This is a genomic window from Flavobacterium petrolei, from assembly GCF_003314435.2.
Lineage (GTDB): Bacteria > Bacteroidota > Bacteroidia > Flavobacteriales > Flavobacteriaceae > Flavobacterium > Flavobacterium petrolei.
In genome coordinates this window covers 1-57,671 of record NZ_QNVY02000002.1, presented here as the reverse complement: position 1 = coordinate 57,671, position 57,671 = coordinate 1, and the positions used below count along the sequence as shown (strand labels likewise).

49 protein-coding genes, 1 rRNA gene and 1 pseudogene (1 of these 51 running past the window's edge) are annotated in these 57,671 nt (G+C 33.8%); 34 read left to right on the top strand and 17 right to left on the bottom strand.

Going from position 1 to position 57,671, the window contains the following annotated elements; genetic code table 11:
- Positions 1 to 536: the final stretch of an O-acetylhomoserine aminocarboxypropyltransferase/cysteine synthase family protein gene (locus DR871_RS06700; RefSeq protein ID WP_113665989.1), read on the top strand. 757 nt of this gene lie to the left of the window's left edge; only the last 536 of its 1,293 coding nucleotides appear in the window; its start codon lies beyond the left edge, outside the window; its stop codon occupies positions 534 to 536.
- A 233-nt stretch (positions 537 to 769) separates the two neighbouring features.
- Here DR871_RS06700 and DR871_RS06695 read toward each other — a convergent pair whose 3' ends face one another.
- Both DR871_RS06695 and DR871_RS06690 read right to left on the bottom strand, forming a co-directional pair.
- The gene (locus DR871_RS06695) at positions 770 to 1,813 is read right to left on the bottom strand and encodes an NAD(P)-dependent alcohol dehydrogenase (protein ID WP_113665990.1); all 1,044 of its coding nucleotides are present in this window, start codon (positions 1,811 to 1,813) and stop codon (positions 770 to 772) included.
- Positions 1,814 to 1,955: 142 nt separating this feature from the next.
- Positions 1,956 to 2,837, bottom strand: coding sequence for a YitT family protein (locus DR871_RS06690; RefSeq protein ID WP_113665991.1), 882 nt, complete (start codon positions 2,835 to 2,837; stop codon positions 1,956 to 1,958).
- 376 nt (positions 2,838 to 3,213) lie between these two features.
- On the opposite strand from DR871_RS06690, the gene DR871_RS06685 reads away from it, so the two are divergent.
- From DR871_RS06685 to DR871_RS06670, 4 genes and pseudogenes are all read left to right on the top strand, one after another.
- Complete coding sequence (locus tag DR871_RS06685; protein ID WP_113665992.1) at positions 3,214 to 3,657, top strand: hypothetical protein; 444 nt, start codon at positions 3,214 to 3,216, stop codon at positions 3,655 to 3,657.
- A 95-nt stretch (positions 3,658 to 3,752) separates the two neighbouring features.
- Entirely contained in the window at positions 3,753 to 5,510 is a 1,758-nt protein-coding gene (locus DR871_RS06680; protein ID WP_242497082.1) for an adenylate/guanylate cyclase domain-containing protein, read from the top strand.
- A 107-nt stretch (positions 5,511 to 5,617) separates the two neighbouring features.
- A pseudogene (locus DR871_RS06675) lies at positions 5,618 to 6,055 on the top strand (DUF6526 family protein).
- A gap of 97 nt (positions 6,056 to 6,152) precedes the next feature.
- On the top strand, positions 6,153 to 6,722 hold the full coding sequence (locus DR871_RS06670) for a pentapeptide repeat-containing protein (protein WP_113665994.1): 570 nt from the start codon (positions 6,153 to 6,155) through the stop codon (positions 6,720 to 6,722).
- Between the two features lie 4 nt (positions 6,723 to 6,726).
- On the opposite strand, the gene DR871_RS06665 is transcribed toward DR871_RS06670, so the two are convergent.
- The 5 genes from DR871_RS06665 to glyA form a co-directional block, all read right to left on the bottom strand.
- The gene (locus DR871_RS06665) at positions 6,727 to 7,407 is read right to left on the bottom strand and encodes an ABC transporter ATP-binding protein (protein ID WP_113665995.1); all 681 of its coding nucleotides are present in this window, start codon (positions 7,405 to 7,407) and stop codon (positions 6,727 to 6,729) included.
- 2 nt (positions 7,408 to 7,409) lie between these two features.
- On the bottom strand, positions 7,410 to 8,666 hold the full coding sequence (locus tag DR871_RS06660) for an ABC transporter permease (RefSeq protein ID WP_113665996.1): 1,257 nt from the start codon (positions 8,664 to 8,666) through the stop codon (positions 7,410 to 7,412).
- A complete protein-coding gene (locus tag DR871_RS06655) occupies positions 8,666 to 9,760 on the bottom strand; it encodes an efflux RND transporter periplasmic adaptor subunit (protein WP_113665997.1) in 1,095 nt (364 codons plus the stop codon). The genes DR871_RS06660 and DR871_RS06655 overlap by 1 nt, the downstream gene beginning before the upstream one ends.
- 248 nt (positions 9,761 to 10,008) lie before the next feature.
- A complete protein-coding gene (gene miaE / locus DR871_RS06650; protein ID WP_113665998.1) occupies positions 10,009 to 10,602 on the bottom strand; it encodes a tRNA-(ms[2]io[6]A)-hydroxylase in 594 nt (197 codons plus the stop codon).
- Between the two features lie 159 nt (positions 10,603 to 10,761).
- Positions 10,762 to 12,036 carry a serine hydroxymethyltransferase gene (glyA, locus tag DR871_RS06645; RefSeq protein WP_113665999.1) on the bottom strand — a complete coding sequence of 425 codons (1,275 nt, stop codon included), beginning with the start codon at positions 12,034 to 12,036 and terminating at the stop codon, positions 10,762 to 10,764.
- Positions 12,037 to 12,144: 108 nt separating this feature from the next.
- On the opposite strand from glyA, the gene fahA reads away from it, so the two are divergent.
- The 12 genes from fahA (at position 12,145) to argH (ending at position 26,092) form a co-directional block, all read left to right on the top strand.
- Positions 12,145 to 13,428: a fumarylacetoacetase gene (fahA, locus tag DR871_RS06640; RefSeq protein ID WP_113666000.1), complete on the top strand. Its 1,284-nt coding sequence runs from the start codon at positions 12,145 to 12,147 to the stop codon at positions 13,426 to 13,428.
- 156 nt (positions 13,429 to 13,584) lie between these two features.
- Complete coding sequence (locus DR871_RS06635; RefSeq protein WP_113666072.1) at positions 13,585 to 14,769, top strand: hypothetical protein; 1,185 nt, start codon at positions 13,585 to 13,587, stop codon at positions 14,767 to 14,769.
- Positions 14,770 to 15,243: 474 nt separating this feature from the next.
- Positions 15,244 to 15,861 carry a GNAT family N-acetyltransferase gene (locus DR871_RS06630; protein ID WP_113666002.1) on the top strand — a complete coding sequence of 206 codons (618 nt, stop codon included), beginning with the start codon at positions 15,244 to 15,246 and terminating at the stop codon, positions 15,859 to 15,861.
- A 135-nt stretch (positions 15,862 to 15,996) separates the two neighbouring features.
- A complete protein-coding gene (locus tag DR871_RS06625; protein WP_113666003.1) occupies positions 15,997 to 17,190 on the top strand; it encodes an argininosuccinate synthase in 1,194 nt (397 codons plus the stop codon).
- Between the two features lie 190 nt (positions 17,191 to 17,380).
- Positions 17,381 to 18,358 (top strand): N-acetyl-gamma-glutamyl-phosphate reductase, encoded by a 978-nt coding sequence (gene argC, locus DR871_RS06620; protein ID WP_113666004.1) that lies wholly within the window; start codon positions 17,381 to 17,383, stop codon positions 18,356 to 18,358.
- Positions 18,359 to 18,483: 125 nt separating this feature from the next.
- A complete protein-coding gene (locus DR871_RS06615; RefSeq protein ID WP_113666005.1) occupies positions 18,484 to 19,620 on the top strand; it encodes an aspartate aminotransferase family protein in 1,137 nt (378 codons plus the stop codon).
- 161 nt (positions 19,621 to 19,781) lie between these two features.
- Positions 19,782 to 20,978 carry a glutamate-5-semialdehyde dehydrogenase gene (locus DR871_RS06610; RefSeq protein ID WP_113666006.1) on the top strand — a complete coding sequence of 399 codons (1,197 nt, stop codon included), beginning with the start codon at positions 19,782 to 19,784 and terminating at the stop codon, positions 20,976 to 20,978.
- Positions 20,979 to 21,121: 143 nt separating this feature from the next.
- On the top strand, positions 21,122 to 21,883 hold the full coding sequence (proB, locus tag DR871_RS06605; protein ID WP_113666007.1) for a glutamate 5-kinase: 762 nt from the start codon (positions 21,122 to 21,124) through the stop codon (positions 21,881 to 21,883).
- 73 nt (positions 21,884 to 21,956) lie between these two features.
- A complete protein-coding gene (locus DR871_RS06600) occupies positions 21,957 to 22,904 on the top strand; it encodes an N-acetylornithine carbamoyltransferase (protein ID WP_113666008.1) in 948 nt (315 codons plus the stop codon).
- Positions 22,894 to 23,679, top strand: a complete 786-nt coding sequence (gene argB / locus DR871_RS06595) for an acetylglutamate kinase (RefSeq protein ID WP_113666009.1) — start codon at positions 22,894 to 22,896, stop codon at positions 23,677 to 23,679. The genes DR871_RS06600 and argB overlap by 11 nt, the downstream gene beginning before the upstream one ends.
- Positions 23,676 to 24,752, top strand: a complete 1,077-nt coding sequence (locus DR871_RS06590) for a M20 family metallo-hydrolase (RefSeq protein WP_113666010.1) — start codon at positions 23,676 to 23,678, stop codon at positions 24,750 to 24,752. Before argB ends, DR871_RS06590 begins: the two co-directional genes overlap by 4 nt.
- A 59-nt stretch (positions 24,753 to 24,811) precedes the next feature.
- Complete coding sequence (argH, locus tag DR871_RS06585; protein WP_113666011.1) at positions 24,812 to 26,092, top strand: argininosuccinate lyase; 1,281 nt, start codon at positions 24,812 to 24,814, stop codon at positions 26,090 to 26,092.
- Positions 26,093 to 26,193: 101 nt separating this feature from the next.
- Here the strand turns inward: argH and ytxJ are convergent, their stop codons facing one another.
- A complete protein-coding gene (ytxJ, locus tag DR871_RS06580) occupies positions 26,194 to 26,586 on the bottom strand; it encodes a bacillithiol system redox-active protein YtxJ (RefSeq protein ID WP_113666012.1) in 393 nt (130 codons plus the stop codon).
- Positions 26,587 to 26,731: 145 nt separating this feature from the next.
- Between ytxJ and clpB the strand changes: the two genes are divergently transcribed.
- Positions 26,732 to 29,335, top strand: coding sequence for an ATP-dependent chaperone ClpB (clpB, locus tag DR871_RS06575; protein WP_113666073.1), 2,604 nt, complete (start codon positions 26,732 to 26,734; stop codon positions 29,333 to 29,335).
- A gap of 132 nt (positions 29,336 to 29,467) precedes the next feature.
- Here the strand turns inward: clpB and DR871_RS06570 are convergent, their stop codons facing one another.
- The gene (locus tag DR871_RS06570) at positions 29,468 to 29,929 is read right to left on the bottom strand and encodes an OsmC family protein (RefSeq protein ID WP_113666013.1); all 462 of its coding nucleotides are present in this window, start codon (positions 29,927 to 29,929) and stop codon (positions 29,468 to 29,470) included.
- 199 nt (positions 29,930 to 30,128) lie between these two features.
- Here DR871_RS06570 and DR871_RS06565 point away from each other — a divergent pair, with 199 nt between their 5' ends.
- From DR871_RS06565 to DR871_RS06555, 3 genes are all read left to right on the top strand, one after another.
- Entirely contained in the window at positions 30,129 to 30,998 is an 870-nt protein-coding gene (locus tag DR871_RS06565) for a DUF808 domain-containing protein (RefSeq protein ID WP_113666014.1), read from the top strand.
- A 454-nt stretch (positions 30,999 to 31,452) separates the two neighbouring features.
- Entirely contained in the window at positions 31,453 to 32,364 is a 912-nt protein-coding gene (locus DR871_RS06560; protein WP_113666015.1) for an Abi-alpha family protein, read from the top strand.
- Positions 32,365 to 32,941: 577 nt separating this feature from the next.
- On the top strand, positions 32,942 to 34,015 hold the full coding sequence (locus DR871_RS06555) for a serine hydrolase domain-containing protein (RefSeq protein WP_113666016.1): 1,074 nt from the start codon (positions 32,942 to 32,944) through the stop codon (positions 34,013 to 34,015).
- Between the two features lie 41 nt (positions 34,016 to 34,056).
- Here the strand turns inward: DR871_RS06555 and DR871_RS06550 are convergent, their stop codons facing one another.
- The 5 genes from DR871_RS06550 to rpsF form a co-directional block, all read right to left on the bottom strand.
- Entirely contained in the window at positions 34,057 to 34,338 is a 282-nt protein-coding gene (locus DR871_RS06550; RefSeq protein ID WP_113666017.1) for a hypothetical protein, read from the bottom strand.
- A 518-nt stretch (positions 34,339 to 34,856) separates the two neighbouring features.
- On the bottom strand, positions 34,857 to 38,009 hold the full coding sequence (locus tag DR871_RS06545) for a TonB-dependent receptor (RefSeq protein ID WP_113666018.1): 3,153 nt from the start codon (positions 38,007 to 38,009) through the stop codon (positions 34,857 to 34,859).
- 99 nt (positions 38,010 to 38,108) lie between these two features.
- Positions 38,109 to 38,549 carry a 50S ribosomal protein L9 gene (rplI, locus tag DR871_RS06540; RefSeq protein ID WP_113666019.1) on the bottom strand — a complete coding sequence of 147 codons (441 nt, stop codon included), beginning with the start codon at positions 38,547 to 38,549 and terminating at the stop codon, positions 38,109 to 38,111.
- Positions 38,550 to 38,614: 65 nt separating this feature from the next.
- The gene (gene rpsR / locus DR871_RS06535; RefSeq protein ID WP_007138295.1) at positions 38,615 to 38,911 is read right to left on the bottom strand and encodes a 30S ribosomal protein S18; all 297 of its coding nucleotides are present in this window, start codon (positions 38,909 to 38,911) and stop codon (positions 38,615 to 38,617) included.
- Positions 38,912 to 38,916: 5 nt separating this feature from the next.
- Positions 38,917 to 39,258: a 30S ribosomal protein S6 gene (rpsF, locus tag DR871_RS06530; RefSeq protein ID WP_113666020.1), complete on the bottom strand. Its 342-nt coding sequence runs from the start codon at positions 39,256 to 39,258 to the stop codon at positions 38,917 to 38,919.
- A gap of 166 nt (positions 39,259 to 39,424) precedes the next feature.
- Between rpsF and DR871_RS06525 the strand changes: the two genes are divergently transcribed.
- The 5 genes from DR871_RS06525 to DR871_RS06505 all read left to right on the top strand — a co-directional run bounded on the left by DR871_RS06525 (position 39,425) and on the right by DR871_RS06505 (position 45,506).
- Complete coding sequence (locus tag DR871_RS06525; protein WP_113666021.1) at positions 39,425 to 40,120, top strand: LytR/AlgR family response regulator transcription factor; 696 nt, start codon at positions 39,425 to 39,427, stop codon at positions 40,118 to 40,120.
- Positions 40,121 to 40,551: 431 nt separating this feature from the next.
- On the top strand, positions 40,552 to 41,634 hold the full coding sequence (gene gcvT, locus DR871_RS06520) for a glycine cleavage system aminomethyltransferase GcvT (protein WP_113666022.1): 1,083 nt from the start codon (positions 40,552 to 40,554) through the stop codon (positions 41,632 to 41,634).
- A 6-nt stretch (positions 41,635 to 41,640) separates the two neighbouring features.
- Positions 41,641 to 43,683, top strand: coding sequence for a carboxy terminal-processing peptidase (locus DR871_RS06515; RefSeq protein WP_113666023.1), 2,043 nt, complete (start codon positions 41,641 to 41,643; stop codon positions 43,681 to 43,683).
- Between the two features lie 14 nt (positions 43,684 to 43,697).
- Entirely contained in the window at positions 43,698 to 44,732 is a 1,035-nt protein-coding gene (locus DR871_RS06510; protein WP_129752533.1) for an LIC11966 family surface protein, read from the top strand.
- Positions 44,733 to 44,792: 60 nt separating this feature from the next.
- A complete protein-coding gene (locus DR871_RS06505; RefSeq protein WP_113666025.1) occupies positions 44,793 to 45,506 on the top strand; it encodes a YebC/PmpR family DNA-binding transcriptional regulator in 714 nt (237 codons plus the stop codon).
- A gap of 855 nt (positions 45,507 to 46,361) precedes the next feature.
- On the opposite strand, the gene DR871_RS06500 is transcribed toward DR871_RS06505, so the two are convergent.
- Together DR871_RS06500 and DR871_RS06495 are read right to left on the bottom strand one after the other, a co-directional pair.
- A complete protein-coding gene (locus DR871_RS06500; protein WP_113666026.1) occupies positions 46,362 to 47,411 on the bottom strand; it encodes a response regulator in 1,050 nt (349 codons plus the stop codon).
- Entirely contained in the window at positions 47,408 to 48,610 is a 1,203-nt protein-coding gene (locus DR871_RS06495; protein WP_242497081.1) for a PAS domain-containing sensor histidine kinase, read from the bottom strand. Before DR871_RS06495 ends, DR871_RS06500 begins: the two co-directional genes overlap by 4 nt.
- 474 nt (positions 48,611 to 49,084) lie before the next feature.
- Between DR871_RS06495 and DR871_RS16650 the strand changes: the two genes are divergently transcribed.
- From DR871_RS16650 to DR871_RS16605, 8 genes are all read left to right on the top strand, one after another.
- Entirely contained in the window at positions 49,085 to 49,342 is a 258-nt protein-coding gene (locus DR871_RS16650; RefSeq protein WP_113666028.1) for a BON domain-containing protein, read from the top strand.
- Positions 49,343 to 49,521: 179 nt separating this feature from the next.
- On the top strand, positions 49,522 to 49,704 hold the full coding sequence (locus DR871_RS06480; protein WP_113666029.1) for a hypothetical protein: 183 nt from the start codon (positions 49,522 to 49,524) through the stop codon (positions 49,702 to 49,704).
- Between the two features lie 486 nt (positions 49,705 to 50,190).
- Positions 50,191 to 50,877 carry a type 1 glutamine amidotransferase domain-containing protein gene (locus tag DR871_RS06475; protein ID WP_113666030.1) on the top strand — a complete coding sequence of 229 codons (687 nt, stop codon included), beginning with the start codon at positions 50,191 to 50,193 and terminating at the stop codon, positions 50,875 to 50,877.
- A 72-nt stretch (positions 50,878 to 50,949) separates the two neighbouring features.
- Complete coding sequence (locus DR871_RS06470; protein WP_113666031.1) at positions 50,950 to 51,996, top strand: glycoside hydrolase family 130 protein; 1,047 nt, start codon at positions 50,950 to 50,952, stop codon at positions 51,994 to 51,996.
- Positions 51,986 to 54,364, top strand: coding sequence for a glycosyltransferase (locus DR871_RS06465; RefSeq protein ID WP_113666032.1), 2,379 nt, complete (start codon positions 51,986 to 51,988; stop codon positions 54,362 to 54,364). The genes DR871_RS06470 and DR871_RS06465 overlap by 11 nt, the downstream gene beginning before the upstream one ends.
- A 303-nt stretch (positions 54,365 to 54,667) precedes the next feature.
- Positions 54,668 to 55,003 carry a hypothetical protein gene (locus DR871_RS06460; RefSeq protein WP_207209797.1) on the top strand — a complete coding sequence of 112 codons (336 nt, stop codon included), beginning with the start codon at positions 54,668 to 54,670 and terminating at the stop codon, positions 55,001 to 55,003.
- Between the two features lie 1,278 nt (positions 55,004 to 56,281).
- Positions 56,282 to 56,452, top strand: a complete 171-nt coding sequence (locus DR871_RS16405; RefSeq protein WP_165355313.1) for a BON domain-containing protein — start codon at positions 56,282 to 56,284, stop codon at positions 56,450 to 56,452.
- Positions 56,453 to 57,236: 784 nt separating this feature from the next.
- On the top strand, positions 57,237 to 57,443 hold the full coding sequence (locus DR871_RS16605) for a transposase (protein ID WP_113666034.1): 207 nt from the start codon (positions 57,237 to 57,239) through the stop codon (positions 57,441 to 57,443).
- 107 nt (positions 57,444 to 57,550) lie between these two features.
- On the opposite strand, the gene rrf is transcribed toward DR871_RS16605, so the two are convergent.
- Positions 57,551 to 57,660 (bottom strand): 5S ribosomal RNA (gene rrf / locus DR871_RS06445).
- Positions 57,661 to 57,671: the final 11 nt, after the last annotated feature.

Here is a 57,671-nt window from a genome sequence, read left to right as displayed (position 1 = left end):
GCAACGCAGCTTTTATTGCAAAAGTCCGAATAGAAGGTTTGCGAGATTATGGTGCGGCTCTAAGTCCATTCAATGCATTTCAGATTATTCAGGGATTAGAAACTTTACCGCTCCGAATTATTAAACACAGTCAAAACGCATTGGCATTAGCACAATGGTTAGAACTTCAAGAAGAAGTAGCATGGGTTAATTATCCGGGGCTCAAAACAAGTAAATATTATGCATTAGCACAACAGTATTTACCAAAAGGACAAAGTGGAGTAGTGACTTTTGGATTAAAAGGAGGTTTTGAAGCGGCTAAAAAAGTAGCAGATGAAACCAAATTATTTTCATTATTGGCCAATATTGGAGACACTAAATCACTCATTATTCATCCCGCAAGTACTACGCATCAGCAATTATCTGATGAAGAACAAATAGCAACAGGTGTATCTAAAGACTTAATTAGATTATCTGTAGGTTTAGAGGATATTGAAGATTTAAAGACAGATTTGAAAATTGCTTTTAGTAGTATCAAAGAACAACAAGTAATATAAAAATACATACTCGTTTTGGTTGAAAAGTGAGCCTTTGGTTTGGACATGCTTATTTTAGGTGCATATGGGCCTAAGAATAAATTTAATGTCTTCAATCGCTTTAGTAAACAAATTATAACCTACTCAAAAGCTTCAGATCTTATATAAAAATGATTCGAAAATTGGTTGCTAGTAGGTCACAAAAAACCCTAAACATTATTAAAATGTTTAGGGTTTTTACTTTTATAATCTCTTTACAATGTCGCCATATCGATAACAAAACGGTAACGGACGTCGCCTTTTGTCATTCGGTCATACGCTTCATGCACATTTTTGATATCAATCATTTCAATTTCAGAAACAATTCCGTGTTCCGCACAGAAATCCAACATTTCCTGGGTTTCAGGTAAACCTCCTATTAATGAACCTGCAAGACTTCTTCGTCCTCCAATAAGACTAAAAGCGTGGATTTCATAAGGCGTTGGTGGTACTCCAACACAAATATGCACTCCGTTTACTCTTAATAAAGATAAATACAAATTCAAATCATGTGGTGCAGAAACCGTATCCAAAATAAAGTCAAAAGAACCCGCAACACTTGCCAATTGCTTTTCATCTTTAGTAACTATAAAATTATGAGCCCCTAATTTTTTGGCATCTGCTTCTTTGCTTGCGGATGTACTCAAGACGGTAACCTCAGCACCAAAAGCAACACCAAATTTTACTGCCATGTGACCTAAACCGCCAAGTCCTAAAACAGCTAATTTGTGTCCTTTTCCAACTTTCCAATGTCTCAATGGAGAATATGTTGTGATTCCGGCACACAATAAAGGTGCTACAGCAGCTAATGATAATTTGTCTGAAATATGTAGAACAAAATCTTCATGAACAACAATCGTATCCGAATACCCGCCGTAAGTAGGTGTTTTTCCATCTTGTCCCAAAGCATTATAGGTTCCTGTACTACCGTTTAGACAAAACTGTTCTAATCCTTCCTGACAGTTTTCACAAGTCCTGCAGGAATCGACTAAACAACCTGTTCCCGCTAAATCACCTACCTTAAATTTCTTTACGTGACTTCCTACTTTGACCACCTTCCCTACAATTTCATGTCCGGGAACCATCGGGTATATTGCTCCTCCCCAATCATCCTTTATTTGATGAAGATCACTGTGGCAAACACCGCAAAACTGAATATCAAATTGCACATCATGCGGTCCTAATTCTCTTCTTTCGAAATTCCATGGAGCTAAATCCGTTTTAGCATCCTGTACTGCATATCCCTTCGTTGGTATCATAATTTATAATTTTTTATAAAATTATGAAATTTATTCAAGCTTACATTTTAAACCTATTGCATAATTCCCACTTCTTATTATTTTTCTATTAGTTGGAATAGTAAGCGCTGGTACCATTAATTATAAGTGCATTAGATCAATGTTAATTCATACTTCGCAGAATACCGCCACTGGCCTCTTTGATATACTGAATAAACATAAATGCTTTAGGATCTAGTTTTCTTATTTCTTCTTTAATTCGGAGTAGTTCGAGTCGGGTTACCACGGTGACAATAATATCACAATCTAATTTGACATCAAATTTGTCTGGTAAATAGCCTCTTTCTCCTTTGATAACGGTAATTCCTTTTCCAAATTTTTGGACAATCAATGATTTAATCAAGTCGCTTTTGGAAGAAATAATATGCAATGAAGTATATTGTTCTAAACCATGGGATATATAATCCAGAGATTTTACGGCTGAAAAATAAGTGACAATAGAATACAAAGCCGTAGAAATTCCAAAAGACCATGCAGCTGTAAGAAACAATAATGTATTCAATGCAAAAATAACTTCTGATACATTAAGCCCAATTTTTTTTGTAGTCAATAGCGCCAGGATTTCTACTCCATCAGCTGTAGAACCACTTCGGATGCACAAACCCATACCTAAACCAATAAGACAACCACCAAACAAAGCAATCAAAAGCGGATCTGAAGTCACGGGATCCACATCTAAAAAAGTCATACTGACAGCAATTAACAAGAAGGTCAAAAAACTCTGTAACGCAAATGTTTTACCTAACATTCGGTTTCCAATGACTAAAAAAGGAATATTAAACATTAATACCAAGACTCCAAAAGGCCATTTTGTAATTTCATGAACCAATATTGAAATCCCGATAATTCCACCATCCAAAAATTTATTTGGAATCATAAAACCTTTTAAAGCAAGGGTTATCAAGGCTACTCCTACTAAATTTAAACTAATATTTTTAAAACAAAATATTTTTTTCCAATTGATTGAATTTTGATCAGTAATCATAACGATCTATTTTAATTACTATTCTTTGGTTCTACTAAAGTAACAAATAAACTTCAATTTACTGACTAGTAACAACTTAGATATTTATTTGATTTATTTTTTTGTACATGTATTCTTAATTTTCTATTTTGGTATTCATAAAATAGTCTCATGCACAATTTTATTCCTGTCGGATTTCCATTTCATAATTATATAAAAATGGATAATTACATTAGTGATGCATGCATAGTAAACTGATGTTGATCTTGAAAAAAATATTAAATTTGATATTAGAATCAGACCCTTAACCACTAAATATCAATATATTAATTACCGCTACCTCATTCTATAATGGTCTATTTAAGTTACTATTTTATAAATTTTAAATATAACAATCATGGGCAAAAAAGTAGTAATCGCATTGACTGTTCAAGCCAGCAGTCTTTACGCAATGAGTAATCCATCACAGGAGGATATTGATAACGCTTGTTCTTTATCTGATGATAATTCAGGAAGATCTCCAAACGGAACTTTGAAAGACTTTTTATCTAACGTATACCTCAACCAAGATGTCAGATGGATTGGTCTGACAAATGACAAAGGCTATTCCGTTGCCATTGACAGTATTTTTAACGAACCGGAATCCCGAGATTTGAACTTTTTTGATGTTACTACCATTTACGGCTCTGGAGGAAGATCCGGAAACGCCGTTGCTAAGGTTAAAAATGATTCCAATTTGGTTCATAAACTCGACAAATACACTATCAATTTTAGTGTTTATGCTGATGGAAATTCTTCTAAATCATTTCACATCGATCCAAAATTAGCTGCAAACCCATGATATTTTTAAGAGATTTTAAATATTTTGTCAAAATCTTATTTTCTGTATTTTTTATATTTTTCCAGTTCCTAAGTTCTTTTGCACAAAATCAAAAAGTGGCTGATAGTCTTGTGAAGATCTATCATAAAAATAGCCTGGCCAATTCTGAGAAATTAGAATTACTGAGAAATTTATCTTTTAATGAAGTTAATAATCTCGAATTGTCACTAAAATATGCCGATGAACTTATTGCGCTCTCTCAGTTAGAAAAAAACTATTTGTATCTACATCGCGGATATTACCAAAAAGGGAATAAAAATAGGCTCAGAGGCGATTTAGACAAAGCCTTAAACGCATTTTTCAAAAGTGTTGAAGCAGCAATCAAAGCTAAATTTATTATTGGCGAAGGCGTGGCTTACATGTCTATTGCTGATGTATATTCTATTATGGGGAATGCTGATAATGCCGAAATTTACTACAAAAAATCAATCCATTTATTAAGGAAGACAGATGATTCTATATCGTTAGCCAGTGCATTATTAAATGCTGGAGACGAATATTCCAAAAACAAAAGATACAATTTAGCTTTGAAATATTTCAAAGAATCAAGTATCATTTTTGATAAGGCTAATTATTTAATTGGCACTGCGTATAGTTTGGGTAATATTGGAATGGTTCATGCAAAACTGGGCAACAATAATCTTGCAAAGGCCTATATTAGTAAAGCTATAAAAATTCTGGAAAAATTAAAAGATTACTATGCCATTTCAGAATACCTATCCTACATGTCTGACATTTATTTAGCATTAAATGATTGGGAAACTTCTCTCAGCTATGCTAAACGAAGTCTGAACTTGGCTCAAAAATATGGACTTAAAGAACAAATCAGCAATGCTAACCTGAAACTGTCACAACTGTATCAGAAAACTGGAAACATGGCGGCATCATTCTCATATTACAAGAATCATATTGCATACAGGGACAGCTTAACCAACCTAAAATCAATGCAACAAATGGCGGATATACGAACGAATTATGAAGTTTCACAAAAGCAAACTGAAGTCGATTTACTCGAAAAAGATTCGGAAATCCAGAAATTGAAAGATAAAAGACAACAAAACATCATATACATAACAGCAATTTCTTTATTCTTAGTTCTGGTAATCACAATCGGATTTTACCGACGCTATAAATTTGTAAAAAAAACGAACAGCATTATTGAAGAAGAAAAAAATCGTTCTAATAATCTATTGCTGAATATTTTGCCGGAAGAAACGGCTCTTGAATTAAAGAAAAACGGAAAAGTACAAGCTAAAAAATTCGAATCGGTGACGGTTTTATTTACTGATTTTGAAGGATTTACAAACTATGCTGAAAAACTGCCTCCCGAGAAACTAGTGGAAAGCATCGATTACTATTTCTCGAAATTTGATACCATTATGGAAAAATACAACCTTGAAAAGATAAAAACCGTTGGTGATGCTTATATGTGCGCAGGTGGTTTACCATTTCCGACTGGAGATCATGCTTATAAAATGACACTCGCAGCACTCGAAATTGCCCGGTTTGTGGACATATCCGAAGAATTAATTACACAAAACCAAACTCATTTTAAAATAAGAATCGGTATTAATACTGGCCCTTTAGTAGCCGGAGTGGTTGGGATCAAGAAATTTTCGTATGACATTTGGGGCGATACCGTAAATATTGCTTCCCGTATGGAATCGAATTCTGAGCCAGGAAGAATTAATATTTCTGAACATACGTATCAGATTATCAAAAATGACTTTGATTGTGAATATAGAGGCGAGATTGAAGTCAAAAATAAAGGAATGATGAAAATGTATTTCGTCAACGATTCTATTACACAGTAAAATTAAATATTGGAAATGAAACACTTTTAGTCAATCTCAAAAGTATTTTTATCCTCTTAAGAAGTAAAATTCCATAAGCTAACGGTTTTTACTATCTTTAAAAAAAAATGATGAAATCACAATCCTATAAAAATCACATTCGCTATTATCCACCGCATCATTTTGTTTATTATCCAATAATCATGACATTGCTGGCTTTCAGCATATATTTTAGTTGCACCACTGAAGATTCTTTAATTTGGATATTTATCAGCGCTGTTTTTGTTGTCCTTTTTTGTCTGGCTTTCATTTTGCGCCAGCATTATGCATTGACTTTGTAAAATCGAATCGTACGGTTGGAACTGAGGTATCGCTATTTTACTATTACAGGAAAAAGACTGGAAGAATTTGAACATCAATTAAATGACGACCAACTATTTGCGTTACGTTTTGCCCCAGACGATGAATTTCCAGCGCTTACGCAAAGAGCGTTGCATGAAAATCTTTCGGGAAAGGAAATTAAAAAAGCGATTCAGCACTGGAAAGGCGACTACGAAAGAGTTTAAATCTAAAATAATACTCTAATTTATCCTAGATAACGATTCAGATTTTTGTTTCTTTGTTCCGAAAAACAGCACTAAAAGCTGAATTTAAAACCCATAAATGGCAGAATATTTTCTAGATTTTGAGTATAAGGACATCACGTACCAAGAGGAAGAAGTCAATTTCAAGGAATTTGAATGTTGTACGTTTACCAATTGTAATTTTTCTCAATGTACTTTTGTAGCGGTTACTTTTATTGATTGCACCTTCAATGATTGTACTTTTAGCAATGCCAAAATTAATTATGTAGCCTTTAGAACCGTAACTTTCAATCGCTGTGAAATCAAAGACGTGAATTTTGCCATGTGCGATAAATTAATTTTCGAAATTGCTTTTAATGATTGTGTTTTGGATTTCTCCAAATTTTATACTTTAAAAATAAAAGGAACATCCTTCACTAATTGCAGTATTATTGCGGTAGATTTCATGAGCACTGATTTGACCGAAGTCGTTTTTGAAAACTGCGATTTATACCGTTCTGAATTTGCGAAAGCAATTGCCAACAAAGCTGATTTTAGAACCAGCTATAATTATACGATTAATCCCAAAACAACAAAATTAAAAAAAGCCGTTTTTGCTTTAGAAGGTATAAAAGGATTGCTCTACAAACATGAAATTATAGTAAAATAGTGCTTTAAGAAATTATTTTCCCATCTTCCATGGTAATAATCCTATTGGTTTTTTGGGCAAAATCAGTGTCGTGCGTAACCACCAATAAAGTTTGATTTTTCTCCTGAGTTAATTTATTAAAAATATCAAAAACCAAGTCGCTGTTTTTCTTGTCTAAATTCCCTGTAGGCTCATCCCCCATTATAATCAGTGGATCGTTTATCAAAGCACGTGCAATTGCCACACGCTGCTTTTGTCCGCCGCTCAATTGATTGGGCATCTTCAGTGCCTGATCTTCCATGTTCAGTGTTTTTAAATGTTCCATGGCGCGATGCTCTAATTCTTTATCCGAATATTTAGCTAACTTCATCCCCGGAAGCATTACATTTTTCAGCACATTATATTCTGCCAGTAAGTAATGAAACTGAAATACAAAACCTATTTTTTCATTTCTGATTAATGCCAATTCTTTGTCAGTTTTTCCCGTGACAAGTTCGTTGTGAATCATTATCTGACCGTCATAATCTGTGTCCATCGTAGAAAGTAAATACAATAATGTCGATTTGCCACAGCCAGATTTCCCAACTATCGAAACAAACTCTCCGTGATTAACACGCATACTTATTTCTTTCAATACCTGAAATTTTACAGGATCGTAAAAATATTTACTTAGTCCAATTGTCTCTAAAACAGCATTATTTTCCATTTTTATTTTCCTCTGATGATTTCTACCGGATCTACTTTACTGGCTTTTAAAGCAGGAAAAAGTCCAGCAATGGTCGTTGTAAACAATGCAAAAGTAATTCCAATGATATAAAATAACGGATTGTAATTAATAGGATAGGTTTTCACTGTAGGTAAAGAAGCCGTTTCAAACGGAATCACATCTATGATAGAAGAGAAAACATATCCAAACAGCAAGCCAAATAATCCTCCCACCAATCCAATAATTATAGATAGCGAAACAAAAATCCATTTCACATCATTTCCTGAAAATCCCGTGGCCTTCAAGATCGCAATACTGTCCATTTTTTCATAAATCATCATGTTTAGAATATTATAAATCCCAAAACCGGCAACAATCAGCAACACTACTCCAACGGAATAGGAAATAATACTTCGCACTGAGCTCCCTGTTTCAAACTGAGAATTTGCGGTTTGATAATCAATCGTATCTAGATTAAAGGTGTCCTGAAACTCTTTTGCAACAGCAGGCGCTTCGGCCATATCATACAAATTCAGCTGAATGTCCGTGATATAATTTGTAGGTTCTCCCAATATTTTTTGGGCTGTCGCCAAAGAGGTATAACTCATCACATTATCGATTTCAGCAATTCCAATTTCGGATATACCCACAATTTTAAGCGAAGCCAAATTCCCTTTAGAAGTCGTAATCTTGATGATATCTCCTTTGGTAAGCAACATTTTATCTGACAAACCTTTCCCGATAATAATGCTGTTATTCTGAAGCAGGTCAGCTACTTTTCCTTCAATGATATAATCGCTGATTTTAAATAATTTATCTTCAGATAAAACATCAATTCCATTAATTACCCCTGATATTTCAATGGTCCCCGAATTAAAAAAAACCGGTGAAGTCACCTTTGGCGCAACATCAATAACGCGTGGATCTTGTTTTAAAACAGCCAAAATAGTTTTACTGTTGTAAATGGATTTCCCTCGGTCTTTGGGTTTAATCGAACGAACAAAATTGGTGTTTTTTTTAAATTCCTCGGACAAGAGAACGGGTTGGTTTTCTGAAGGTTTTATTTCGTTGTACAGCAGTACATGAGGCGTTCTATTGAGCATTAAGCCATCCAGTAAATCATTCAAACCATTCATAAAACTAACCAAAGCAATAAACATCGCAATACTGAAAGTTACCCCAATAGCCGCAACAATAGTTTGCTTCAATCGCGCTCGGAGCAAATGCAATGCAATGTTTAAAATGAGTTTAAAGTTCATTATTGAGGTTTATAAATCGTTTCTCCAGCGGTTAAACCTGAAAGTATTTCCACTTTTTGATAATCGCTTAAACCCGTTTTTACTTCGCGTTTTTCGTCTTTATTTACTAAAACATATTTGCCTTGTATTAAATATGCTTTTGGAATCGTAATGGCATTTTTCTTAATCTGAATGATAATATTGGCTTCGGCAGTAAGATTTGGGTAGAGTTTCTCCGGTGGTCTTACAAAATGTGCTTCGATTTTAAAAGTACGGGAACGTTCGTTCATTATTGGGTAAATTTTATCAATGACGGCATCAAAAACCTGCGCTTTATAACTGTCCATTGTCACCAATACTTTTTGTCCCGTTCTCACGCGAACCATATCATTTTCGTCGACTTCCAGTTCCAATAAAAATGAATTTTCCTGACCAATTATTGCCAAAGGAGTTTGCGGCGTAACTAATGTTCCTTCTTTTACCAGGACATCAAATAGTTTTCCGGAGAAGGCGCTTTTGACGCTAAAATCACTTTGGGATTTCTGGTTGATTTTTAGGTTGACAGAATTTCTGCTTTGATCATTCTTCAATTGGGCTTTGAGTTGTGCCAATTGTTTTTTAGCCGATTCGTAATTAATTTTGGAACTTTTATACGCTAATTCGACTCTTTCAAAATCAACTTCCGAAATTCCACCTTGATTCCTGATGTTTTTATTTCGGTTGTAAATGGATTCGTCCAGGGTCAATTTGTCTTTGCTTGATTGGACCTTCATTTCCATTTCGGCAATTTTATCTTGAATATAACGACTGCTTTCCAGACTCAATTGATACGACAATCGAGCATTCTCTGTATTTAGTTCCGCTTTATCACTTTCCAATTCAAATAATGATTGCCCTTTACTGATGGATTGACCGGCGATAACATTTACTTTTTGCAGTGTACCATTTACGGTGGCAAAAACCGTGTACTGCCCATCCGCTTTTATAACTCCGGAGGCATACACCGTTTCTGTAACTTCTCCTACGGTTGGTTTAATTTCTTCTGTTTCATTTTTGGAACAAGAAAGCAGACTGAGCATTAACAAACAAAATTGTACTTGTAATTTCAAACTCATTTCATCTTATATTTATCTTTACAGAATGTTGTAATTTCTTTCTATAAATATACGACAATATCCATGTTGAAGCTACTTTCAGCACTGCAAAATTTGAAATTCTGACACTTTTTTTAAATAATAAAAAATTGAATTTCAATTTTTTAACTTATTAAAACCTTAAATTAAGAAATGATTTAAATAGTATTTTTGAAATGATATATTTTATCTGATTAAAAATTTTATGGGGTTAAAGAAAGGATTGTATTTTATCCGTGAATCGTTTCGTTTTTTCCATAATTAGCAATAACCGATTCTTCAAATTCTAACCATTCTCTCCAGCGTTGTTCTACATCAATTCCTACACCATATTTCCTTGCATAAGTAATAAAAGTCGTGTAATGCCCTGCTTCACTCTCCATCAAATCTCTATAAAAAATAGATAATTCCTCGTCTTGAATATTCTCTGAAAGCACTTTGAAACGTTCACAACTTCTGGCTTCAATCATAGCTGAAAATAATAGACGTTCTACTAAGCTGGAAACCCGGCTTCCTTTGCTGCTTTTTTTCATGTACAAATACAATTCATTCACATAATCATCTTTTCGCTCGCGACCTAATTTCAACCCGCGCTTGATGATTATATTATGAACTTGCTCAAAATGATCGATTTCTTCTTTGGCCAAAGCCAACAAATCCTTTACTAAGTCCTGGTGTTCTGAATTATTTGTAATAATGGTAATCGCATTTGTAGCTGCTTTTTGTTCGCACCAAGCATGATCGGTCAAGATTTCCTCGATGTTTTTTTCTACAATATTCACCCATCTTGGATCGGTTGGTAATTTTAATCTTAGTACAGACATTACAAAATTTGTTTAAAGTTTGAAAAAGTTTAAGGTTTAAAGAAAAAGGTTTAAAATTAAAATTGAGAAAACAATGTAGCATTTAAATACCTAATAGTATTTAATAACTGTTGATTCCAAAACTTTAAACCTTAAACCTTAAACTCTAAAACAAAAAAATTAATATACGAAAATAGCTCTTTCGCTCATCATTTCGTTTACTTCATTAGCTACTGCCTCGATAACATCTTCGTTCGTGTGGTCCACTAAAACTCTGTCAATTAGGGCAACAATAGTTTCCATGTCTTCTTCAACAAGACCACGAGTGGTAATTGCTGCAGTTCCTACACGGATTCCTGAAGTTACAAATGGTGATTTATCATCAAATGGAACCATGTTTTTATTTACTGTAATTTCTGCTTTTACTAATGCATTCTCAGCATCTTTTCCAGAAATATTCTTATTTCTTAAATCAATCAACATCATGTGGTTATCTGTACCTCCTGAAATGATTTCATAGCCTCTTTTTACAAAAGCATCAGCCATAGCATTAGCGTTTTTTTGTAATTGTAAAGCATACGTAAAAAATTCATCTTTCAAAGCTTCACCAAATGCTACTGCTTTTGCAGCAATAATGTGCATTAATGGACCACCTTGATTTCCAGGAAAAACAGCCAAGTCTAATAAAGAAGACATCATTCTGATTTCTCCTTTAGGTGTAGTTAAACCAAATGGATTTTCAAAATCTTTACCCATCAAGATTAATCCTCCACGAGGACCACGTAATGTTTTGTGAGTTGTAGTTGTTACAATATGGCAATGCGGTAATGGATCGTTCATCAAACCCTTAGCAATAAGACCGGCAGGATGTGAAATATCAGCCAATAAAATAGCGCCAACACTGTCCGCAATTACTCTGAAACGTTCAAAATCCATATCACGAGAATAAGCCGAAGCTCCTGCGATAATTAATTTTGGTTGTTCTTTAGTAGCTATTTCTTGAATTTTATCATAATCTAATCTTCCAGTTTCTTTATCTACTCCATAAAAGGAAGGAGTGTATAAGCGTCCCGAAAAATTAACCGGTGAACCATGCGTTAAGTGTCCCCCATGAGACAAATCAAAACCTAAAATTTTATCACCTGGTTTGATACAAGCGTGGTAAACCGCTGTATTTGCTTGTGAACCGGAATGTGGTTGAACATTTGCGTAAGCAGCACCAAATAATTCTTTGGCTCTGTCAATAGCAATTTGCTCCACAACATCAACTACTTCACAACCTCCGTAGTATCTTTTGCCAGGATATCCTTCTGCATATTTGTTAGTTAAAACAGAACCAGCTGCTTCCATTACTTCGTCACTTACGAAGTTTTCCGAAGCAATAAGTTCTAATCCGTGAATTTGTCTTTCTTGTTCTTCCAGAATAAGGTCAAAAATTTGTTCGTCGCGTTGCATTTTTTTGATTTTCGTTAATTTGATGCAAAAATACAAAAAAACGTTTGGTTAATAGTTAGATTATAATATATTTGATGAGTAATTTTTTAACAAAATAATTAACAAAATATGCCAATAACAGCTAACGATACCAATAGAAAATCATGGCTAGAAGTACCTGTCAACAGTGATTTTCCTATTCAAAACATTCCTTTTGGTGTATTTCTTACCAAAGAAAATATAGTAACCGTAGGAACCAGAATTGGAGATTTCGCCATTGATTTGGGTGCTTTACAACAATTAAATTACTTTGAAGGCATTGAACTGACGGACGATATGTTCATGCAAGACACTTTGAATGATTTTATATCTGATGGTCAAAAAACATGGCGTTTGGTTCGTAACCGAATTGCAGAGCTTTTTGATGTGAAAAATTCGAAATTACAAGATAATGCCAAAGATAGAGACATCATAATTTTCAAGATGGAAGATGTTGAAATGCAATTGCCAGTGCTTATTGGTGATTACACAGACTTCTATTCCAGTAAAGAGCATGCAACTAATGTAGGAAAAATGTTCCGTGACCCTGAAAATGCATTATTACCTAACTGGCTACACATTCCGGTGGGCTACCACGGCAGAAGTTCTACCATTGTTCCATCTGGAATTCCGGTTCACAGACCAATGGGACAAACGTTGCCAAATGGAGAAACTACTCCCGTTTTTGGCTCTTCTCGTTCTGTTGATTTTGAACTTGAAACTGCTTTTATCACCACGGATGTAAATATAATGGGTGAAAACATTCTTGTAACGGAAGCCGAAGATTATATTTTCGGAATGGTTTTATTGAATGACTGGAGCGCACGCGATATTCAAAAATGGGAATACGTGCCGTTAGGACCATTCTTAGCAAAGAATTTTGCTTCGTCTATTTCGCCTTGGATTGTGACTATGGATGCTTTGGAACCTTTTAGAACCAAAGGTCCAAAACAAGAACCAACGCCTCTTCCCTATTTACAACAAAAAGGTAAACATTCTTTTGATATAAATTTAGAAGTAGCAATTCAGCCTGAAAATGGCGAAGCAACGGTTATTTCTCATTCTAATTTCAAATATATGTATTGGACCATGAGCCAGCAATTAGCACATCATACCTCTAATGGTTGCCGTGTAAATTCTGGAGATATGATGGGATCGGGAACCATTTCAGGACCTACTCCTGACAGTTTTGGCTCAATGCTCGAATTGACTTGGGGCGGAAAAAATCCAATAAAATTGAAAGATGGTACGGAACGTAAATTCATCAACGATAATGATACTGTTATTATGAAAGGACATTGTCAAAACGGACATGTTCGCATTGGTTTTGGGGAGGTTTCCAGTAAATTACTGCCACCTTTCGTCAGAAAATAAAAAAATAAACACACCTTTAAAAAACCTAACAATTGTACTATTTTTGTTAGGTTTTTTTATGGCATTATTTTTGGATTTTAATAATCAAAATCTATAGATTTGTTTAAAAAAAACAGCATTGCCATCAAAAAAATCGCATACACAATCGTAACGCTTATGAAAAAAATTACTCTTTTATTATCCTTTTTCGTCCTAATTTCCTCTTGTGGCGTAAAGCAAACCCAAAATTTATTAAGTTCCGGAAATTACGATCAGGCAATTGAGAATGCCGTATCCAATTTGCAAACCAATAAAGATAAAAAAGGCAAGCAAGATTATATTTATTTGGTAGAAGAAGCTTTCGCCAAAGCTAAAGAACGTGATTTGAACACAATAAATTTGTTGGCAAAAGATGCTAATCCAGCGCAATTGGAGAAGACTTACAATACGTATTTGCAATTGAATTCCCGTCAGGAAAAAATCAAACCCTTACTTCCTTTGAAACTGATTAAAGAAGGACGAAATGCGATTTTCCCATTTGATAATTATAACGATCAAATCATTAATAGCAAAAATGCCTTATCCATTTATTTATATGCTAATGCAAAAAAACTAATGGTAACATCAGACAAGATGAATTTCAGAAAGGCGTATGATGATTTGGATTATTTAAACCAGATAAATCCTAATTATAAAGATGTATTGCGATTGATGGATGATGCAAAATTCAAAGGTTCTGACTATGTTTCGGTTTACACTAAAAATGAAACGAACATGATTATTCCGGTTCGTCTTCAGAATGATTTATTAGATTTTAGCACGTACGGGCTCAACGATAAATGGACAGTTTATCATAGCAATAAACAAAAAGGAATCAGTTATGATTACGGAATGATGATTAATTTCCGAGAAATTTACATTTCGCCAGAGCAAATCAAAGAAAGAGAATTTGTAAAAGAACGCATCATTAAAGACGGTGTCAAAAAACTGATAGATGCTAACGGGAAAGAAGTGCTGGACGAAAAAGGAAAAGTAGTTATGGTCGACGACCTGAGAACAGTAACGGCTCAAATTTACGAATTCAGACAATTTAAGTCTTGTCAAATTACCGCTAAAATTGACTATATTAATCTAAAAAACAATCAACTATTACAATCTTTCCCAATAACAAGCGAATTTATTTTCGAAAATATCTATGCCAATTATAAAGGAGATCGACGCGCATCTGACGATAATTACTATTCTTATTTTGACAGAAAACCAGTAGGTTTTCCTAACAGTGAACAAATGGTTTATGATACCGGAGAAGACTTAAAAGCTAAAATTAAAGATATTATAAGTCAAAATAAATTTAGAAACTAAAACTTTAAATTTAATTCCATTATGCAAAACTCCTTGATAATCATGTTGTCAAGGAGTTTTTTTATTTGCAAAAAAATCAACAATACATTATAATTTTGTTACAAAACACAAAAGTAACCTTGTATAATAAAAATATGTGTACTTTTGCATCAATGAATAAAACAAGTTTACATATAACTTCTTTGTCACGGACAAACAGACCTACTACTTCTCCCGAAGTACGGATGCTATCTCTATAGTACCCAAAAGCTGTTTCGTTTTATTATTCATTTTTCATATTTCCGTTTTGAAATTAACCTTATTCCCCATTGGATTTTTACATCCAAAAAAAACTATTTATTTACCACTATTGCATTGTGGTTCAATTTATTGCAAAACAATCAACAGGTTTGATATTGTAGTTAAATTTGGCAAAGAGATATTTCAATTACAAAATTACAAATCATTTTATAACTCAAAAATTCAGCTTTTGAAATGAATATTTCTATTATAACAACTCAGGAAGAACATTATAAATATTCGCAAGAAATATGCGAAACTATAGAATTATCCGCACTATTGAGAGGTACGGGAATTGCTAAGAGAACTCCTGAATACATCCAGAAAAAAATGGAAAGCAAAGATGCTGTCATTGCTTTAGATAATGGCAAATTTGCCGGTTTTTGCTATATCGAAAGTTGGCAGCACGGGAAATTTGTAGCACATTCCGGGTTGATTGTACATCCTGATTACAGAAACTTAGGTTTAGCCAAAAAAATCAAATCATTTGTTTTTGATTATTCATTAGAGAAATATCCAAATGCTAAGGTGTTTGGAATCACAACTGGTTTGGCTGTAATGAAAATCAACTCCGATTTAGGTTATAAACCTGTTCCGTTTTCAGAATTGACCAGCGATCCAAGTTTCTGGGCGGGCTGTAAAACCTGTACCAATTTTGAAATTTTGCAAAGCAAAGAAAATAAAATGTGCTTGTGTACCGGAATGCTCTATGACCCAACAGAAAAACCTAAAGATCCGCCTAAACATCCATTTAATGTCAGAGTATTAAACAGATTAAAATTAATTAAAGAAGCCTTGTTCTTAAAAAAATAATCCCCTCCCCGGCCCTCCCCAAAGGGGAGGGAGCCAAGGAAAACAAAAAACAAAAAAATATAAATTAAAACACTCCCTTTGCGTAATGGCTCCCCCTCCTTCGGAGGGGGCTGGGGGGAGGAAAAAACAATCATTATGAAAAAAGTAGTATTAGCATACAGCGGAGGATTAGATACATCATATTGCCTTAAATATTTAAAAAACGAAAAAGGATATGAAGTTTACACCGTTCTTATAAATACAGGAGGATTTGATGAAGCTGAACTAGCCGCTATTGAAGAAAGAGCCTACGAATTAGGAAGTGCACAACATGCAAATCTTACCATTGTAGATAAATATTATGATAAAGCCATTAAATATTTGATTTATGGAAATGTATTAAAAAATAACACCTATCCATTATCCGTAAGTGCGGAACGTGTTTTTCAAGCCATTGAAGCGATTAAATATGCAAAATCTGTTGGTGCAGAAGCAATTGCCCACGGAAGTACCGGTGCAGGAAATGACCAAATTCGTTTTGATTTAATTTTCCAAACCATTGCTCCCGAAATTGAAATCATCACTCCTATCAGAGATTTGAAATTATCAAGACAGGAAGAAGTGGATTATTTATCTAAAAACGGAGTTCATTATTCTTGGGAAAAAGCACAATATTCCATTAATAAAGGATTGTGGGGAACTAGCGTAGGTGGTAAAGAAACATTGACCTCAAATCAAACTTTACCAAGTGAAGCGTATCCTTCTCAATTGCAAAAAACGGGTGAAGAGAAAGTCACTCTACAATTTGAAAAAGGACAATTAGTAGGCATCAATGGGACTTTGGACGCACCAACAAAGAACATCGTTGCCTTAGAAAAATTAGCCAGCGCGTATGCAATTGGTAGAGATACTCATGTAGGCGATACGATTATCGGAATTAAAGGACGAGTAGGTTTTGAAGCAGCTGCGCCATTAATAATTATCAAAGCGCACCATTTATTAGAAAAACATACGCTGGGTAAATGGCAACAATACTGGAAAGAACAACTAGGAAACTGGTACGGAATGTTGTTTCATGAAGGACAATTTTTAGATCCTGTAATGAGAAACATCGAGGCTTTCCTGGAAGATACTCAAACGACTGTAAATGGAACCGTTATCGTTTCGTTAAAACCATATCACTTTACTTTGGACGGAATCGAATCTGAAAATGATTTGATGAATACCAGTTTTGGACAATATGGAGAAATGAACAACGCTTGGACATCTGACGATGCCAAAGGATTTATCAAAATTCTGGGGAATGCCCAAAACATTTTTTCATCTGTAAATAAACTGACACATGATTAATAAAAAATTTAACCACATAGAAGCATAGAAAAGAAGAGTTAAATAGCCCATTTGTGGATTCACATAGCTATGATTTTCTCTAATAAAGTGAAACGCCTTTCAAAAATTATTAAATCTATGTGGTTAAAAAAAATAAAAATTGAATTGCTCCCAAAGGATTAATTCTAAGTACGTTTTAAAATTTAAAATTATGATTAATATTGGAATAATTGGTGGTTCGGGTTACACTGCGGGAGAACTCATCAGAATATTGATGTTTCATCCCAATGCTACACTTGATTTTGTTTACAGCACAACAAACGCTGGAAAACCACTTTCGGTTGCGCATCATGATTTGATGGGCGATATCGAAATGAATTTTACCGATACTGTAAATCCAAATGTGAATGTTGTTTTCTTGTGTCTGGGTCATGGAAAATCAAAATCATTTTTAGAGCAAAATCAATTTGCGAGTCATACCAAAATCATCGATTTAGGAAATGATTTCAGATTGACCAAAGACAAAGACTTCGATAGCAAATCTTTCGTTTATGGCTTACCTGAATTGAATAAAGCAGCAATTAAAAACGCTCAATTCATAGCAAATCCAGGTTGTTTTGCAACAGCGATTCAACTGGCATTATTACCATTGGCTAAAAACGAAATGCTTACGACTGATGTTCACATTAATGCCACCACCGGAAGCACGGGAGCCGGAGTAACACCTTCGGAAACGACACATTTCAGTTGGAGATCAAACAATATGTCGCATTACAAAACTTTTGAACACCAACATTTGGGAGAAATAAACCAAAGTGTCAACCAATTACAAGCGGATTATACAAACGAATTGATTTTTGTACCCAACAGAGGGGATTTTGCAAGAGGAATTTTTGCCACATTATACACAATAATCGAAGAAAGTTTGGAAGATGTAGTAGCAAAATATGAAGCTTTTTACAAAGACCAACCTTTCGTAACTGTTACGACCACTGGAATCAATATGAAGCAAGTGGTACAAACGAATAAATGTATTATTAGTTTAATGAAAAAAGGAAACCGGTTATTGATCACTTCAGTAATTGATAATTTAACAAAAGGAGCCTCAGGACAAGCAATACAGAACATGAATTTAATGTTTGGATTGGATGAAACCACAGGATTGCATTTGAAACCATCTGGATTTTAAAAATAATTAAATGATTGAAAAATTTAATGATTGAAAAATTATTAGGATTCTAAAAACAGTAAAAGATTTAAAAACGACTTGAATCTTTAAATTTTTCAATTTTTAAATCTTTAAATAATAAAAAAATGAACTTATTTGACGTTTACCCATTATACAACATCACTCCCGTAAAAGCACTAGATTGCACGATTACAGATGAAAAAGGAGTAGAATATTTAGATTTATATGGTGGTCATGGAGTAATTTCCATTGGACACACACAACCGGATTATGTTGCCAAATTAAAAAATCAATTGGATAAAATTGGTTTTTATTCGAATGCGATTCAGAATCCATTGCAAGTAGAATTAGCAGAAAAATTAGGAAAACTTTCCGGATTGGAAGACTATACTTTATTCTTGTGTAGTTCTGGAGCTGAAGCCAATGAAAACGCTTTGAAATTAGCTTCTTTTCACAACAATAAATCGCGTGTAATTGCTTTTGATAATTCCTTTCATGGAAGAACTTCGGCGGCAGTTGCGGTGACAGATAATAAAAAAATTGTTGCGCCAATCAATGCACAGCAAATCGTTACTTTTTTACCATTGAATAACATCGAGTTGGTAGAAAACGAATTAAAAAAAGGAGATATTTCTTCTGTTATAATTGAAGGAATTCAAGGAGTTGGTGGTTTAGACCAAGGAACAACTGAATTTTTTCAGGCATTAGAAAAACTATGCGAGGCTTACGATGTCGTTTTGATTTTGGACGAAGTTCAATCAGGATACGGAAGAAGCGGAAAGTTTTTTGCACACCAACATCATAATATCAAAGCAGATATTATTTGTCTGGCTAAAGGAATGGGTAACGGATTTCCTATTGGCGGAATCTTGATTTCTCCAAAATTCACAGCGAGTTATGGATTATTGGGAACTACTTTTGGTGGAAACCATCTGGCTTGTGCTGCCGGAATAGCAGTTTTGGATGTGATTGAAAGCCAAAAATTAATGGATAACGTAAATGACGTTTACGCCTATTTTTTAGAAGCAATCAAACAAGTTCCTGAAGTTATTAAAGTCAAAGGAAGAGGATTAATGCTTGGTGTAGAATTTGATTTTGATGTAAGTACTCTTCGTAAAAAAATGATTATCGACAAGCATATTTTTACAGGAAATGCTAATAATAAAAACTTATTAAGAATTCTTCCTCCATTAACAATCAAAAAGGAAGCAATTGACACTTTTATTGTAGCTTTAAAAGAAGCTTTGGCAGAATTGAAATGATTTTTTTTTTAAACATATCAGTCATTTAAGTTTTAAAAAACAGAGTCAATAGAATATAGAGATTCTCTGAATTTTATATTTTAAACAAATAAATATTAACCAAGAACTAAAAACTTACATGACTTATATGTTTGGATTTTCCGTCTAAAATAGTAAAACTAATGAACCACTTATTACCAATAGAAAAGCGAAATGCAGTTTTAAGTCGTATGGCCGAACTTCTTGAACAAGAAAGAGCCAATCTTAAAACTATAAATCAGCGCGACATCAAAAAATATTCTGGGGATGACTTGGCCATGGAAAAACGTTTATTGGTTGATGATGCCAAAATTGACGGGATGATTTTATCCATGCAACAATTAGCAAGTCAAGAAGATCCTATTGGCGTGGAGCGTTTTAATTTCGACCATGAAAACGGAATGAAAATCATCAATAAAACAGCGGCTTTTGGAACCATAATGATTATTTATGAATCCAGACCCGATGTTACTGTTGAAGCTGGTGGAATCGCTTTTAAATCCGGAAATAAAATTTTATTAAAAGGCGGAAAAGAATCTTTACTGTCCAATTTAAAAATTGTGGAATTGTGGCATCAGGCTTTACAAGAAAATAATGTTGCGACAGAATGGGTAGAATACCTGAATTACAATCGAGAAGAAACGCAGGCTTTTTTGGAAAAACCAACACAAAAAGTGGATTTAATCGTTCCTCGTGGTGGTGAGAAATTAATCGCTTTTGTAAAGAAACACGCTACCTGCCCGGTGATTATAAGTGGTCGAGGAAATAATTTTGTTTATGTAAATAAGGAAGCCGATTTGAAAAAAGCGCTTGATATTATTATTAACGGAAAGACCTCAAATATATCTGTTTGCAATGCTCTAGATAAAGTATTAATTGATACAAATATTAACAATTGGGAAGCCTTTGCAAAGAAAGTAATTACCGAATTGCAACAAAGAAACGTAACTGTTTTGGGAGATGAAAATATTTCAAGAGTAACAAATATCCCTCAGATCGAATCGGATTTAATTTGGCACGAAGAGTTTCTAGATTATAAAATTGTTATTGGAACAACCAATTCGGATCAAGAAGCAATTGACAAAATAAATAAATATTGTGGCGGACATTCGGCATCCATAATCACAAAAAATGATGCAATTGCCCAGGAATTCATGGAAAACGTGGATACGGCAGCCGTTTATCAAAACGCCTCTACCCGATTTACTGATGGAGGACAATTTGGTTTAGGTGGAGAATTGGCGATAAGCACAGACAAATTACACCAACGTGGACCTATTGGTTTGCAACATTTAGTTACTAATAAGTGGTATATTTACGGAAATGGACAAATCCGATAAAAAGATTTTTGATTGAAGATTAACGATTTTTGATTGCAGATTGAAAAAGTAAGAATTCAGAATATTAACACAACACTTTGCGAACTTAGCGTTTATCAACGTTTAGTTTAAAAATTAACTTTGCGCACTTTGCGGTTAAAAAAATGGCTAAAAAAAGAATTTTATTAAAGTTAGGAAGCAATACGTTGACCAAAGAAACCAATCACATTTCTAGAGGAAAGATTGAAGATATTGGGATGCAAATAGCTACTTTACAAGACGATTACGAATTCATCATTGTGAGTTCGGGTGCTATTGCTGCAGCAAAACAATTTGTAAAATTGGAAAATCAAGACAAAGATGTTTTTGTAAAACAGGCATTGGCTTCTATTGGTCAGCCCCATTTAATGCGGATTTATCATGAAAACTTCAGCGATTTAGGATTGCTGATTTCACAATGTTTGCTTTCTTATTCTGATTTCGAAAAAGAACAATCCAAAGTAAATATTGTGAACACTATTAATGTGTTGGTCAAAAATAATTACATTCCGATTATCAATGAAAATGATACGGTGGCTACGGATGAGATTCGGTTTGGTGATAACGATAAATTAGCCGCTTTAACGGCCGTTTTATTAAATGTTGACATTTTGATTATTGCTACCAATACGAACGGGATTTACACCAAAGCATCCATCCATGATGCCGTTCCTGAAACAATTTCTTTGGTAACCGATTTGAAAGTATTGGAAAAAGAGATTGGCGATTCTAAATCCTCGCACGGAACCGGCGGAATGCAATCTAAAATTGAGGCTTCTGCAATAGCTAAAAACGCTTCTATCGAAACCTGGATTGTCAACGGATTAGAAGACAATTTTATTTTGAAAGCTTTAAGAAACGAAATACCATTTACGAAAATAATTTAATTCGAATATTGGATTTTTAGATTGTTAAATTTTTGGACAATTCATAATTCATAATTCATAATTCATAACTGCAATGAACTACATCTCCATACAAAACATAGATTCACTCGACAAATGGGTGAAACAAGCATTAAAAATCAAGAAAAAACCGCTTAAAAACAAAAAACTGGGTAAAAACAAAACCTTAGGAATGTTATTTTTTAATTCCAGTTTAAGAACGCGTTTGAGTACACAAAAAGCAGCTTTAAATTTAGGAATGAACGTCATGGTAATGAATTTTACCAGCGAAGGTTGGACGCTTGAATTTGAAGATGGAGCCATCATGAACTCAGGTGCTTCTGAACATATTAAAGAAGCCGCCGCAGTAGTTTCGCAATATTGCGATATTATTGCCATCAGAGCTTTTGCAGGATTGGTTGACAAAGAAAAAGACAATGCAGAAACCGTTCTTATGGGTTTCCTAAAATATGCCACGGTACCAGTTGTGAATATGGAAAGTGCGACAGGACATCCTTTACAATCTCTTGCCGATGCTATAACTATGGCAGAACACAAACCTAAACACCGACCAAAAGTAGTTTTGACTTGGGCACCACATCCTAAAGCGTTACCTCAAGCAGTTCCCAATTCCTTTGTGGAAATGATGCAATTGCAAGATGCTGATTTTGTAATTACGCATCCCGAAGGTTACGAATTGAATCCTGAAATCACAAAAGATTCTAAGATTGAATACGACCAGGATAAAGCTTTTGAAAATGCCGATTTTATCTATGCCAAAAACTGGAGCAATTACAAGGAATATGGTCAGATTACTAATTCCGACCCTAATTGGACTGTAACTGCCGATAAAATGAAACTGACCAATAATGCTAAATTTATGCATTGTTTGCCAGTAAGACGTAACGTAATTGTTACGGATGAAGTGATTGACAGCGAAAATTCAATTGTTATCGAACAAGCCAACAATAGAACTTATTCAGCACAATTAGTGTTGCAAAAAATATTGGAAAATGGAAAATAAAAAACCGGTAACGCTAATAAAAATTGGTGGAAACATTATTGATAATCCAACGGAATTATCACAATTTTTATCCGATTTTTCTAAGATTGAGGGGTATAAAATACTTGTTCATGGCGGAGGAAAATCAGCTACCAAAATGGCCGAAAGCATAGGTTTAGTACCTCAAATGATTGATGGAAGACGCATCACCGATGCCGCTATGCTTGATGTAGTTGTGATGATTTATGCAGGTCAAATCAATAAAAATATTGTTGCCCAATTACAAGCTAAAAATACCAATGCGATGGGGTTTTCCGGTGCTGATGGGAATTTAATTCAATCTAATAAAAGAAACCACCCAACCATCAATTATGGTTTTGTGGGCGATGTCAAAAAAGTGAATACACAACTATTGGAAACATTGCTTTCTAATGGTATCGTTCCTGTTTTTTGTGCAATAACACACGATGCAAAAGGGCAATTATTAAACACGAATGCAGATACCATTGCTAGTGAATTAGCCATTGATTTATCGGAAGTTTTTGATGTTACTTTGAATTATTGCTTCGAAAAACTAGGCGTTTTATATGATGCCGAAGATGATTCTTCCGTAATTGAGAACATCAATCAAGAATTATATTCCAAATTAAAAGCCGAAAAAGCGATACATTCCGGCATGATTCCTAAATTAGACAACTGTTTCAACAGCTTATCTAAAGGAGTTCAAAAAATAAAAATTGGTCATCACCGCATGTTACAAGACAAAACCGCATTGTACACTACAATTACACTATGAAGAGTATAGAAATCCTTACACAAGAGGCCATTGCGCTTTTAAAATCGCTGATTGAAACACCTTCATTTTCAAGTGAAGAAGACCAAACAGCCCTTTTAATCGAAAATTGGTTTAAACAAAATAACATCCCTTTCGAAAGAGAGAATAATAATATTTGGGCTTTCAACAAGAATTTTGATAAGTCCAAACCTACTCTTTTACTAAATTCACACCATGATACCGTAAAACCAAACCAAGGCTATACCAATGATCCATTTGAAGCCATCGTAAAAGATGGTAAATTATTTGGACTGGGAAGCAATGATGCGGGTGGTTGTTTGGTTTCGCTTTTAGCCACTTTTGTACATTTTTATTCGAATGAAAATCTGCCTTACAATATTGTGATGGTCGCTTCAGCCGAAGAAGAAAGCAGCGGAAAAAATGGATTAAACAGCGTATTGAAACATTTACCGGAACTGGAATGTGCGATTGTCGGTGAACCAACATTGATGCAATTGGCCGTAGCCGAAAAAGGTTTATTGGTTCTCGATGTCATCGTAAAAGGTACTGCCAGTCACGCCGCCCATAATAATATGGATAATCCTATTTACAATGCAATTCCCTTAATGGAATGGTTTAACAGCTATCAATTCGAAAAAATATCGGAGGTTTTAGGTCCTGTAAAAATGACTGTAACACAAGTAACAGCTGGAAAACAACACAATGTAGTTCCTGCGGAATGTCATTTGGTTGTCGATATCAGGGTGAATGATTGCTATAACAATCAGGAAATTTTAGATACCGTAAGAAAACATTTGACTGCTGAAGTCAATCCTCGTTCCATGCATTTAAACGCATCATCAATTCCTGTTGCTCACGGATTAGTACAAGCCGGAATTGCCTTGGGAAGAACCACGTATGGCTCGCCTACCCTTTCGGATCAATCGGTTTTGAGTTGTCAATCCTTGAAATTAGGACCTGGCGAAACCCTGCGGTCACATTCAGCAGACGAATTTATATTTATAAACGAAATAGAAGAAGGAATTCAATTGTACATTAAAATACTTTCAGACTTCTTTATTCAGACTTCTTAGATTTTTAGACTCCTTAGAAGTCTAAAAATCTAACTGTCTAAAAATCTAAAAATCTAATTATGAAACTTTGGGAAAAAGGAATACCAACCGATAAGCAAATCGAACATTTCACCGTTGGAAACGACAGAGAACTGGATTTAGTTCTGGCAAAATATGATGCTTTAGGTTCTATTGCACATGCAAAAATGCTCGGTCAAATTGGTCTTTTAACAGACTCCGAAATCGTTTCTTTGGTTTTGGCTTTGGAAGAAATCATAAAAGATGCTGAAAACGGTAATTTCGAAATCGAAGACAGTTTTGAAGACGTGCATTCCAAAATCGAATATTTACTGACCGTAAAACTAGGAGACGCCGGAAAAAAAATTCATACCGCCCGTTCTCGTAATGACCAAGTTTTGGTAGACGTTAATTTATATCTGAAAGATGTAGTTAAAGAACTAAAAGAGCAAGTAAAAAGTCTTTTTGACTTACTGATGGAATCAGCAGAAAAGCACCAGAATGTATTGTTACCAGGATACACGCACCTTCAAATTGCTATGCCTTCCTCTTTTGGAATGTGGTTTTCTGCTTACGCTGAAACTTTGATTGATGATATTACGATGTTAAATGCAGCCTTAAAAATTGTGGACCAAAACCCATTAGGCTCAGCTGCTGGTTACGGAAGTTCTTTTCCTATCAACAGAACATTCACCACTCAGGAATTGGGTTTTGAAACTTTAAAATTCAATTCAGTTGCCGCTCAAATGAGCCGTGGAAAATCAGAGAAAACTGTGGCTTTTGCTATGAGTAGTGTTGCTGCTACCCTATCAAAATTCTCGATGGATGTTTGTTTATACATGAGTCAGAATTTTGATTTTATCACTTTGCCTTCGCATCTTACAACAGGTTCGAGCATTATGCCGCACAAGAAAAACCCAGATGTTTTTGAATTAATTCGTGGGAAATGCAACAAGATTCAAGCGTTACCTTATGAAATCACTTTAATTACAAATAATCTTCCAAGTGGTTACCACAGGGATTTACAACTATTGAAAGAAGGATTGTTTCCAGCAATTCAAAACCTGAAAGCCTGTTTGGACATCGCGATTTTTGCAATTAAAGATATTAAGGTAAAAGACAATATTCTTGCGGATCCAAAATACAACTATTTATTTACGGTTGATACCTTAAACGAAATGGTAGTTGCTGGAATGCCTTTTAGAGATGCTTATAAAGCCGTTGCAGAACAATTGGAAAATGGTACTTTTCAATCTCCGAAAGAAACCAAACATACCCACGAAGGAAGTATTAACAACCTTTGTTTAGCAGAAATAAAAGAAAAAATGATGAACGCTTACTAATCATCTCATCGGTTTGTCCACAAAATAAAACCGCAAATTCACTAACTAATGGCTACATTAAATTAGTGAATTTGCGGTAAATTATTTAAAAACAATACTTTTTACAAGACTTTCGTCCCTAACTCCTCCGCATCAATATCACTGTGCGAAACATTATAAATGGCTTTCCCTTCTTTAATTAATATCAATTGCGGTGATTGATGCGTCACTCCAAAACGATTCGCTATTTCATTAGAAATATCACGATGCGCTATTAAATCTAAAAAATAAGGTGTAACTTTATCTGAGCTATTAAACTCATTTTCAAACTGTTTCAGCGCCATCCTACTGACACTGCATCGTGTACTGTGTTTGAAAATGGCTACCGGTTTTTCATTCGACGCAGCGATAATTTCATTTAGTTGTCCTAAATCGGTAAGTTCATTCCAGTTGATTTTGTTCTCATTTGAATTTTTTTCTTCTGAACTATTAAACATATTTTTAAAAAAACTCATAATTGTCTTGTTTTAAGACATTTTGACTTTCAAACATGATAAAAATCATGAAATTTCTGTCAATTTGTCTGTATTATTGTATTGGAATATAAATTGAATATTGATTCGCAAAGTTAGTCAAATAACCACAAAACAATATAACATCATGAACATAAATAAATTCACCATCAAATCGCAGGAGGCCATACAGCTTTCGCAACAATTGGCACAAAGCCAAGGACAGCAACAAATAGAAAACGAACATATTTTCAAGGCTATTTTTGAAGTCGATGAAAATGTGGCGCCTTTTATTTTAAAAAAATTGAACGTAAATGTGCCATTATTTCTTCAAATTTTAGATAGCACGATTCAAAGTTTCCCGAAAGTTTCCGGTGGCGAAATAATGCTTTCCAGAACTGCAAACACGACGCTTAATGAAGCTGAAATTATCGCTAAAAAAATGAATGACGAATTCGTTTCTGTGGAGCATTTAATTTTGGCCATTTTTGATTCAAAAACCAAAGCAGCCCAAATATTAAAAGATCAAGGCGTAACCGGAAAAGGCCTGAAAGCCGCAATAGAAGAATTGCGAAAAGGCGAAAGAGTAACTTCGGCATCTGCTGAAGAGACCTATAATTCATTAAATAAATACGCCAAAAACCTCAACGAACTGGCACGATCCGGAAAACTCGATCCTGTTATCGGTCGTGACGAGGAAATTCGCAGAGTGTTGCAAATTTTAACCCGAAGAACTAAAAATAACCCAATGCTCGTGGGAGAACCCGGAGTTGGGAAAACTGCCATTGCCGAAGGATTAGCACACCGAATTGTTGATGGCGATGTTCCTGAAAACCTGAAAGATAAAATCGTGTATTCTCTTGATATGGGAGCATTGATTGCCGGTGCCAAATACAAAGGAGAATTTGAGGAACGATTAAAATCTGTGGTGAAAGAAGTGACTTCTGCCGAAGGCGATATTGTTTTATTCATCGACGAAATTCACACACTAGTAGGTGCCGGCGGTGGCGAAGGTGCTATGGATGCGGCGAATATTTTGAAACCGGCCTTGGCTCGCGGAGAACTGCGCGCTATTGGAGCAACCACATTAGACGAATACCAAAAATATTTTGAAAAAGATAAAGCATTAGAAAGACGCTTCCAGAAAATAATGGTCGAAGAACCGGATACCGAAAGTGCGATTTCGATTTTGCGTGGAATCAAAGAAAAATACGAAACGCATCATAAAGTTCAAATCAAAGACGATGCTATTATTGCGGCTGTGGAATTATCGCAACGGTATATTACGAACCGCTTTCTTCCGGACAAAGCTATCGATTTGATGGATGAAGCCGCTTCTAAACTGCGTATGGAAATCAATTCGAAACCCGAAGAACTGGATGTTTTGGATCGAAAAATCATGCAACTGGAAATTGAAATTGAAGCCATTAAACGTGAAAAAGACGAAAGCAAACTCAAAATTCTGGGTATGGATTTGGCCAACCTCAAAGAAGACCGCAACGAAATCTACGCCAAATGGAAATCAGAGAAAGATGTAGTCGATAATATTCAAGCCGTAAAAACGGAGATTGAAGACTTTAAATACGAAGCCGAACGTGCAGAACGTGAAGGCGATTATGGAAAAGTAGCCGAAATTCGTTACGGTAAAATCAAAGAAGCCCAAGAACGTTTAGCTATTTTGCTCAAGGAATTACAAGAAAACCAATCGGGAACTTCGTTGATAAAAGAAGAAGTGACCCGCGAGGATATTGCTGAAGTTGTGGCAAAATGGACTGGAATTCCGGTGATGAAAATGCTACAGGGCGAAAGAGAAAAACTGTTGAAACTGGAAGATGAATTGCATCACAGAGTTGTAGGACAGGAAGAAGCTATTGAGGCAGTGAGTGACGCCGTACGCAGAAGCCGTGCCGGGTTACAAGATATGAAGAAACCAGTTGGAACTTTCCTATTCCTCGGAACAACGGGAGTTGGAAAAACAGAATTGGCGAAAGCCTTAGCCGAATATCTGTTTGACGATGAAAATGCGATGACCCGTATTGACATGAGTGAATACCAAGAACGCCACAGTGTAAGTCGTTTGGTAGGTGCGCCTCCGGGATATGTAGGTTATGATGAAGGCGGACAATTGACCGAAGCCGTTCGTAGAAAACCGTATTCAGTAATTTTATTGGATGAGATTGAAAAAGCACATCCTGATACCTTCAACATCTTGTTGCAAGTATTAGACGAAGGAAGATTGACAGATAATAAAGGACGTTTAGCCGATTTTAAAAACACGATTATCATCATGACTTCGAATATGGGAAGTCAGATTATTCAAGATAAATTTGATAATTTGAAAGGAAGTGTCGAAGCCGCAACCGAAGCTGCAAAAGTAGAAGTATTGGGATTATTGAAACAAACGGTACGTCCTGAATTCATTAACCGTATAGATGAGATTGTAATGTTCACGCCATTGACCTCTGAAAACATTGCCCAAATTGTAGGCTTACAACTAAAAAGTGTTACTAAAATGCTCGCGCTTCAAGGCATCACGATGGACGCAACTCCGGAAGCTATTGCCTATTTATCTGAAAAAGGATATGACCCGCAATTTGGCGCCAGACCGGTGAAAAGAGTCATTCAAAGAGACGTGCTCAATGAATTATCCAAAGAAATTCTATCTGGAAAAATAACAACAGACAGCATTGTTCTAATCGATGCTTTTGATGGAAAACTGGTTTTTAGAAATCAAACAGAATTGGTTTCTTAATCAAATTATAATAAGATGAAAACCAGTCGAAAGGCTGGTTTTTTTATGCCTAACTTTTTTATAATAACTAACCAACTGATTTACTTGCTACTTTATAATTAGTCCCGAAAACAAAGTAAAAACGTCTTCGAATTAATTTTCAATTTCACAAGTTGGAAAATGCAGAATTGGAAAATTACACGAATTGGCTATAAAACAGAGTTCATTCGCTTTTTTGTGTAAGCTAATCGCTTCTTCTATCTTTTCTTTGTTGCTAATACCAACTTTCGGATTCAGTTTAATAGCAATAAAACGTCCGCTTCCGTCTTCCAAAACCTCGAGAGTCGCCTCTGCTTCGTCTGTATAAGAAACCACATCTATCCCATTTTGTTTACAAACATATAAGTAAGACATCATGTGACAGGAAACCACACTACTCAATAACAGGTCTTCAGGATTGTACAAAACCGGATCTCCTTTGAAAGCTTTAGCAGCCGAAACATGAAGAACAGCCTTGCCGTCAATTGTTATGGCATGACTTTTAGAATAGGTCATCGATTCCTTTTTAGAAAAAAGCCAATCTAATTTGGCTCTAAATACATGTTTGAACCCCATAATTATTTTTATTTCAAAAGTAACTAAAAACAGTGGTACTCATGCCGAAAGATTTTGAGTGAATATTAACTAAAAATTCATCCCTTTTATAAATAGAGTAAATAAAAAAAGTTTTAGATTCGCAGGAATAAACAAACATAGCGCCAGAACAGATTATCGTTAAAAAAAATAATCCAGCGCAGTTTCTAAAACAATCAAAATGGCATCAGGTTTTTTCGCATTATTAGATGATATCGCAGCAATTATGGATGATGTTGCGGTAATGAGCAAAATAGCAGCTAAAAAAACGGCGGGTATATTAGGCGATGATTTAGCCGTAAATGCGGAGAAAGCTTCCGGATTTGTTTCCTCTCGAGAACTTCCTGTCTTGTGGGCTATTGCTAAAGGCTCCCTGCTCAATAAAGTAATCATTCTACCCATCGCTTTTCTGTTGAGTGCATTTTTGCCCATAGCTGTAATTATAATCTTAATCCTTGGCGGACTTTATTTAGCCTACGAAGGTGCCGAAAAAATATACGAATACTTCTTTCCTCATGAGCATGCAAAACCTGAAATTTCACTGGAACCATTGACTGAAGCACAAATTCTAGCTTTTGAAAAAGAAAAAATAAAATCAGCCATCGTAACTGATTTTATCCTTTCCGTTGAAATCGTAATTATTGCATTGGGAACCGTAATAGGAAAACCCATTTCATCACAAATAATAGTTGTTTCCATCATTGCACTCATAGCAACCGTGGGCGTTTACGGTATTGTAGCCCTAATTGTACGCATGGATGAAGCGGGTTTAAAACTGATTCAACTGAGTTCTAAGGAAGGAAGTTTTACAAAAAAATTAGGTACTATTCTGGTACAAGCCTTGCCAAAAGTCATCAAAAGTTTATCCTTTATAGGTACCATCGCCTTACTGTTAGTAGCAGGTGGCATATTTGTACACAACATCGGTTTTTTACATGGCGTATTACCCCAATTACCTTCCATCCTAACTGAATTTTTAATAGGACTTGTATTTGGTGGAATTGTTTTGGGAATTGTTACGCTGTTCAAAAAAATCATTGGCAAAAAGTAAGCAACAGTTGAATACACTTTAGCCGCATACATAATTTAAAAACAAGAAGAACATCAGTCGAAAGGCTGGTGTTTTTTTTTTATGTCTTTTTTTAGGAGCAGAACATTTCTAATTTTTCATCACGAGTTGTCCCGCTGTCCGCAGTATCTTTTTATAAAGCAACCCTATCGGGTTGCATTTATAAAAAGGATACCTGCTCCCATCGGGGCTATTTGACAACGAGTTTTTTTCAGAATAAAGTTTTCGAAAAAAGTGCTTTATTAAAGTTTAGAATCTCTTATAAATCATATTGGAATAAAAAAATTGATTTATAATTTGTAAGAAAATTTTATTATATTTGAGAAAACATAAAGCGAAATAGACCTTCGCCAATCTACCCATTTTTGGGTGTAGATACGAAGGTTTGTATTGCCTATAAACAAGTTATAGGCTATTTTAAAAAACAGACAACTAAATGGAAAATAAAAAATTTGACATTACTTCAACGGTTTTAGAAAAAGGGATAGACACCGCAAAATCTTTTTTAGATAAATTAATAATGCCTGCAATTGAAGAAACTGGACTTTTACTGAAAGACCAAGTAACAATGTGGAAATTTAAAAACCAAGTAAGAATGTTGAACAAGGCAAAATTGCATTGTGAGAAAAACAAAATTTCTCCAAAGACAATTTCCTTGAAGTTATTATGCCCTTTACTTGACTACTCTGGACTTGAAGAAGATGAAGTTTTACATGACAAATGGGCAATTCTTCTATCGAATATGGTTGACTCTGAACAAAACATAGAAAATCATGTTTTTCCATACATACTTAGCCAACTTTCTAGCAATGAGTTTTTAGTTTTAGAAAAAGTGTATGATGAAAAAATAGCGAGAGTTGCTATGCTCACTAAAGAATTATCGGAATTTAAGGAATCAAGATCTCAAATCGAAAAAGAGCTTGAAAAAAAGCTTGAAACAATAGACATACAAATTCAACAAATTAAGGAAATAACTAAGAATCATTTCAATGATGAAATTTGGGAGTTACAAAAAGAGAGACGGAAAATTGAAGGTCAACAAAGCTCAATTAAATATAAAGAATCTGGTCTAAATTATCAAATCAGAAAACCTGAAACAATTCCTTATGACAGTTTAAAAGAGTTTGAATTATCTAATGTAATTCGCCTTGGACTTGTCAAGGAGGAGAAAGAGTTTTATGCAAACTCGCAGACTCTTGAAATCCCTAACGACAGAGAATATGACCGAAGTTATATAAATGTGGACTTAGATATTCATGTTGAATCAAACACTGACAACATTCTGACAGAACTTGGAGAACTATTCATTAATGCTTGCAAAGACAAGCAGCATAAAAACAGCCTATAACAGCCACTACAACGGATTTGGGCAATTGGCTTAATGGGAACTTGGTTTTGTATTTGGAAAATTTGGCAAATCCGTAAATAGGGCTTAATTTAGTACCAAACCCTCTTTAGTTGGGGGACGCTAAGGAATATACGAAAAGTAACACGGGATTTTTAATAAACAATAGAATTAATTATATCATAACTAAAAAGAATTAATTATGGGAATATGGATGGCAATAGGTTTAGCAATTGTTTTTATAGGTTGGATTTTGTACCGACTTTTAATTAAAAAAGACTTAAGTAAAAATTTAAACAGTCTATACCTTGGACTATTTTTTATAGGAATATGGGTATTATTCTATTTTTTTATTGTTGAATATTTTTAAAAATCCTGTGTTTTAATGACTGTATAAATGCAGAAGTCGAGAAATCAGAATTAATTATGCCCCCTGCTAGCGCGAGCGTCCCGCTCGTGAACACTAACAAACGCAAACCAACAATAAATTTTAACCACCAAACCACTGTCCCGCTCTCCGAAGTCTCCTGACTTCAGGCTTCAGACTTTTTAAAACCAGCCAAATAAAACAGAATAATATATGAAAAAAATAATGCTACTCCTTGCCTATTTTACTGTTTGCAATGCTACTTATTCTCAAGCTGAAAAAGTTGATGTTGCGATAAAAGACTTGATGCAAAAAAATAGAATTGTTGGTTTGCAATTAGCCGTAATTAAAGATAATGTGATTATTAAAACAAGTCATTACGGCTTAGCATCAGTTGAAGATTCGATTGCGGTTGATAGCCAGACTATTTTTAGCATTAATTCTATTACTAAAGCATTTACAGGAGTTGCGATTATGCAATTAGTCGAAAATAGTACATTAAATCTTGACGAACCTATTTCAAAATATTTGGATAAGCTGCCTAAAACATGGCAAAATATTACGGTAAAACAAATAGTAACTCATCAATCAGGGCTTCCTGAAATTTGGGATTCACAAGGAAATATGTTGTCTGAAAACAGTGAAACTTTATTCCAAAAAATAAAAGAATTGCCTCTTATTTTTAAACCTGGTAAAGAATTCAGAGACAGTCAAGCGAATTACCTGCTGCTTGGAATGCTTATTGAAAAAATAAGTGGACAGCCATTTGAACAATTCATTACAGAAAACCAGTATAAAAAAGCGGGAATGAAGAATTCTATCAAAGCTGGGGTAGGCGATTTTTACAACATAATTAAGCACTCCGCAAAGCCGTATTCTTATTTTAGAAATAATGTTCTAACTAATGTGTATCAACCAATGCCTTCAAATTTGTTTCCAGCCGGCGGAATCTATTCAACAGCAACTGAAATGGCACAATGGATAATCGCATTACAAAGTAATCAATTAATTAATGCCGAAAATCTAAATACGCTTTGTACTCCAATACGATTAGATAATGGAGAAATATATCAAGAAGACGGTTTTCTGAATCAAAGTTCGATTGGTTTTTATTCCTCTTCAAGAGACAAAAACCCTGTAATTGCCTCTCTCGGTGGTAATAGAAATGCTTTGTATATTTATCCAAAAAATAATGTTTCAGTAGTGATTTTGACAAATTTAGTAGGTTCTCGTCCAGAAAATTTCATCGAAGAAATAGCAAATTTATACCTAACAGCGGAAAAATAACCTGTAAAAAAAATGACTTTCCTTTACAGGCAATTAGGACACTAAAATAACTTATATATTCTATGAATTGGGATCATCACTCCTTGTTTTAACATCACATTTTTGTCTGTAACGCCCCAAACGGTAGTATCTACTACTTTTTTGGATTCTGTATCCTCAAAGAAAATTTTAATTTTCGAATGCTCTAAATTCCCAAGCGATAACGCTCTATTGATCTCACTTATTCTGGTTTTTATTTCATCAACATCGTCAAGAACATCTGTTGTTGGAAATTTAAGAAGAGCGATGTCTTCTTTATCAATGCTTTTGAATTCGTCTGTCATTATTGAAAAAATTTAATTAATTATAAAGTATAGTAGTTTACCAATGCAAAAGTTAATCAATGTCCTTAAATTAATTTACGGCTTGTGGGATATAACCAATTGCATCTGAAACCGCAAAATAGACATTAGCATTGCAAAGTAATAAATTCATTATTAGCCAAAAACCTTAAAACGTATTTGTGCTCCAATACGATTGGATAATGCAGAAACAAATCAAGAAAACGATTTTCTAAACCAAAGTTCTATTGGTTTTTCTACAACTTCAAGAACTAAAAACCCTTTATATCCAGAAGATACTGTTTCAGTACTTAGTTTAATATATTTAGTAAGTTCACATTCTCAAAACTTCATTTAAATTATAGCGAATCATAACCAAAAGATTAAAAACAACTAATCCTACCATTAGAAAAGATTGCTAACACCATGTAAATTTAATAACTAGCAATCAAAAATTACTTATCTAAACATAAAAAAGCCGTCTCAAATTTTGAGACGGCTTTTTTATGTTTTATTTAGTTTTAGAAAATATATCTCACTCCAAACTGTGCTTGCCATCTTGAAGCTAAACTAGCGTCATAACTAAAAGTTTTAGTCTGATCACCATTAAAAGTATAAGTTGGAACTTTGTTCACAACGTTTACACCTATTGGTTGAACACTGTTAGGTTGTTGAATTAAACCCCAATCAGAATTCAGTAAATTTCCAAGATTTAAAACATCAAGACTCAATTGAATCGTATTGACTTTTTTAGAAGCACCAACTTTAAAGTTATAATCTTGTAGCACTTTAAAATCCCATTTTCCTCTCCACGGTGCTAAAGCTCCGTAACGTTCTGCATATTGACCTCTTCGTCCACTTAAATAATTGTCTTGATTAATATAACTATCCAATGCCGCACCTTGACCAGCACCAGAAAAAGTCATAGTAGCAATTTCAGCAGTTGTTGGAATATAAATTAAGTCATTTCCAAACGCACCATCATTATTAATATCTCCACCATATGTATAGTTAAAACGTCCTCCTTGAGCATACTCAAAGAAAGTAGACACTGTAGTTGCCCACTTATCATCAGTTCCATATTTCCATTTTTTGGACCCTACACCAATAAAACGGTGCGTATCTCCATATTTAGAATTAGAAAGTTGATCGTTATTTACATTTCCTAATGCAGGATTAAAATTGAAAGCATCCCCAGTAATCTCAGCTTCTATTGAATTAACATCCATTGATTTCAAATAGTTATAAGCAACACTTGCAAACAATCCATTATCAAACGTTTTTTGAACTTTTACCGACGTATTAAATGCACTTCCTTTATTAGAATTAGTCAATACATAAGCGTGAGAATCTGCTGGAAAACCAAAATCAGTCCAAACACCTTTATCAGCTGCGGCATAAATTGGTCTATCATCTGCACCTACTAAATTGGTAGTTGGTGTTTTCAATCCCCAATCCTGAACGTGCACAGCGTTTAGATCTTTATTATAGGACATATCAACAGTCAATATATAATTTCCTTCAAATTTATGATCTAAGCCTAGACTTGTTCTCCAAACTTGAGGAAATTTAAAATCAGTATCAACAACTTGATAGAAGAATGGATCAATTCCACTTACTTGATTTCCTATCCATACAAATGGAAGTCTTCCTGTAAAAATTCCAGTTCCACCGCGTAATTGAGTTGTTTTTTCACCATTAGTATCCCAGTTAAAACCAACTCTTGGAGACCACAATAAAGCATTTCCTGGTAATACAGTCGAATTTAGATTTACAGTACTTCCGTCTTTAGGATCATAATAATTGATTCCTGGTAAATATCCTTCGGAATTATCTGTATCAATAAATTTTTGAATATTTTCTGCAGTGTTAAAATACAATGGCTTATCAGCTCTTAATCCGTAAATTAATTTAAAATTATCAGTGATATTCCATTCATCTTGTACGTAAAATGCCAATTGACCAACAGTAGTTTCTGATAAATTCCAACCTCCATCAGTTCCTGCTTCTAATTTATTTTTGGCATCAAAAGTAGCTTGGGCATTTGCAAAAGCTGTTGCATAATATCCATTGTTTATATTGTCTGTAAATCCAGCCATATCAACACTTCCAAAAACATCAAAACCATACCCTTTTAAGTTGAATGAATTTTTGAAAATGAATTTTTCAAAAGAAAAACCAGCAGTAAAGGTATGATTTCCTCTTACAATGTTCATATTGTCAGTAATTTGCAATACTTTTTGATCCAATCTGTTATTGATAGAAAATGGTTCGTGTCCAGCAATAATATATGGCGAACCGTCTTTTGTTATACTAATAACTGGAGCAGGAGCAGAAAAAGGATTTCTAAAATCATTAAAATGAGTATAACCCACTTGCAATTTATTAGAAATTGTTTCTGTAAATTTAGAATTCAATTCAACTAAAAATGAACTAATTTGGTTATTAATTTGATATCCAGAATTTTCAAATTGCATTGTATTATTATCTGGTCCTCTACGACGAATAGCCGTAGGATGTGCAGGTTTGTCTTTGGACGCATCAAGGAAATTATAAATAACAGCCAATTTATGATCGTCATTAATATTCCAATCAAACTTTACAATTCCTTTATTAGAATTGGAGTAATGGGTGAAACCTTGATAAGAACCCGAATTATAACCTAATTTTCCCAATTCAGTAGAAACATACATTAAATCTGTTGCTAATACTCTAGATTCATTTACTCCTATTGTGCTATTACCATCATTTGCAACAACATTTGATCCTGAATCACTACGTTTATCGATTTCAAAATTTGTAAAAAAGAATAATTTATTTTTAACAATTGGTCCACCAATACTAAAACCAGCTTGATTTTGCTCTAGCGAAGGAACGAAGATCTTTTCTCCTTTTATTTTGTTTCCGGTCATATCTTGGTTTCTAAAAAAACCGTACGCTGTACCATGAAATTCGTTTGTTCCTGACTTCGTAACTGCATTCACCGATGCTCCTGTAAAACCTGATAAAGTCACATCATAAGGAGCCGTAGCCACTTGGATTTGCTCAATTGCGTCTAATGAGATTGGCTGAGCTCCGGTTTGTCCTCCAGGAGTTGCAGCATCTAACCCAAAAGGATTATTAAATACAGCTCCGTTTAAAGAGAAATTATTAAACTTGTCATTTCTACCACCAAAAGAACCACCACTTGCAGTAGGCTCTAGTCTGGTGAAATCTGAAGCTGATCTTGATATTGACGGTAATGTAGTCAATTCTCTGCGTCCAACAGTTGTTTCGGCACCGGTTCGTCCACTTGAAAAAACTTTATTCTTTGCACCAGTAACTTTCACTTCATCTAATTTCTGACTTTCATCTTTCAAAAGAACATCCAGACTAAAAACCTTCCCTAAATCAAGATAAACATCATTGAATTCTTCACTTTGATAACCTACAAAAGTTACTATAATTTTGTAAGGACCACCAATTCTCATATTCAACATACTAAACCTTCCATCTTCATTTGATAAAGCGGAATACTTAGATCCGGTTGGAGTATGAATTGCCAGCACTGTAGCTCCGGGCAGCGTCTCGTTGTTGGAGCTCTTCACAAGTCCTTTAATACTTGAAGTAGTTGTTTGCCCAATCACTGAGTAAAAACTACTAAAAATTAGTAATAATGTAATTAATTTTCTCATTTGTTTGAATTTGTGTTGTTTGTGGCGCGAAATTAAACAAAAAAAAATCACTCCGAAGAGTGATTTTTTATATTTTATTAACAATATGTTAACTAAAAATTATTTTTCAGCAACAATTTCGTAATCTAATTCAACAATAACATCTCTGTGCAAACGAACACTAGCATTATATTTACCAGTACGTTTAACGATTCCGCTAGTGATGAATTTTCTTTCGATTTGTTGTCCACCTTTAGCTAAAGCTTCAGCGATATCAATATTCGTGATTGAACCGAATAATTTTTCACCACCTGCTTTTGCGAAGATTTTAATTTCGATAGCTTTCAAAGCTTCAGCTAATGCTTTTGCATCTGCTACCACTTTAGCTTCTTTGTGCGCTCTTTGCTTTAGGTTTTCAGCTAATACTTTCTTTGCAGAAGAAGTAGCTAAATGTGCATGACCTTGTGGGATCAAAAAGTTACGACCGTAACCGTTTTTTACCGATACAATATCATCTTTAAATCCTAAGTTTTGAACGTCTTGTCTTAATATAAGTTCCATGTTGTTGTCCTTTGTTATAGAAGTTAGGTTTCATGTTTCAGAAAACCAACAACTGAGTTAAATTATTATTTTAGTAAATCAGCCACATATGGCATTAAAGCTAAGTGACGTGCTCTTTTCACAGCAACTGAAACTTTTCTTTGGTATTTTAATGAAGTTCCTGTTAAACGACGAGGAAGAATTTTCCCTTGCTCATTTACGAATTTCAATAAGAAATCAGCATCTTTATAATCAATATATTTGATACCTGATTTTTTGAAACGACAATACTTTTTAGTTTTGTTTGTTTCTATATTTAAAGGAGTAAGATATCTGATATCTCCGTCTTTTTTTCCTGAAGCCGATTGTTGTAATGTTGCCATGATAATTAAGCTTTTGTAGATTTTAATTTAGTTCTTCTTCTTTCAGCCCAAGAAATAGCATGTTTATCAAGACTAACAGTCAAGAAACGCATAACTCTTTCGTCACGTCTAAATTCAGTTTCAAAAGCAATAAGAATTTCTCCAGATACTTTAAATTCGAAAAGGTGGTAAAAACCACTTTTTTTGTTTTGAATTTCGTAAGCCATTTTTTTAAGACCCCAATCTTCTTTCGACACCATTTCTGCTCCTCTACTAGTAAGAAAATCTTCAAATTTGCTTACTGTTTCCTTTACCTGAACTTCAGATAAAACGGGATTTAAAATGAAAACAGTTTCATAATGATTCATAAAAATATATTTTATTTGTTATTTTGGCTGCAAAAGTAATCAATAATTCTTAGCAAACAACACTTATTTCATTTTATTCGATGTATGGTAAAAAAAATCGGCTCTGATAATTTTTTTTTAATAAAAAAGTATTATGTTTACGTAGCCAAATCTAAAATACAAAATTATGAAACTAAACTGTGTCGTGGTGGATGATAGTTCTATCCAAAGAATGATTATCGCTAAGTTAGTTAATAATCATCAAAATTTAAACTTAATAGGTGATTTTTCTAATGCAATCGAAGCAAGAAGTTGTATGTCTATCCATAATGTGGATTTAATTTTTCTTGATATCGAGATGCCTGTTATTAGTGGCTTTGATTTCTTGGATGGATTAAAAGTAAAACCACAAATTATTTTCATTACTTCAAAGGCTGAATATGCCATGAAAGCATTTGATTATGATGCTACTGATTACCTTCAAAAACCAATTGCAATCGATCGCTTTAATGCGTCGGTTAAAAGAGCAATAGATTTTCATTTGCTCAAAAAAGAAAATAAAGAGGAAGAAGGTGAACACATATTCATAAAAAGTAACTTAAAAAAATTGAAGATTTTTACTTCAAAAATAAAATGGATTGAAGCTTTTGGCGATTATGTAAAGGTAGTTACTGAAGATGACAGTAATTTAGTTCTTTCAACCATGAAATCCTTTGAAAACGATCTCTCAAAAGAAAAATTCATTAGAGTACACAAATCCTATATTATAAACATAGACAAAGTTGAACGCTTTAACAGCAAATTCGCTGAAATTGGTATTACAAAAATTCCTTTAAGCAGGAATAAAAAAGAAGATTTGGTAAAAGCATTGTCTTTTACGTAACATTCTAACATACAAATATATTAGCCTACAAAAATTAGAATCCCTAACTTTATCTAACTACTAAAAATTCAGCGCTTTACTTTCTGTAAATCATTATAAATTAAAGACCTCTAAAGTTTTCAACTTTAGAGGTCTTTTTATAAAATACCAATTAGATTTATCGAATGAAAAAAAACAATTTAAAAATTAAATCCAAGAAAACCTCATTCTATTTCCTAAAAATAGAAGGTTTATTTAACAATAATTGTGAGTAATTAGAGTCTAAAAATTAGTTTATAGCCAATTTTGTTTTTATGTACCGCCTATAAACCGAGAGAATAAAGTATCGTTTCTTTCGAAAACGTTTGAAGCCTCAAACTTTGCCCTTCACAACTTTGTTACCCGAAATAAAATTGATAATTTAGCCCAGTCAATTTATATACATAAATACAATGAAAAATACTGCGCTTACGCACATACACGAGAGTTTGGGAGCAAAAATGCTTCCGTTTGCCGGATACAATATGCCTATTTTATATGAAGGAGTGAATGCAGAACACGAAACGGTGCGCAATGCCGTGGGTGTTTTTGACGTATCTCACATGGGTGAATTCCTGCTTACGGGTCCAAATGCATTGGCATTAATTCAAAAAGTGACTTCAAATGATGCTTCGACTTTGACCATTGGAAAAGCGCAATATTCTTGTTTGCCAAATAATGATGGTGGAATTGTAGACGATTTGCTAGTTTATAAAATGAAAGAGGAGCAATATTTATTAGTCGTAAATGCTTCGAATATTGATAAAGATTGGGATTGGATCTCGGCTCAAAATGATTTGGGCGTGGAGATGAAAAACCTATCGGATGATTATTCTTTATTAGCTATTCAAGGGCCAAAAGCGGTTGAAGCAATGCAATCATTGACTTCAAAAGATTTATCTGCGATTCCGTATTACCATTTTGAAGTGGGTGAATTTGCCGGTATTGAAAACGTAATTATTTCGGCTACAGGGTATACCGGTTCTGGAGGTTTTGAGATTTATTGTAAAAATTCAGAAGTAGAACAAATTTGGAATAAAGCTTTTGAAGCGGGTGCGGCTTTTGGCATCAAGCCGATTGGTCTTGCGGCTCGTGACACGTTACGATTGGAAATGGGCTTTTGTTTATACGGAAATGACATCAACGACACTACTTCTCCACTGGAAGCTGGATTGGGATGGATCACAAAATTCACAAAAGAATTTACTAATTCTGAAAATCTAAAAAAACAAAAAGAAGCAGGAGTTACCAGAAAACTAGTTGCTTTTGAAATGCAAGAGCGTGCGGTGCCAAGACACGATTACGAAATTGTAGATGCTTCAGGAAACGTGATCGGGATTGTAACTTCAGGAACGATGTCGCCATCGATGAATAAAGGAATTGGAATGGGTTATGTAACTGTTGAAAACAGCGCTTTGGAAAGCGATATCTTCATCCGAATCCGTAAAAATGATGTTCCTGCCAAAGTGGTAAAATTACCTTTTTACAAGAAATAAAAATAAATGAACAAACTTTCACTAGCAATTTTGCTTACTACATTTTCACTTTTTGGTCAAAATGACGCAAAAACTTGTGAAACACTTTCTAAAATAAACACATTATTACAACGTGAACATTATCAACCAAAACCGATAGACGACAGTTTATCGGTTTTTGTTTTTGATAGTTTTTTGGATGCTTTGGATTCGAACCGAAACTTATTCACCAAAATTGAATATGAAAAACTTTGCGAACACAGACTCCAACTGGACAATTACTTATTGCAAAACAATTGTTCGTTTATGAATGATTTTGTTGCTGCATACACTTTGGCTTTAAACAGAAAAAAGAAAGTTTTAGAGAAAATACAAAAAGAACCATTTGATTACAAGTCAAATGATTCTGTAAAATTTTCGAAGAAAAAATTTCCTTTTGATTTAGTTGCAACAGATTTAGAACGTGTTTGGAAAAAGAGAATTCGGTATGATATCCTGGAAGATATTTCAAAGCTAAGTTCAAATTTAGATTCGTTAAATCAAAATTTCTCCACTCTCGAAAAAACAACTAAAATAAAGTTATTTGATGCTAATTTGTGTCAGGTAAACAGTATTTTAGAGACTAAAGGCCGAATAGAAAGTGATTTACAGAATACTTTTTTGAATTTGTTTTGTACCTATTTTGACCCACATTCGAATTATTTTTCTTTAGCTGCAAAATCAAGCTTCATGTCGGGTTTGTCTACCAGCACGCTATCATTAGGCCTAAATGTAGGTTTTAATGAAAAAGAAGAAATCGTTGTGCAGGAAATAGTTCCGGGCGGTCCCGCTGCAAAGACTGGTAAGTTTGAAAAAGATGACACCATTCTGGCCGTTTCCAATACCAAAGGCATTAGCTATACCGTTTCCTGTTCTTCCATTGAAAAAATTGGAGAATTAATTTTTTTAGATTCCAATACTGATATAGAATTAACCATTCAGAAAAAAAACGGAGCTGTCATGATTGTATTTCTTCGAAAGCAAGTAATGAAAGCGACAAATAATGTAGTGTATAGTTTTATTGCCGAAAAAGAAGCTAAAATAGGTTATATCAATATTCCCAGTTTTTATTCGAATTTTGATGGAAATTCCGTTCAAGGATGCGCTGATGATGTTGCCAAAGAAATTGTAAAACTTCAAAAAGACAACATTAAAGGATTAGTGATTGACCTCCAGAATAATGGTGGTGGCGCTATTCAGGAAGCGATTAAATTAGCGGGAATGTTTATCGACATAGGTCCTTTATCGGTTTTAGTAGACAGCAAAGACCAGCAAACTATCTTGAAGGATTTTAATCGTGGCAGCGTTTACAATGGTCCTTTAGTAGTGCTGATAAATGGGAATTCCGCTTCAGCAAGCGAGTTTTTTGCAGCTGCTATTCAAGATTACAACCGCGGAATGATTATCGGGAGCACTTCGTTAGGAAAAGCTACGATGCAGGCTATTTTGCCTTTGGACGAAAAAAACCAACAGGATTTTGTAAAAGTAACAATTGAAAAATTCTACAGAGTTTCCGGCAAAAGCCATCAAATACAAGGAATTATACCAGATATTGCGCTACCGATTTTATTTGACAGTATTACTCCTCGTGAAGACAGTTACAAAACAGCTTTGAAAAATGATATCATTACTACCAAAGCGAGATTCAGTCCTTTGCCACGAACTTATTTCCCACAACTAACAGCATTAAGCCAAAAAAGAGTAAAAGCAAATGTTCGTTTTAACGAAATTAATACAGCTAATGAACAGATTAATGCACTTTATAACAATCCTAAAAAACCAACACGATTAGTTTTTAAAGATGTGTTTGATGATGTACATGAAATTGACTCCCTATGGAGAAAAGTCAAAAAAATAGTAGAAAGTGAAAGTGATTTTACTCTTTCGAATACTTCCTATGATGTAGAGAATTTAAAATTCGATACTTTTCAGCAAGAAAGTAATACTTACAAAATTAAAAATTTAAAAAACAGTCCGTATTTAGAAGAAGCAATTGCAATACTGAATGATTACAGAACTCTAATCAAATAAGTCAACCCTAAAATATGAAATCAACCTTTACCCTGCTCTTACTTTTGCTCGTTACAACGTTTACTAATGCTCAGGAATTCAAAACACCTGTTGACTATTTGAATTATATCAGCAAGGAAACTGATATAATTTCCCGCACAACTTGGAAATACACTTCGGCAGTGGCACACAGCAAGAATGCCCGAAAAATTGATGTGACACGAAAAACGTTGGTGAAAAGCATACAGAATGCAACTAAAAAAATAGAAGCACTGAAAGACGGTTACAAAGGTGATATGGAATATAAAAACCAGCTCCTAACCTATCTCGCAATTTCTGAAAAGCAAATCAATCAGGAATATGAGAAAATAATAAACATGCAGGAAGTTGCAGAGCAATCCTATGACTTTATGGAAGCATTTATTATGGCAAGAGATCTAGTCAATACTAAAATTAATGAAGAAGTCGATAAATTGAATGTCAACCAAAAAAGATTTGCGACTAAATATGGGATTCAAATTGGGGAAGATAAAAGTGAATTGGGTAAGAAAATGAAAATATCTAACGAGGTTTTTGAAAATCACACCCAATTATATCTAATCTTTTTTAAAGTGAATTTCACAGAATCGGTATTGATGAAAGCAATTGCTGATAACAATTTGAATGCAATTCAACAAAACAGCAATGCTCTGGAACAATATTCGAATGAGGGTTTTGAAAAACTAAAGACATTTCAACCTTATAAAAACGATTTAATGCTTGTAAATGCTACCAAAAAAGTATTGGAATTCAGTAAAAAAGAAGCGTTAGAATTTGTACCGGGAGTTGTTGCTTTTATGATGCTGAACCAAAAATTTCAGGAAAGCAAAAAAATTATGGACGACAAAGCCGCAAATGCAAGATCTAAAGCAGAAATTGATAATTTTAATTCGCTTGTAAACATTTTGAATAAAGAACTAGGAACTTACAACAAACTGAATACAAAGTTCAATACAGAGCGCTCCAACGCTATCAATAACTGGAATACAACCGGAACAAATTTTATTTCGAAACACGTTCCAATTGATTAACAAAAATATTTGAAAAAATAACTAATAACTGTATTTTTGCAGTTCAAAATAAGAAATAAAATGGGAAGAGCGTTCGAGTTTAGAAAAGGAAGAAAAATGAAACGTTGGTCAGCAATGGCTAAGGCATTTACCAGAATTGGAAAAGATATTGTAATGGCTGTAAAGGAAGGCGGACCAAATCCTGATGCCAATTCCAGATTAAGAGCCGTTATCCAAAACTCTAAGGCCGTAAATATGCCGAAAGAAAATGTGGAACGCGCCATTAAAAAAGCAACTGATAAAGACACAGCCAATTATAAAGAAGTATTATTTGAAGGATATGCGCCTCATGGAATTGCAATTCTGGTTGAAACTGCAACTGATAATAATAACAGAACGGTAGCTAATGTTAGAAGTTATTTTAACAAATGTAATGGTACTATGGGAACGCAAGGTTCTGTAGAATTTATGTTTGATCACACCTGCAACTTTAGAATTCCAGCAAACGGAATTGATCCTGAAGAATTAGAGTTAGAATTAATCGATTTTGGTGCTGAGGAAATTTTTGAAGACGAAGACGGTATATTGATTTACGCTCCTTTTGGAAGTTTTGGAACCATCCAGAAAGAATTAGAAAATAGAGGATTGGAAATTCTTTCTTCTGGATTTGAAAGAATTCCGCAGATCACAAAGAAATTATCAGAAGCAGAAATGGCTGACATCGAAAAGCTAATTGAAAAACTGGAGGAAGATGATGATGTAATGAACGTGTATCACACTATGGAAGAAGCATAGATTTCCTATGTGGACATGCTAACTTAGCAATCAAACAGAGTTAACAAATAATCTTAGCTTATAAAGAGTAACAGTACCTTAGTTGTATAATTGGCGCAAAAAATTCGAGATGTTTCGAGAAAGGAGCTTTCCTGGAAAAGGAAATTTAAAACTAAGTCCCGAACTAGAAAAATTAACGAATTGGAAAAAAGACTCAAAACGCTGATTTATATTGAGATACATTAAAAAAGAAATTGCCCTTTTTTCCAAGAGTGCTCGATGATTTATAGTTTCATTCAAAACAATGAACAACTATAACCAATTAAAAAAAAGTGAAAGTGTTTCAAGTGAGGAATGGAAGATGTTACCGATGCAAAAAACAACAATCACTGCAAGCCAGCAACGATAACGAAGTCCTATAATAACAATAGCACTTCGGAGTATTGGTTATAAAATTTCAATACCCGAGCGATAGCGAACTGTGAAGCAATATTTTGAAATTTGACATAACGGAAAAAGAACGCACTCTGCTTTGAATGATACAACTATTGAAGAATTTAACGATCAAATTAATTACAAAAATATAGCCTAACTTAATGTGCAGTTTTCATTTGCATATCCAAAGAATCTTTGAGAAAAAAAAGAGGGATAAATAAAGGGTAATATTGAAGAATATTTGAATACTAATTAACAAATGAAAAAGAGTAATTTTTAGTAAAAAATGTAGTAGCCATTTTGAATTGAAATTAGGTAATTAAAAGCACCGGAATTTGCGCAATAGCAGCAGGAATGATAGGATTTATTATCCTAAAATTAATTTTAGAAAAAAGGGAACTACCTGAAAGAAAAGTACCCTGCAGTGCGAGCTTCCAGATCCTAATTTATCATTTTACTAATTTTATCATGATTCAGGATTTTTAACAAACGCCCTTTTTTTTCAATTAGACCTTCATTTTTAAATTCTGTAAGTGTGCGGCTAACCGTTTCAATGGCTGTTCCGGACAATGCAGCAAGATCATCCCTGCTGATACTAACACTGTCAATTGCACTGTTGCTTTTTTTAAACATACGTAGTATCGCTTCTGCAATTCTTTTCCGTACTGATTGATAGGCGAGTTGCAAGAGGTACGCATCTTTATTACGGATTTCATTGGATAGAATTTCAAGAAACTTTCCTGAAACATCTGGATAAAGCCGTAATAACTCATCAAACTGTGATTTAGGAAAAAAGAATAAAGAACTGTCTTCTAAAGCAGTTGCAGTATCATCGTATGGTTTATTGCAAAGGATAACATTATTCCCAAAAAAATCTTCTGTCTGATAAATACCCGTCATTAGTTCACGTCCTTCCTCAGTCATCTTTATCGTCTTAATTTTCCCTGAAAGCACTAAATAAATACCTGTAGCACTATCCCCTTCATAATATACCACTTGATTCTTCTTGAATAACCTACTTTTACGTTCGGCAATGATTTTTTTTAATTCAATCAATCCTTCGTTTTTAGGAATTAGATTATCGAGTTGTTCTAGCGATCTGCTATAAAAATCATGCTGCAAGTCTTTTTTCTTTAATCTGATTTCGATTGCATTTAAGAGTTCTAATCTTCCAAATGGCTTGGTAAGGTAATCATCGGCGCCCATTTCCATTCCTTTACGTAAATCAAGTCGTTCCGATTTAGAAGTAATAAAAATAAAAGGAATATTGGATGTTTCAGCATTTTTATTAATAAGGTATAATACATCATAACCATCCAGGTCGGGCATCATAATATCACATAAAATAATATCTGGTATATCTGTCATAGCAATTTCAAGACCTTGTTTGCCGTTTTTACCTACGGTAACTTCATAATTGGCTAATTCAAGTATTTCAACTATATTATCCCTTATTTCTTTATTATCTTCTATTACTAGTATTTTGCTCATGTATTTGAAAATGTTAACGTAAATAATGTTCCTTTATCTATAACACTACTATAAGAAATTTCTCCCTCCATAAGAGCTATGTACCGGGCGACAATATTTAAACCAAGTCCGGTTCCGGGAATGTTTCCCGTATTATGTGCTCTAAAGAAAGGCTTAAATAAATGCTTTTGGTCTTTTTCAGGAATACCTATTCCTTCATCTTTTACCTTAATGATACAATGCGAATCATTAATTTCGGTTGTAAAATCTATTCGAGAGGTATCACTAGAATATTTTATAGCATTAGTAATTAAATTAATAACACTATTCTTAATTAAATTCTGGTCCAATTTGATTCGCTTTTGAACACCATAATGTGAAAAGTGAATTTGCTGTTCTCCTTTTGACAATAATTGCATCTCTTCTGTAATTTCTTGGGCTAATTGCTCCAAATCAAAACAAGTTAGATTTGCCTTTACCTTACCTACTTCTAATTTTTCTATGTACAAAAAATCATTTAGCACGGTAGTCAAATTTGTTACAGCATTAATTATTTTTCCTGCATGTTTAACGATATTGGGGTTTTCTAATGGTTCTGCATATTTTTCAATAAGTGAAGCTGATAATTGTGCTGTACTCAATGGTGTACGGAACTCATGAGAAGCCATTGATAAAAAACGGTTTTTTAATTTACTCAGCGCCTTTTCTTTTTCTAAAGTTATACTCACTTTTTCTTTTGATTTTTCAAGTGCTTTAATAGTTTCTTTCAAGGTCTTTGTACGTTGCTCAACAAGCTCTTCCAAATGAGATGCGTAATTTTTCAAACGTATCTCATCTTTTTTTTGTTTTGTAAGATCATGTATAAATCCGGCATAAATTCTTCTTCCAGCATACTTTACTTCGCTTACACCAAGTTTAAAAGGAAATTGGTATCCCTCTTTAGTTCTTCCTATGAGTTCTCTTCCAATGCCTGTGATCTGAGCTTGATTGGTACTTTTATAATGCTGAAGGTAGTAATCGTTTGATTCTTTATCTCCATTAGGCATTAGCATTGAGATATTGTTTCCTAAAACTTCTTGCTCTGTATAAGCAAATAGTTTGCATGCCACTGGATTAATGCTTTCTATAATTCCAACATCATCCATAATTATTATGCCGTCAATGGCATTGTATACGAGGGCATGTAGTAAGGTAGCGTTTTCCATAACTTGTATATCCAATGAGCGTTGTTTACTTGTAAAGATAACTTAAACCAGCCCCTAAATACTTTCACGATAAGGGTTATATATTGTAAAATTCACTCCTTTAATAGTTATAATAAGTGATATGAATCACATAAAGTACCTCTCTAGCTCATTTCTTTCTCCTGCTATTTATTCCAACTTTGCCTTAGCAAAGAATGATAAAACATTTAAAAGCACAATATAGAAAAAATGAAAACTGATGGAATTTTACAAGAGCATGTAATACATAGCTTACAGCAAGCATCAGCTATTTATCATTGTAAAATAGTAGTGATTCCAAATAATGATATAATAATGCTTAGTGATATAGTTGAGCATTATACAAAGTAAATAAAAGCCTAAAACATAGCAAGAGAGGTTATAGGTGTAAAATCAACAAGTAATGAAATTGTTCTCCTATTAAACGGATGGGAAGAGAAAAAATATAATGAAATTACTAATGAAATACTAATGATTTTCAGAGGGAATTGGAATACATTAAACGATACCATTAAAGTCAAGGTGATCAATGGATGGGTTACCCTTTCTGGAGAAATAGAATGGAACTATCAAAAAGAAGCCGCCAAATTAATAATAACGAACCTAATTGGTGTAAAATGCGTACGTAATGCTATCTCTATAAAATCTCAAAATAAAGGTCAAATAGATAAACTAACTCTCCAGATAGCACTACAAAACAATCGCAATTTAGATTGTAAAAAAAATTGAAGTAGTAATTTCTAAATACAATATAATCTTAAAAGGAACTGTTGATTATTCCTATCAGAAAGAGCTTGCTAGCCGTATAGCGTGGAAAGCAACAGTAGTTATAAATGTTGATAATTAATTATTAATTAAAGAAGACTAAATAATACAAAATGAAAATAATTTAAAAACTATGCATTTGTATGAATCGCGCCAATGCAGAAATCATAGACTTCACTGATTGGCTTAAGGCTACAGAAGCAATTTTACTTCATTTTGATGTTCAAGACAAACAGGAAACCTTGCAACAAGTGAAAGCGAAATGCACAACAAACAACAATAGCAAAGACAGAATTATTACTATAAAAGTTAGCGAGCATAATTGAAGATTTTGAGGAAGTTTTACTTTTTTGGTCCAAGCAATACAAAGTCGGAACTACTTGATTTTTTAAAAGAAAAGCATCATTTTGACAATATAAAAACAGAAAGTATCGATACTGATAACCAGCCCGATAATTAGCAACAGGAATTTATTAGAGAATATTTCAAACATATTAACGTAAATGAGTAATAAATAGTTTTTAGCATTATCTGGAAATACTTTTAAAAGTATGTTAATCGTGATTTAAACCAAGTGCTTTTAAGTTAAATCTTGCTTCTATAATTAATGAAAAGTCTCTTTTAAGAAAAGCCGAATAAATAACTATAAATTAAACACCCTTACTCTGAAAATTTTTTTTTTAGTTCCTTGTATTTGAAGCGCCAAATGCGCCAATAAACATGAATACAACTGTAAAAAAAGTTAAAAACTGAACAAGAAAAGCTCACAAACAAATCTCTTTTTTCAAATAAAAAATAAAAAAACAACTGATATGAAAATACTAATCGTACTTACCTCACATGCAGATTTAGGAACAAGTGGTGAAAAAACCGGGTTTTGGGTTGAAGAATTTGCTGCACCCTATTTTGTTTTTTTAGATGCGGGAGCAACAATAACCATTGCCTCACCAAAAGGTGGTCAACCGCCTGTTGATCCAAAAAGCGAAGCCGAAGATGCGCAAACTGCGGACACCAAAAGATTCTATAAAGACTCTATTGCCATAGACCTTGTATCACATTCATTAAAACTAAGCGCTATAAATCAAGAGGATTATGATGCCGTTTTTTACCCTGGCGGTCATGGTCCGCTTTGGGATTTAGCAACTGATGAAAATTCTATCAATCTTATTGAAGGATTCTATAACCATCAAAAGCCAATCGCTTTCGTATGCCATTCTCCTGCTGCTTTAGTCAATGTAAAAGCAAAAAATGGCGAACCTTTGGTCAAAGGAAAACAACTTACTGGCTTTTCTAATACCGAAGAGGAAGCGTTGAAATTAACAAAGGTAGTGCCATTTTTACTTGAAGATGAACTGATTAAAAACGGTGCTCATTACAGCAAAGGTAACGGTTTGGAATCCTATGTAAAACAAGACGGATTGCTAATTACTGGACAAAATCAAGCCTCATCAGCAGCAACGGCAAAATTGCTTCTTGAAACCTTAAAAGGCAAAAAATAGGTAACAATTCCGTGATCGTTCGTTTTATAAAAAGTTTAAAACAAGCATAAAATATAAAAAAAACAAGGAAAAATGATACAAGTCAAAAAAGAAGGTGTACTACTAACAAAAACCATACTTCCATTTGAAAATGAAGGTGTACTGAACCCTGCTGCTATAAAGGAAGGTAATTTTGTCCATCTCTTTTATCGTGCTGTCAGGGAAGGCAACCATTCATCCATAGGATATTGTATGCTAGAAGGTCCTTTATTGTTGGTAGACAGAAATAAAAAATCACTTATCGTTCCTGAATTTGATTATGAAAGCCACGGAATGGAGGATCCTAGAATTGTAAAAATTGAAGACCTCTACTATTTGACCTATACAGGTTTTGATGGAATCAATGCCTTAGGATGTCTTGCCGTTTCAAAAGATCTTGTACATTTTGAAAAAAAAGGAGTAATAGTACCTCAAATCACTTTTGCAGAATTTGATCAATTTGCAGAAGAAGAAAGCCCCATCAATACTAAATATTTTCGCTACAACGAGCACACAGGAACTTTAGAGAAAGACAAAAAAAAATACCTCGTTTGGGACAAAAATGTTATTTTTTTTCCCAGAAAAATAAGAGGTAAATTTTACTTCCTACACCGAATAAGACCTGAAGTTCAGATTGTTGTAGGTGTAGATGATTTGAAAGATTTGACAGATGTGTTCTATAAAGATTACTTGAGCCATTTTAATGACCATGTAGTTCTTACTTCAAAATTTGACCATGAAATTAGTTATGTCGGAGGTGGATGTCCTCCAATTGAAACTGATCACGGCTGGCTGTTAATATACCATGGTGTAAAAGATAGCCTTAATGGTTATGTTTATTCAGCATGTGCGGCTTTGCTTGATCTTGAAAATCCACAAAAAGAAATTTCACGCCTCCCATATCCGCTGTTTAAACCAGAACTAAATTGGGAACTGAAAGGCGAAGTTAATAATGTGTGCTTTCCTACGGGATCAGCCGTATTTAACGACACTCTATATATCTATTATGGAGCTGCAGACGAAAGAATCGCCTGTGCCTCTGTTTCCTTATCAAAATTAATAAATGAATTAATGCTTTATAAAAAACAAGATGATAAATAATGTAAGGTCAAATCACAAAGATGGATATGTAGCTATAAACGAAACCGTTTTCAGCTCAATTAAGACTCCAGAACAAAAAAAGAAAAATAGTAATAGGTCCGAAATTTTAATTATTACTTCCTATCCGCCACGCGAATGTGGTATTGCTACCTATTCACAAGATTTAATTTTAGCATTAAACAACAAATTTGAAAATACATTTGATATAAAAATTGCAGCTTTAGAAACGAAAAACCACAAATACAACTATGGAAAAGAGGTTGTATCTATCTTAGAAACAGATAATGAAAATTCGTATTGTGAACTAGCAGAAGAAATAAATAGTAACACATCTCTAGAATTAGTTCTGATTCAGCATGAATTTGGCCTATTCAAAACTAATGAAACTGATTTTGTTCAATTTTTAAAGGCGACCAAAAAAAGTATCATCATTGTTTTTCATACTGTTTTACCAAATCCTGATTCACTATTAAAAAAAAACATTGCACAAATAAATGCTAATGTTGTTTCCTTTATAGTAATGACCAATAATTCTGCCAAATTACTCCATCAGGATTACGGAATTACAATGGAGAAAATCTCTGTTATCCCGCACGGCACACATTTAGTGAAACATACCGATAAAGAAGTTTTAAAAGAAAAATACAATTTGTTAGGCAGGAAAGTAATTTCCACATTTGGTTTACTGAGTTCCGGAAAATCAATCGAAACAACATTAGACGCAATGCCTGCCATTATTGAAAAAAACCCAGACGTTTTGTTCTTGATAATTGGTAAAACTCATCCATCAGTAGTTTTAGAAGAAGGCGAAAAATACCGCCACAGTTTAGAACAAAAAATTGAAACACTAGGTTTACAAGACCATGTGAAATTTATCAATTCATTTTTACCACTTGAAGAATTATTGGACTATTTACAACTTACTGATATTTATCTTTTTACTTCGAAAGACCCTAATCAAGCGGTAAGCGGTACATTTTCATATGCTATAAGTTGTGGCTGCCCGGTAATCTCTACCCCAATACCGCATGCAACTGAAATAGTACAAAACAAGGGGGGAATTACGATTGACTTTGAAAACTCTGAACAACTAGCAACGCAAGTTACATTACTGTTGGATAATCCGCAATTGTGTAAAGAAATTTCAAATAATGGTATTCACAAAATGGCACCAACAGCTTGGGAAAATTCAGCAATTGCACATGCTACATTATTTAAAAGGTTTCTAAACAAAAAGTTAAAAGTAAATTATATAAAACCTGCAATAAACTTAAACCATTTGAAAGAATTGACAACGTCATTTGCAATGATCCAATTTTCGATAATCAATAAACCCGATTTAAAAAGCGGATATACTCTCGATGATAATGCACGTGCTTTAGTAGCTATTTGCCAACATTTTGAATTGACCAATAATCTTGACGACTTAACTTATATTGACCAATATTATCAGTTTATTCACTTTTGTCAACAAGAAAACGGCACATTTTTAAACTATGTGAATGAGGCTAAAAAATTTACCAAACAGAACAGCGAAAATTTAGAAGATTCCAACGGACGAGCAATATGGGCTCTAGGGTTCATGATTTCTTTGAGTGATATATTACCCGAAATACTAATCTCAAAAGCGAGGAAAACAATGCAGTCTGCTTTAACAAGTGCAGTTCAAATGCATTCTACAAGGGCGATGGCTTTTACAATAAAAGGAATCTATTATGGTGGTAAAAAAGAGATGCTTGTTGAAAACAAAATGTTAATCAAAGCATTAGCAAACCGATTAGTACAAATGTACAGACACGAATCGAAAGCAAGCTGGCATTGGTTTGAGAGTTATATGACCTATGGTAACAGTATTTTACCTGAAGCCATGCTTTGCTCGTATTTGACTACCGGCGAAATGATTTACAAAGAAGTTGCAAAAGAATCATTCGATTTTTTACTTTCAAAAATATTTACTAAAAATAGTATTAAGGTCATTTCTAATAAGGGCTGGTTGCATAATGACAAAGCAGTTTATATGGACGTCATTGGAGGGGAACAACCCATTGATGTAGCCTATACTATTATGGCTCTAGCTAAATTTTATGATACTTTTAAAAATAATTCTTATCAGCAAAAGATGGAAATAGCCTTTAGTTGGTTTCTTGGAAATAATCATTTGCATCAGATTATTTATAATCCTTGCACCGGTGGTTGTTATGACGGTTTAGAAGATAAGTATATCAATCTTAATCAAGGAGCTGAATCAACTGTAAGCTATTTGATGGCTCGATTAACTGTAGAAAAATACAGACAGCAATCTGTCACTGAAATTAAAAAACATCATCACAAAAACCGCCACAAAATAGCTGTGACAATTACAACATAAAGATACTATGCAACAGCAATTTTAAAACAAGCAACATGTATTACGACCACTATTAAGCAGGAATGAATTTTATTGGTGGGTGTTATGGTTAATACTTTTTTTAGGTTTTTGCAATCGCTTATACCATTTTTAGGCAAAGAAACCCCATAGATAAGCCACTAGAGATCCTTAAAAAAAGATTTGCTTCATGCTCTATTAGTTTAAAAGAATACGAACAAATAAAGAAAAGTATTGACAAGCCATAGATTACAAGTGCAAATCAAAAAACAAAAAAATTATAATTAAATCATAAATTTCAACAGTATGAAAACCAATAAAAAAAATCTAACATCTTCAAAAATAGAGGGTGAAAAATTAGCTGCATTAAATTACCCCATAAGCGAGAACATCTATGCTAAGCTTACTGAATCCAAGGACATAGATCCTGAAGATGTCTTAAAAAAGAAGCCTTTTATCAAGAAATCGGAATCCAAATGGAATGAAAAAAATTTCAGAGAGGATGTTTCAGGTTCTGACTTAGATGTTCCTGGATCTGAACTAGATGATGCAATGGAAAATACAGGCAGTGAAGATGAAGAGAATAACGGTTATAGTTTGGGTGGCGATGCCCATAATGATCTAGAAGAAGACAATGGGTAGCAATTACAATTTCATAAATATTGGACAGATAAGGTTTTCAATTGAGTGTCAAAGGAATATTTTCTAAGTAACCAGTAAGGATATTGATTTTTTCAATATCCTATCGGCTTATTTCTTCTAAGTACATCATCAACGCTCTCAAGCTGTTGCCAGGAGCAGCGATCAAGATGTTTTATCCCTTTCTTAGCTTAGGTTCGATTTCAAATTTATAATAGGAAACCGTTCTTTTAAAGGTTACAGCTAGACCTACTCCGTTTAGTGGCGCTACAGCATATCTTCTGCATCAAATTCCTACTTAATCAGTACAAAATTCTTTAATGGTGTCATCCTTGTTAAGACCTTTCATTTTGCCATATATCCTTTCGTTCGAAGCACCATTTTTTTTAATCGAAAGTCTAGTTAGTCCAATTATATTTGGAATGATTTTAAACATACATTGTTCCCTTCTGATCATTGAAGAATAAGCTATATCAAGATGATAATCTATAAGTTTTTTACCCGTCTGCTATGCTTCATACACTCCAATGGTGTCAGGCCAATAAAGGTTTCCAGTAAATCGATTTTCTAAATTATAAATAGATTGTCCGTGACGGACTAGGACGAAAGTCGCAATAATTTAATTTAATAACACCTGCAAAGTTGCGTTATAATTAGCAATTATAAAATATGCGCTATTATTCTCAATAGTGTTACTCGTCACAATTATTGATCGACCTTAGATAAGTGTTGCATATCAGTGATTCAAATGATTGCTATCATTCTTTGATTCCTAATAATGGTGCAAATTTGTAAAACTAGTTTACTAAAAATAAATAATAAGCTAAATATTGTTTGTGTCAAGAGAAGAAACTTCACCTGATAATCTTTAAAATCAGGTCCTAACCAAATAATATTTTTTTAAACACCCAATTTTAAATATGATAGCCTAGATAAAAGACTAGTTAATTCTGCCTAGAAAATTTTTCTTATTTATGTAAGATTTTTTAGAGAGCTTTTTATAACGTCTTTTCAGTTCAAAGAATTTATCTATCTATGTTATCCTACACGAAACAAATCCCTTCCTCTAGTAAGAGTATTATAGGTTTGTATATTGGGTTTGGTTCTTACTATTTTTTAATTCATTTGACAAAACAGATAACTTTACAGCCAAATACGGGCTTGAATTACTGAACAATTCGCAAAATAATAAAAATTACTTTTTTAAATAAGCAAGGTCATTTCAGGCCAAATGGTTGTAGTACATCTTTACAGTTAATCATAAACTAAAAAAGCTATAAAATGAAAAGCAATGAAGAACTGCAGAAAAATGTCGTCGATGCAATCAACTGGGAACCTCTTTTGCAGGCTGCCGAAAGTGGAGTAATGGTACAACAGGGAGTGGTAACACTAACAAGGTCTGTAAATATAGATGCAAAAAATCCAAAGCAGAGCACGCAGCAAAAAATATAATAAGTTTAATAAAAGTGCTTTAAAAAATCAATGTAATCTAAATGTTAGTGACAAAAGAATGGAAGCTGGTATTATAGCAGCAATTCAAAATGCTTTCAACTTGCATTGGAAATCCCAACAAATAAAGTAACAGTGTTGGTCAAAAATAGCTGGTCAACTTGAGTGGCAAAATAGAGTGGAATTATTAAAAAAAAGCTACTCAAAAAAAAGTTTGTTACCTCATTGGGATTACAGGCATAACTAATGACATCACTATCAATAACTTCATGTCTCTTATTACCGGATTACATTATTAGCTATTTTAAGCTTAAATCGGTGTAACAAAATCAAAGTACACTATATGTCTATTTGTAAGAAATCAACAAACCATCAACTGAGCATTAAAGAGATAAATTACAATAAAAAGGTTTTTTTATAGTATTGCAGTTGAAGATTGTCTAATTCGAGAACACAAAGTTTTTCTTCACTAAAAAGAAGAAGATGAATTGATTTTACCACTATCAAAGTTGTAGTTAGAGACTGGAATACAGTAGCCGAATGCATCCGTGTAACCCAATAATTTAACTCTTTTTTAAAAGCCAACTTCTTGCTAGGATGAGATACTTACTCACTAAAAGAGAAAATCACAGGACTGAAAATCAAAAAGAAAGAGCTAAAATACTATTTAAAATTTATCCTGATTTAAAATTTGCATACCAAGTATCATCGGAATAATCAAATATATTTCAAAACACCAATAATAAAATATACGCATACACTAAACTAGGCAAAAGACAAGAAAAAAGTGACTCAATCAGGATTTAAGGCTTTCAATAGTATCCCAAGAACCATAATCTATCATTACAAACTATTTTGCAGTATTTTAATAATAGAAGTACAAAAAGCTTCTGTTGAATCATTCAATGCGCAAATAAATACGTTCAGAAGCAAATTTAGAGGCTTAAGAAATATAGAATTCTTCCTATTTAGACTCACTAATTTATGTTCTTAATTTATCTACTCTACAGGTTATGGGATTGATCCGGCAATACCCAGAAACTTCTTACCATTAAAACAAAAAAAAAATCCTCATCAATTGAATGATGAGGATTCTTCAAAGAAAGGCGACGACATACTCTCCCACATAACTGCAGTACCATCTGCGCAGGCGGGCTTAACTACTCTGTTCGGGATGGGAAGAGGTGAGCCCCGCCGCAATAACCACCTTAAGAGGTTATAA

Excerpts from the sequence above, each read along its gene's own strand:
- DR871_RS06565 (WP_113666014.1), top strand. The coding sequence starts at position 30,129 with ATGGCATCAGGTTTTTTCGCATTATTAGATGATATCGCAGCAATTATG.
- fahA (WP_113666000.1), top strand. The coding sequence starts at position 12,145 with ATGCCAATAACAGCTAACGATACCAATAGAAAATCATGGCTAGAAGTA.
- DR871_RS06570 (WP_113666013.1), bottom strand. The coding sequence starts at position 29,929 with ATGGGGTTCAAACATGTATTTAGAGCCAAATTAGATTGGCTTTTTTCT.
- DR871_RS06655 (WP_113665997.1), bottom strand. The coding sequence starts at position 9,760 with ATGAGTTTGAAATTACAAGTACAATTTTGTTTGTTAATGCTCAGTCTG.
- DR871_RS06525 (WP_113666021.1), top strand. The coding sequence starts at position 39,425 with ATGAAACTAAACTGTGTCGTGGTGGATGATAGTTCTATCCAAAGAATG.
- DR871_RS06690 (WP_113665991.1), bottom strand. The coding sequence starts at position 2,837 with ATGATTACTGATCAAAATTCAATCAATTGGAAAAAAATATTTTGTTTT.
- ytxJ (WP_113666012.1), bottom strand. The coding sequence starts at position 26,586 with ATGAGTTTTTTTAAAAATATGTTTAATAGTTCAGAAGAAAAAAATTCA.
- rplI (WP_113666019.1), bottom strand. The coding sequence starts at position 38,549 with ATGGAACTTATATTAAGACAAGACGTTCAAAACTTAGGATTTAAAGAT.
- DR871_RS06600 (WP_113666008.1), top strand. The coding sequence starts at position 21,957 with ATGAACTACATCTCCATACAAAACATAGATTCACTCGACAAATGGGTG.
- DR871_RS06500 (WP_113666026.1), bottom strand. The coding sequence starts at position 47,411 with ATGAGCAAAATACTAGTAATAGAAGATAATAAAGAAATAAGGGATAAT.
- DR871_RS06695 (WP_113665990.1), bottom strand. The coding sequence starts at position 1,813 with ATGATACCAACGAAGGGATATGCAGTACAGGATGCTAAAACGGATTTA.
- DR871_RS06465 (WP_113666032.1), top strand. The coding sequence starts at position 51,986 with ATGATAAATAATGTAAGGTCAAATCACAAAGATGGATATGTAGCTATA.
- DR871_RS16405 (WP_165355313.1), top strand. The coding sequence starts at position 56,282 with ATGAAAAGCAATGAAGAACTGCAGAAAAATGTCGTCGATGCAATCAAC.
- DR871_RS06460 (WP_207209797.1), top strand. The coding sequence starts at position 54,668 with ATGAAAACCAATAAAAAAAATCTAACATCTTCAAAAATAGAGGGTGAA.
- DR871_RS06550 (WP_113666017.1), bottom strand. The coding sequence starts at position 34,338 with ATGACAGACGAATTCAAAAGCATTGATAAAGAAGACATCGCTCTTCTT.
- proB (WP_113666007.1), top strand. The coding sequence starts at position 21,122 with ATGGCTAAAAAAAGAATTTTATTAAAGTTAGGAAGCAATACGTTGACC.
- DR871_RS06470 (WP_113666031.1), top strand. The coding sequence starts at position 50,950 with ATGATACAAGTCAAAAAAGAAGGTGTACTACTAACAAAAACCATACTT.
- DR871_RS06685 (WP_113665992.1), top strand. The coding sequence starts at position 3,214 with ATGGGCAAAAAAGTAGTAATCGCATTGACTGTTCAAGCCAGCAGTCTT.
- DR871_RS16650 (WP_113666028.1), top strand. The coding sequence starts at position 49,085 with ATGATTTTCAGAGGGAATTGGAATACATTAAACGATACCATTAAAGTC.
- argC (WP_113666004.1), top strand. The coding sequence starts at position 17,381 with ATGATTAATATTGGAATAATTGGTGGTTCGGGTTACACTGCGGGAGAA.
- miaE (WP_113665998.1), bottom strand. The coding sequence starts at position 10,602 with ATGTCTGTACTAAGATTAAAATTACCAACCGATCCAAGATGGGTGAAT.
- DR871_RS06590 (WP_113666010.1), top strand. The coding sequence starts at position 23,676 with ATGAAGAGTATAGAAATCCTTACACAAGAGGCCATTGCGCTTTTAAAA.
- DR871_RS06555 (WP_113666016.1), top strand. The coding sequence starts at position 32,942 with ATGAAAAAAATAATGCTACTCCTTGCCTATTTTACTGTTTGCAATGCT.
- clpB (WP_113666073.1), top strand. The coding sequence starts at position 26,732 with ATGAACATAAATAAATTCACCATCAAATCGCAGGAGGCCATACAGCTT.
- DR871_RS06510 (WP_129752533.1), top strand. The coding sequence starts at position 43,698 with ATGAAATCAACCTTTACCCTGCTCTTACTTTTGCTCGTTACAACGTTT.
- DR871_RS06670 (WP_113665994.1), top strand. The coding sequence starts at position 6,153 with ATGGCAGAATATTTTCTAGATTTTGAGTATAAGGACATCACGTACCAA.
- DR871_RS06635 (WP_113666072.1), top strand. The coding sequence starts at position 13,585 with ATGAAAAAAATTACTCTTTTATTATCCTTTTTCGTCCTAATTTCCTCT.
- DR871_RS06545 (WP_113666018.1), bottom strand. The coding sequence starts at position 38,009 with ATGAGAAAATTAATTACATTATTACTAATTTTTAGTAGTTTTTACTCA.
- DR871_RS06665 (WP_113665995.1), bottom strand. The coding sequence starts at position 7,407 with ATGGAAAATAATGCTGTTTTAGAGACAATTGGACTAAGTAAATATTTT.
- gcvT (WP_113666022.1), top strand. The coding sequence starts at position 40,552 with ATGAAAAATACTGCGCTTACGCACATACACGAGAGTTTGGGAGCAAAA.
- rpsF (WP_113666020.1), bottom strand. The coding sequence starts at position 39,258 with ATGAATCATTATGAAACTGTTTTCATTTTAAATCCCGTTTTATCTGAA.
- argH (WP_113666011.1), top strand. The coding sequence starts at position 24,812 with ATGAAACTTTGGGAAAAAGGAATACCAACCGATAAGCAAATCGAACAT.
- DR871_RS06480 (WP_113666029.1), top strand. The coding sequence starts at position 49,522 with ATGAATCGCGCCAATGCAGAAATCATAGACTTCACTGATTGGCTTAAG.
- DR871_RS06660 (WP_113665996.1), bottom strand. The coding sequence starts at position 8,666 with ATGAACTTTAAACTCATTTTAAACATTGCATTGCATTTGCTCCGAGCG.
- rpsR (WP_007138295.1), bottom strand. The coding sequence starts at position 38,911 with ATGGCAACATTACAACAATCGGCTTCAGGAAAAAAAGACGGAGATATC.
- DR871_RS06610 (WP_113666006.1), top strand. The coding sequence starts at position 19,782 with ATGAACCACTTATTACCAATAGAAAAGCGAAATGCAGTTTTAAGTCGT.
- DR871_RS06515 (WP_113666023.1), top strand. The coding sequence starts at position 41,641 with ATGAACAAACTTTCACTAGCAATTTTGCTTACTACATTTTCACTTTTT.
- argB (WP_113666009.1), top strand. The coding sequence starts at position 22,894 with ATGGAAAATAAAAAACCGGTAACGCTAATAAAAATTGGTGGAAACATT.
- DR871_RS06560 (WP_113666015.1), top strand. The coding sequence starts at position 31,453 with ATGGAAAATAAAAAATTTGACATTACTTCAACGGTTTTAGAAAAAGGG.
- DR871_RS06475 (WP_113666030.1), top strand. The coding sequence starts at position 50,191 with ATGAAAATACTAATCGTACTTACCTCACATGCAGATTTAGGAACAAGT.
- DR871_RS06625 (WP_113666003.1), top strand. The coding sequence starts at position 15,997 with ATGAAAAAAGTAGTATTAGCATACAGCGGAGGATTAGATACATCATAT.
- DR871_RS06630 (WP_113666002.1), top strand. The coding sequence starts at position 15,244 with ATGAATATTTCTATTATAACAACTCAGGAAGAACATTATAAATATTCG.
- DR871_RS06505 (WP_113666025.1), top strand. The coding sequence starts at position 44,793 with ATGGGAAGAGCGTTCGAGTTTAGAAAAGGAAGAAAAATGAAACGTTGG.
- glyA (WP_113665999.1), bottom strand. The coding sequence starts at position 12,036 with ATGCAACGCGACGAACAAATTTTTGACCTTATTCTGGAAGAACAAGAA.
- DR871_RS06615 (WP_113666005.1), top strand. The coding sequence starts at position 18,484 with ATGAACTTATTTGACGTTTACCCATTATACAACATCACTCCCGTAAAA.